This is a genomic window from Streptomyces sp. NPDC017529, from assembly GCF_044329785.1.
In the GTDB taxonomy this organism is placed as follows: Bacteria; Actinomycetota; Actinomycetes; order Streptomycetales; family Streptomycetaceae; genus Streptomyces.
Map to the genome: position 1 here is coordinate 1 of NZ_JBIRJY010000024.1, position 57,087 is coordinate 57,087.

The window sequence follows — 57,087 nt, forward strand, 5'->3', positions numbered from 1 at the left end:
GGTCGGCACCGGCTACTTCGACCAGATCGCCGCCGCCATCAACCCCGCCTCCACCACCACCGCGCTGCGCGGCTCGACCGAAGAAGAACAGTTCCGGTGAGGTGAGGACCCGTGCCGCGCGCCGCCCTGCGAGTAGATAGAACGTTCCGTATACTTGCTGTCATGAGTCCGCTCACAGCAGGCACCGCGCCGCGTCCGTCCGCTCGTAGCAGGCTGTTGGAAGCGGCGGACGAGCTGTTCTACCGCCAGGGCGTCGACGCCACCGGGGTCGACGCCGTGATCGAGGCCGCGAATGTGGCCCGTATGACCTTCTACAAGCACTTCGGCGGCAAGGACGCGCTGGTCGTCGCTTACCTGGAGGAGCGCGACGCGCGCTGGCGCGGCCTCTTGGACGACCTGTGCCAGGCGGCCGGCCCCGCCCCCGTAGCGCGCATCATGGCGGTGTTCGACGCGCTGGCGGTCTACCACCGCCGGCCCGGCTACCGCGGGTGCGCCTTCGCCAACGCCGCCGCCCAGCTGGGGGGCCGGGACCACCCCGCGGGGGCCGTGGTGGCCGCGCACAAGGCCGCCCACCGCGCACGCCTGGCGGAGTGGGTCGACGAGGCGCGCTACGCGGATGCGGAGGAACTCGTCGATCTCCTGCTCATGCTGTACGAGGGCGCGACCACCACCGAGGCGCTGGGCACCGTCACGGAAGCCGTGGCCAAGGCACAGCGGACCGTCGCCCGCCTGCTCGACACCTGGCCGCGGCGAACCGAGGAGGAGACACGGTGAGGGGCACAGCGACGCGCCGGAACACACCGGGGCTGCCGTTGACATGGAAGGTCGGGCTGGCGGGGGTAACGGCGCAGGGGGTGACCTTCGGCTTCGCGCGCTACGGGTACGGGCTGTTCCTGCCCGAAATGCGCCGGGACTTCTCGCTGTCGGTCTCCCTCATCGGTCTGATCGGCAGCGCCACCTACGTCAGCTACATGGTTTCGCTCCTGCTCGTCGGTGCGCTCTCCCGGCGTTGCGGACCACGGCCACTGGTCATCGCGGGCGGTGTGTCCGCCGCGGCCGGCATGTTCCTCGTGGCGTTCGCCGGGAACACCGGCGCACTGGCCGCCGGCCTGATCCTCGCCGGACTGAGCCCGGGGTTCGTCTGGGCACCGTACTCCGACGCGGTGGCCCGGATGGTGCCCGCCGGCCGCCGCGAACGGCTGATGGCACTGATTCCCAGCGGTACGGCCTTCGCCGTGGTCGTAGCAGGACCGCTGGCCATCTTCGCGACCGGGCGGACCTGGCAGTACGCGTGGAGCGCGTTCGCCGTCGCGGCCCTCGCCGTCACCCTGCTCAACGCCTGGGTCCTGCCAGGCGGCCCGGTCACCCCGCGCACCCGTCGCCAGGAGGAGGGACCCGGCTGGCGCTGGTTCGCCCGTACCGCGACCGTGCCGCTTTATGTGACCGCGGGTTCCTACGGATTGATCGGCGCCGTCTACTGGACTTTCGCGGCGGATACCGTGGCACGGAACCTCTCCGCCGACCACCTGGCCGTCCCCCTCTTCTGGACCCTGATGGGGCTGGCCGGAACCGCGGGAGTGGCGGCCGGGGCCTTTATCGACAGGCTGGGCCTGCGCCGCGCGCAAATATGCCTGTTTCTCGCCTTGGCACTGGCCATCGCCCTCCTCGGCCTCGCCCCGGATTCCCTGCCCGCGGTAGCGCTGTCCGCCGTTTTCTACGGGCCGGCTTTCATGGCGACTTCCGGCCTGCTCGCGGTGTGGAGTTACCAGGTCTTTCCCGAACACCCCGCCACCGGATTCAGCGCCACGGTCTTCTTCCTCGGGCTCGGTACCATCATCGGCCCGGCCGCTCTGGGGGCTTTCGCCGACCGGAACGGACTCGGCGCCGCGTTCCTGCTCACCGCGGCGATCTCCCTTCTCACCCCCATGGCCCGGCCGGCACCGCGACAAGGCCGGAGCACCGCGAGCTCTTCGACGGCTTCGTCGCTCCGGAACTCCGAAACGCGCGAACGCATCTGAACGATGTCAACGCATCGTGCGGGTTTCCGTGATGACGGCGGTGACCAACTCGAACGGCGTCACATCGAACGCGGGATTGAACACCCTGGTATTCCGCGCGGCGACCCGGATGCCCGCATGGTGGGTGACCTCATCGGCGTGCCGCTCCTCGATCCGGATGTCCGCACCGCTCCGGGTGCGCGGGTCGAGGGTGGATTCGGGTGCGACGACCACGAAGGGGACGCCGGCCCGCTGCGCGGCCACGGCCAGGGCGTAGGTTCCGATCTTGTTCGCGACGTCCCCGTTCGCGGCGATCCGGTCCGCGCCGACGACGACGCAGTCCACCATCCCGGCAGCGAGGGCGGCAGGACCGGCGGCGTCCACGCAGAGACGATGAGGAATACCGGCCTCCGCCAGTTCCCACACCGTCAGGCGCGCGCCTTGCAGCAGCGGACGCGTCTCGCCCGCCAATACCTCAGCCACCAGCCCGGCGGAGGCGAGTTCCTTTATGGCGCCGAGCGCCGTGCCCCAGGCTGCCGTCGCCAGACGACCGGTGTTGCAGTGCGTCAGCACCCGCAATGGTGTGGACGGCAGGCAATCCCGTAGGAATTCCGCGGCCCGGTGAGAGGCGGCACGGTTCACCCGCTCGTCTTCGGCCAGCATCGAAAGGGCCTCGGCGAGCACCGCCTCCTTGCCGTCGGGCAACCGGTTCAGCGCGCGCTGCACGCCCCGCTCCAGATTCACAGCGGTAGGCCGCGCTTCGGCGATGCGCCGGGCCTGCGCACGCACGGCCGCCTCCCCGGCCGCACCGTCCGCGTCCGCGAGATGAGCGGCCAGCGCCACGCCGAGGGCCCCTGCCACACCTACTGCCGGCGCGCCCCGAATTGCCAGCGACTGTATGGCGGCGACGACTTGCTCGGTGTCCGTGAGCCGCAACTCCTTCAGCTCGTCCGGCAAGGCTCGCTGGTCGACCGCGACCACCGCGCCGTTGTCCCATCCGATGGACCGCTTCACGAAAGCCCGTCTCCTTTCCCGGTGTCCGCGGTGCACAGATCCAGTGAGAGGCCATGCCGGTCCGCCGGCGGGGCGTCGAGAATGTGGTCGGCATTGAGGATTGCCGTCTGGAGTTCGCCGAGCTTCGGGGACGGCGCGATACCGAGTTCGCGGCTCAGGCTGTCGTGCAGGGAGCGGTGGATGTCCAGCGCCTGCGCCGACCGTCCCGAACGGTGCAGTGCGATCATGTACTGCGCGTGGAAGTTCTCGTTGGTGGGGTGCTCCGCCACCAATTGCCCGAGCTGTGGGAGGAGTTCGTGGTGCAGGCCGAGACGTAACTCGGCCTCCAGACACCGCTCCAGAAGGTTCAGCCGGTACTCTTCCAATCCCACGATGTGCGACTGCAAGTAAGTGCCGGTCGACACGTCCGAGAGCACCGGCCCGCGCCACAGGGCGAGCGCGGACCTCAGCGCAGAGCGGAGCTGCCGGTCGTCCCGCGCGGCCTGCGCCTTCTGCGCACGGGAGACGTACGCGTCACAGGCGTGCAGGTCCAGGCTCTCGGGGTCGACATTCAGACGGTAGCCGCGGTGCTGGGTGGCCAAGAGCTCTTTCGCGCGCCGCTGGGACCCTACGGGTGGGACGCGTGCGAACGCCTGCCTGATGTGGAGCACGCGGGTGTGCAGGCTCTGCACGGCGCTCCGCGGGCTGTCCGGGCCCCAGATCTCCTCCAGACACTGGTCCAAGGGCACCGTTGTGTTCCTGTGCAGGAGCAACAAGGCAAGCAGCTGCCGGGTCTTGGGCGCGGACGGCAGGGGGTATTCCTGACCGTCCTCCAGTATGAGCGGGCCTAATACACCGAACCGCATGTTTCCTCCGTTGGATGGTTGTCAGGGGCCACAGGGGTGTCCTGAATCCGGTGGCGCACACGAATCTTGGGGAGGGGGAGACGGCCAAGAGGCCGCGCTTGGCAGGCGGCAGCGCGAGCATGCAGGTGAACGGAGGCCGGCGCGGGCACGTGAAGCCGGGGGAGCCGCTCTCTTCGTGCCTGCCGCATTTCCGGCCTGGAGCATATGCTTCCCGCTCTTCGCTCGGTCAAGTGTTTTCATCCTGGCCGATCCCGGCTTTGAGCCAGCGGAAGCACATGCGACATGCAACGAGGTGCAGGGAGAACCTGCTGCCTTGGGTGCATTCTGCTGTTGAATCATCTATGGGTGCTTCCGGTCGGTTTACGCGCGTTGCGGCCCGCGCCGGTCGGCCACATTTTCCCAAGGTGGTTGCGAAAATGGCGCACCAGGTGACCAGCGCCGATTTTCGGCGCAATGCTTTCGGGTAAGAGGTGATCATCTCATGGGTCCGCATTCCGGACGAGGTGCCGGTCCGACCCGGTCCGGCCGATCACGATGGCCGATTAGCGGCGCCTGCCGTTCGTGCCGCAAGAATTCCTGGTGTGGTGTGGCGTTTAGGCCTCGCCCGGCGCGGTACTCGGCAATGCTTCGCAGGAGACTCCGGGGTCCCGGTGAAGCCGGTTGCGCGTCTCGTGCGCCTTTTAGCCCACGGTGTTTAGCCGTCTCGATGACGGCTACACATACATGGAATCGGTGGAGCGGCCTGGAGGTGTCATGGCGGACTGGCGACTTGACGAGGAGTACGCGAGCCCGTCGGGAGTCGTCCGCTGGGCGTGCGTGGGGCAGGGGCCACCGGTCGTCCTCCTGCACGGCACGCCTTTCTCCTCGTACATCTGGCGCCATGTCACGGCAGCACTGTCCGACCGGTATCGCTGCTACGTCTGGGACATGGCAGGGTATGGCGCGTCGCAGAAGTCCGAAGGGCAGGATGTCTCCCTGGCGGCCCAGCAAGAGGTGTTCACCGGGCTGATGCGCGAGTGGGGGCTGCGTGAACCCGCTGTGATCGCTCACGACTTCGGTGGCGCCGTCGCGCTGAGGTCGGCGGTGTTCGACGGAATGCAGTACGGCCGCCTGGCGCTGCTGGATACCGTCGCCCTGCGCCCATGGGGTACCGGTTTCTTCCGGCTGGCGCGCGAACATCCCGAAGCCTTCGCGTCGCTTCCGGCGCATCTGCACGAAGCGCTGGTGCGCGCTCACGTCGGCACGGCGAGCCATAAGGGCCTGGACGAGGAAACCGCCGATGCTCTGGTGCTTCCCTGGCTGGGGGAGGCCGGGCAGCAGGCGTTCTACCGTCAGGCGGCCCTGAACGACGAGCGGTTCACCCGCGAACTCGAAGACCGTCTCGGCGAACTCCACCTGCCGACTCTGATTGTCTGGGGCCGGGAAGACGAATGGCTGCCGATCGACCACGCCGAACGGCTGAAGGCTTGCATTCCGCACGCTCGGGTGCAAGTGCTCGACGGTGCCGGCCACTTGGTCCAGGAGGACGCGCCGTCACGATTGTGCGGTCTGCTCGCCGACTTCTTGCGCGATTCGTGAACCTCGGCCCGTGCAGGCCGGGTCGAAGCGCGGCCGGGCGTGCGGAGTGGCGGGCTGCGGCCCCCGCCCCTGATCCGCCTCGACGCGGAGCTTGGGCGGGGGCCCTTTTACAACAGGCGGCCCGGTAAGGCAAGCGACTTATACCACGAGCCGCCCCGCGTCTATGGGTAATTTACGGGATTTGCCATCACTTTGGCCCGTGTGGAAGATCTTTTTACCTTCATATCCTTGCCCTTGCGCGCACTTAGGCATGTACTGTTGCAAATGGCGTATGCAAAATCTTTGCTCGCCAAAGGGTGCGTGGGGGTGTTTTTGGTGACACGGGGGAAGCTCTTGGGCTCCGCCCTTTCGGTACCGATGCTCGCATTGACCGTGCGACTCGCCATCTCCTCGATCGTTCCCTCTCCGCTTGCCCTGTCGGGGCGGCTTTAGCCGTACATTCCCGTGGGTTCCGACCAAAAAATGCAGACATGTTTCTGTGTGCTGGAGGGGCGAATGGATAACAAAGTCATCACCGTCCTCGTCGTCGACGACCAGACCCTGCTCAGGGAAACGCTGTGCGATGTGCTCGCCGCTCAGCCCGACATCAAGGTGGTCGGCGGCTTAACCAACGGGGAGGCGGCGGTGCGCATGGCCGCCGAGCTGCGCCCCGACGTCATCCTGCTGGACGGGGCCGAGCCGTACGGAGTGGTCTCGGGGGTCGAGGCCATGCACCGGGTGTCGCCGCGGTCGCAGTGCATCGTCCTGACCTCCTTCCACCATCCCGCGCTCGTTCAGCAGGCGCTCCAGCTGCGGGTGAGCGGGTTCCTGACCAAGAATTTGCGGCGGGCCGAGGTGCTGGCCGCGATTCGTAGCGTGACGAGCCACCCGGGGCAGATATTCATGTCCGTTCCGAAGGAGAGCATGGCGGCCCTCCCGTATTCGTCCACGGCGCGGCTCTCCGCCCGCGAACTGCAGATTATGGAGAACGTGGCACGGGGGCTGAGCAACAGCCAGATCGCCGCCCGTCTCACCATCACCGAGGCAACCGTCAAACGTCATCTGAGCAATGTTTTCGAAAAACTGGGCGCGGTGTCCCGGATCGACGCCGTGAACAAGGCGAAATCCATGCTGCTCCTCGGGATTTCCCGGAGCAACACCGGCCCGTACCCGCGGCCGGAGGCCCGCCTCCAGGTACAGGCCGGTACCTGAAACTCCCGGACCGCGCCTCGGCGGATTCCCGCCCCGAGGCGCGGTCCGGGCCCGGTTCAGACGCGCTTGAGCACGTGCAGGAGGTACTCGTCCCGGTTGAGCGGGTTGGCCCCTTCGGGCCTGGGCCGCACGGGCGGGTGGCCGGCGGCGGGCCGGTAGCCCCGGTGCTCGGCCAGGAACACTCCCTCTCCCTGGGTCAGCCCGGGAACCCGCTGGTTGAAGTCGTGCACGAGGCTGGTTGGCATCGTGCCCTCCAGGCGGAAGGCGTCGCCCTCGGCCGTGGGCACGCCGGGGTTGGCGCCCAGCTCGGCGAGTTTCGCCAGCACCGGGCTGAGCCGCGAGGCGGGGACCTCCAGCTCGAAGGAGCTGACCGGTTCGTACACCCGGGTGCCGGCCTGCCGGAGCGCGTCCATCAGGACCAGCGGCGTGGCCTTGCGGAAGTCGTCGGCCGCGCTCACCGGGCTGGCGAACCCGGTGCGGGTCAGGGTGACGGCGCAGTCGGTGACCTGCCAGCCGTACAGGCCGTGCCGCAGGGTGGCGTGCACCGTCTCCTCGATGGCCTTGTGGAAGGCCAGGGGGAGCGATCCCAGTTCCACCGCCAGGCGGAAGGTGATGCCCGCGCCCGGCTCGGCGGGCCCGACGTGCAGCCCCACGGTCGCCCAGAAGTAGTTGTGCGTCCGCGTGTCCAGCTCTTCCAGCGCCTCGCCCGTACCGACGGGCTTCTCGATGCAGACCGTGCGGGTCGGGTCGAAGCGGGCCCGCACACCGAAGGACTCCGCGAGCGTGCTGCCGAGGATCTCCTTCTGCACCTCCCCGTAGAGGCGGACCACCGCGCCGTCCGCGTTCTCCTCGTCCTGCCGCAGGTCGATCGACGGGTCCTGTTCGTCGAGCATGCGCAGGGCGGCGTGCAGCCGCCCGGCGTCCGCCGGACGCTCCGGCCTGATCACGGTCTCCAGGCTGGGCGGGGCGAAGAAGTTCCGCGGTGGGGGGCCGTCGAGGTGCCCGGCCCGGTCGCCGACCCGTACGTCCTTCAGCCCCCAGGCCTGCGCGATGTCCCCGGCGCCCGCCCGGGTCTCACTGGTGGCCGACCCGTGCTCGAAGACCCGCAGCGCGGTGATCCGCCCGGCGTGCTCGGTGACCCGGCCGGTGTGGTCGACGCGGTGCAGGGTCACGGAGTCACGGGTGCCCAGCGTGCCGGAGCGCAGCCGCAGATACGCGACCGTCTCCCCGCGCGTACCGCGGTCGACCTTGAACACCGTGGCACGCAGCGGCGCGTCCTGCTGGTCGTGGACCGCGGGCAGCAACTCGCGGACACCGCGCATGAGCTGGTCCAGGCCCTCGCCGGTCAGCGCCGAACCGAAGAACACCGGGTGCACCAGGCCGCGCGCGGTCTGCGCGGCCAGCTCCTCGGCGTACTCCTTCTCGGTCAGCACGCGTTCCTCGTCCAGGTAGGCGGCCAGGAAGGCGTCGTCGTGGTCGGCGAGCAGCTCACCGACCCGGACGGCGAAGCCCGGGTCGGTGTCCGGGCCGAGCGGGATCGCGCGGGCCCGCGGCGTGCCGGCGTCCGCCGCGGCGGAGAGTGCCACCGCGGCGGGGGTGAGCCGGTCGCGGATCTCCCGCAGCACACCGTCGGGGCGCGCGCCGCCCCGGTCGATCTTGTTGACGAAGACCAGCGTGGGAATGTCCAGCCTGCGCAGCGTCCGCATCAGGATGCGGGTCTGCGGCTGGACGCCCTCGACGGCCGAGACCACCAGGATCGCGCCGTCGAGCACTCCGAGCGCCCGCTCGACCTCGGAGATGAAGTCGGAGTGCCCCGGGGTGTCGATGAGGTTGACCTTCAGGTCGTCCAGGACGAAGGTGGCCACGGCGGACCGGATGGTGATGCCCCGCCGCCGCTCCAGCTCCATCGAGTCGGTCTGCGTGGTGCCGGCGTCCACGCTGCCGATCTCGTCGATCACTCCGGCGCGGTGCAGCAGGCGCTCGGTGAGACTGGTCTTGCCGGCGTCAACGTGGGCCAGAATGCCCAGATTCAGCTTCTTCATGGAGGGGGTTCGGATTCCTCTGCGTCGTGATGCGGACCTTTCCTGCCGGATTCGTGGTCGCCTGCCGCATCGTTCCGCCCTCTCTGACGTTGCTTTCCCGCACCCGGCGGGGACGTCCCCGCGGGCATGATCACCGTAGCAAGCGCCGCCGCGGCGGGTCAGGGCTTGACGGCGACAATCAGCCAGTCGCCGAGGAGGTTGTCGATCCGCTCCGCCTGCCGCACCCGGAAGCCGGCCTCCTCCACCTCCGCGCGGTACTCCGCGACGCTGCTGGACGAGCTGTCGCCGCGTATCAGGCCGTGGTTGAGCCGTTGCAGCACGTCCTGCGCCGTCGTGGAGGCCGGGTCGGTCATCAGGTCGTAGACCACCAGCGCACCGCCGGAAGGCAGCGCCTCGCGGATCCGCGCGAGGAGCTTGCGACGCTGCGGCGCGGGCCAGTCGGGCAGTACGTGGCCGGTGACCACCACGTCCGCCGACGGCAGCGGGTCGGCCAGGAAGTCACCGCCGTGGAAGCGGACCCGGCCTTCCAGCCCGCGGTCGCGGATCAGCTCCCCGGCCAGCGGCGCCAGCGCCGGGAGGTCGAACACGGCGCCCCGCAGGTGCGGGTGGGCCAGGGCCAGCCGCGTGGCCAGGTTGCCGCGGGCGCCGCCGATGTCGACGAACGACTCGTACCCGCCCCAGTCGACGCGGCGCGCCAGCTCCTCGGCCGTGAAGGAGCTGAAGGTGTCGAAGTGCGCCATGACCTGGCGGGCGCGCTCCGGGTCCTCGTAGTGCTTGGGGTACGCCTCGGGCCCGTGCGCCTCGGCGCCGGAACCGGCCTCGCCCTCCTGGAGCGCCGTCGTCAGCCCGGCCCATACGTGGTAGTGCTTGCGTGCGTGCTGGAGGACGGTGCCGCCCAGGTATTCGGGGGAACCGGACACCAGGAACGCCCGCGCCGCGGGGGCGTTGCGGTAGCGGTCCCCGTCCGCCTCCAGCAACTCCAGCGCGACGAGCGCTTCGAGGAACTCCTTGGCCAGCGGATGGACGATGCGGAGCTTGTCCTTCACCTCCTCGACGGTCGCGGGGCCTTCGGCGAGCAGGTCGAACAGGCCCAGCTCCACGGCGCTGTGCAAGGCCTTCGCCTGGTGGTATGCCGTGGTCAGGCGCAGCAGCGAGCGGGCCTGGGCCACGGGGGCGAGCGGTGCGGTGGTCATGGGACTCCTTGGGCTGAGAGTGGTGCGGGGCAGAAGACCGCGGGCCGGGCGCCTCAGACGGCGGGCGGCCCGAACCAGGTGCGCAGGGCCTCGGCGAGCCCTTCCGCACCCGAGTCCCGGGTGCCGGTCCAGCAGATGTAGCCGTCGGGCCTGACCAGCAGCGCGGCCAGCCCGTCGACCGCGGTGCCCGGCTCCGCGACGCCCTCGGCCGCGACCAGGTCCACCCGGTCCTTCCACGCCGCGGCCTCGTCGGCGAGCGCCTGGTCGCCGCCGAGGGCCAGCAGCACGCCGCGCGCCGCGTGGAAGTACGTGCTCAGCCGGCGGGTGCCGTCCTCGGTGACGAGCGGCAGGTCCGGGACGCGGCGCCCCAGCAGCGGGTGCTCGCCCGGCACGGGATACCGCACGTCCAGCGCCGAGATGAGGCCCGCCAGGTAGCGGTTGGTCTCCGGTACGTGCAGCAGCTCGATCATCAGCTCCCGCAGCCCTTCGAAACGCGGGTCCGGGTCGATCAGCACCGCCTGCGCGCGGGTGTTGCGCAGCACGCCGGCGGCGATCGGGCGGCGCTCGGCCTCGTAGCTGTCCAGCAGCTCCGGCGCCGCCGTGCCCGCGACCGTCGCCCCCAGCTTCCAGCCCAGGTTCACCGCGTCCTGGAACCCCAGGTTGAGGCCCTGGCCGCCCGCGGGCAGGTGGATGTGGCAGGCGTCCCCGGCCAGCAGGACCCGGCCGTCGCGGTACCGCTCGGCCTGGCGCGAGGTGTCGGTGAGCCGGGAGAGCCACCGCACGTCGTGCATCCCGAAGTCGCTGCCGGCCACCTCGGTGAGCGCGGCCCGCACGTCCTCCTCGGTGACCGGTGCCCGGCGGTCGGCGTAGGGCCGGTCGAAGAAGGCGACCGTGGCCCGGAAGATCCCCGGCTCCAGGGGGAAGGCGGCGAACCAGGCGCGCAGGTCGTGCCGCATGACGCCGTACGGCCGCATCGGGCCCATGCCCTCCCCGTGCGGCAGCTCCTCGCTGAACCGCGCGTCCGCGATCACCGCGAACATGTGCGGCTCCTGCCCCGGGAAGTCGATGCCGAGCAGCTTGCGCACGGTGCTGCCGCCGCCGTCGCAGCCGACCAGGTACGCGCACTCGACCTCGTACGCCCCCTCGGGCCCGGTGACGGAGACGGTCACGCCGTCGGCGTCCTGCTCCAGGGCCGTCAGCGCGTGCCCGCGGCGCAGTTCGGCGCCCAGCTCCAGGGCCCGGCCGGTCAGCAGCTCCTCGGTACGCACCTGGGGGACGAACAGGGCGTAGGGGTGCCGGGTGTCGAACGAAGAGAATTCCAGGGGCACTCCGAGGCTGGCGAAGTTCCCGCCGCGCAGCTTCATCGCGTCGGCCTGGAATTGCCCGCCCAGCCCGCGCATGTCCAGCAGCTCGACGGTGCGCGCGTGCACACCGAGGGCCTTGGAGAAGTCGACCGGCTGGTCCAGGCGTTCCAGCACCAGGGTCCTGGCACCGGCCAGGCGCAGTTCGCAGGCGAGCATCATCCCGGTCGGCCCGGCGCCGGCGACGACCACGTCGTACCGCATACACGCTCCTCGAATCGGTGGTTTCGCCAGGCATGCTGACCGCGCGGCTTCAAGGCGCCGTCCAGCCGGAATCCGGGGCGGACGGCTCGAAGTGGGCTCGAAGCGGGCTTCGTAGCGTGGCGGCGACCCTACGGACACCGAGGACACCTCATGCCGTTCACCCAGAAGGAAATCACCTACCTGCGCGCGCAGGGCTACGGCCGTCTGGCGACGGTCGGCGCCCGCGGCGAACCCCACAACGTCCCCGTCTCGTTCGAGATCGACGAGGAGCACGGCACCATCGAGATCACCGGCCGGGACATGGGGCGCAGCCGCAAGTACCGGAACGTGGCGAAGAACGACCGGGTCGCCTTCGTCGTCGACGACATCCCGTGCCGCGACCCCGAAGTGGTCCGTGCCGTCGTCATCCACGGCACCGCCCAGGCGCTGCCGACCGGCGGGAAGGACCGCAGGCCGCACTGTGCCGACGAGATGATCCGCATCCACCCCCGGCGGATCCTCACCTGGGGCATCGAAGGGGACCTGTCGACCGGGGTCCACAAACGGACCGTCGCGGCCGAGGACGGAGCACGGCGATGAGGGAGCTGCCCGACTTCCCGTGGGACGTGATCCTGCCGTACAAGCGGCGTGCCGCCGAGCACCCCGGGGGGCTGGTCAACCTGGCCCTGGGCGAACCGGTCGACGCCACGCCCGAGGTGGTGCGGTCGGCGCTCGCGGCGGCCGCGGACGCGCCGGGCTACCCGCCCACGGAGGGGACGCCCGCGCTGCGCGAAGCGGCCGCCTCCTGGCTGCGTCGCCGCCTGGGGGTGACGGTGGACCCGTCGGCGGTGCTGCCCGCGGTCGGCACCAAGGAGCTGATCGCCTGGCTCCCCGCGATGCTGGGCACCGGTCCGGGCGACACGGTGGCCTTTCCGCGGCTGGCGTTCCCCACCTTCGACGTCAGCGCGCGGCTGGCCGGCGCGGCGGGTCGGCCGGTGGACTCGCCGGCGGAACTCGGGCGCGAACCGGTGAAGGTGGTCTGGCTCAACTCGCCGTCCAACCCGGAGGGCAGGGTGCTGTCCGTGCCGGAGCTGCGCGAGATCGTGGCCTGGGCGCGGGACCGGGGCGCCGTACTCGTCAACGACGAGTGCTACATCGAGTACGGATGGGAACGGCGGCCGGTGTCGCTGCTCGACCCGGCCGTGTGCGGCGGCAGCCACGAAGGGCTGCTGGCGGTGCACTCGCTCTCCAAGCGGTCCAACCTCGCGGGCTACCGCGCGGGCATCTGCTCCGGCGACCCGGCCCTGGTCCAACGCCTCCTCCAGGTACGCAAACACGCCGGTCACGCCGTGCCGGCGCCCGTGCAGGCGGCCATGGTGGCCGCCCTGGACGACGACGCCCACGTGGAGAGGCAGCGGGACCGGTACACCTCTCGGCGGCGCGTCCTGCGCGACGCACTGGAAGGAGCCGGGTTCCGCGTCGAACACTCCGAGGGCGGGCTCTTCCTGTGGGTGACCCGGGGCGAGCCGTGCTGGCCCACCGTGCAGAAGCTGGCCGATCTCGGCATCCTCGTCGCGCCCGGTGCCTTCTACGGCGAAGCCGGCGAGCAGCACGTGCGCATCGCGTTCACGGCGACCGACGAGCGGATCGCCGCGGCCGCCGCCCGCCTGACATGACGGCGGACACGAGGGCTGCCGCGCGGGGGCCCCGGCCGGTGGCGCTGCTGCTGCCCGGCCAGGGGTCCCAGTACCGGCGGATGGCGGCGGGACTGTACGCCTCGGTCCCGGTCTTCGCCGAGGCGGTCGACGAAGTCCTGGGCGAAATGGGGTCCGAGGGGGCCCGTATGCACGCCGACTGGCTGGCCGAGCGCCCCGGCCTGCCGGTGGACCACGTACTGCGGGCCCAGCCGCTGCTGTTCGCCGTCGACTACGCACTCGGCCGCCTGGTGACCAGCTGGGGCATCCGCCCGGTGGCGCTGCTGGGCCACAGCATCGGCGAGATGGCGGCCGCCACGCTCGCCGGGGTGTTCTCGGTGCGCGACGCCGCGCGGGTGGTGCTGGACCGGGTGACGCGCCTGACGGCGGCGCCCCCGGGCGGCATGCTGGCGGTGGCGGAGTCCGCCGCGTCACTGGAACCCTTCCTGAGCGGTGGTGTGGTGGTCGGCGCCGTCAACGCGCCGCGGCAGACCGTCCTCGGAGGGCCCGAGGACGCGCTGCGCGCCGTGGGGGAGGCCCTGCGGGCCCGCGGCATCGCCGCCCAGCGGGTCCCGGCGCTCAGCCCGTTCCACAGCCCGGCGATGGCCCCGCACGCCAGGGGCGCCGAGGCGGTGCTCGCCGCGGTGGAGCGCCGCCCGCCCCGCACCGTGGTCCACTCCTGCTACACGGCGGCACCGCTGACGGCGCAGCAGGTCGCGGACCCCGCGTACTGGGCCGCGCACCCGGTGGACCAGGTGCGTTTCTGGCCCGCTCTGGACGGGCTGCTGGCGCCCGGCGGGCTGGTGGTGGTCGAGGCGGGACCCGGCCGTACGCTGTCGAGCCTGGCCCTGCGGCACCCCTCCGTACGCCGCGGGGACTGCAAGGTCGTCCCGTTGTCGCCGAAACGCGCGGGCGGTCCGGAGGACGACCGGGTGGCTCTGGGGGAGGCGATGGACGCGCTGCGGGCCGAGGGGTACCGCATTCCCTGAGGAGGGCGGAGCGAGGATCGAACAGCGGTCAGAAACCGTGGTCCTCCGCTTCGGCTTGAGCGATGCGCGCCCGTACTTCCGGGTCGCCGGCGATGTCTGGGGGGAGCTTGGTCTCCGCGTCGATGCGGGTCGCGAGGATCTGGCTCGTCGCCACTGCCGCGCCCGTGAGATCGGCACCGCGCAGATCGGCTCCGTCCACATGCGTCTCGCTGAGCGTCAGGCCGGCCAGTCTCGCCCGGTACAGGTTCGCGCCGCGCAGGTCGGTGTCCCACAGGTCCGCGTCGCGGAGGTCCGCGAATCGCAGGTCCGCCTTGCGCAGGACGGCATCGGACATGTACGCGTCGCGCAGGTTCGCCCTGCCCAGGGTGGCTTCCCGGATGTCCGCCTCGCTCAGGTCCGCGTCGGCCAGGTTGGCACGTGCGAGTCGCGCACCACGCAGGTCGGCGCCGCTCAGGTCCGCGTTCTTCAGGTCGGCGTCACGGAGGATCGCCCTGCGCAACTGTGCCCGCTTGTGGTCGGCGGCGACGGGAGACGAGGGGTCCCACCCCAGTTCGACGCCGGGCAGGTGTGTGGAGCGAAGGTCGGGAACGAAGGAGCGGTCATGGGCGGAGTTCCGGCCGCCGATCACGTCGAGCGCGGCCAGGACATCGGGCGGCACCTGGTCGCCGCTTTTCGGCGGGGCGCCGGCGTGCGTGCGGATGTAGGCGGCCAGGACGTTGGCGATGGTGGGGTGGTCGCGGGGGCGGTCCTCCATGTTGCGCTGAAGGGCGTAGATGCCGCCCAGGCGCACGTCCACCGAATCCTCGCCCAGCTGGCCCACGGCCGCGGTGTACCGCTCGGTGATCTGCCCTTCCTTCGTGGTGCTCAGCTCGTCCCGGGCGATCCGCAGCTGGTTGCTCACCTGGCGGTTGGAGAACCAGAGGCTCAGCACGGCGACGGCGGAGGCGAGCAGGACCGAAGTCAGCTCGACCAGGCGGGGCCAGTCCAGCTCCGGGAGCCGGCGGACACCGCCGGCCGGTGGCGGGCCGTTCCCGACCCGGGAGGAACGCCGGACCACGCGGTGGAGTTGGTGACTCCGTCGGTTTCGCATGCCGCCATTCGACCGCCGTCGCGGGCGGGCCGCGGCGGATTCCGCGGAAGCCGTGCGGACGGGCGCCCCGGGGTGCTCCTGGGACGCCCGCTCACACGTGCGTACCTACTCCTCCACCACCGCCACCGCCCGCGTCCACCCGGCCCCCGCACCCGCGATCTTGAACGGGAAGCAGGAGACCAGGAAGCCGTCCGGTCCGGGCAGCGCGCCGAGGTTGTCCAGCCGCTCGATCTGGCAGTACTCCCGCTCCCGTCCCGCGAAGTGGGCGGGCCACAGCACACCGCGGTCGCCGGTGCGCTGGTACTCCTTGATCATGTGCCCGAACGGGGCGTCGAGGCTGAAGGCGTCGGTGCCGATGACCCGGACGCCGAAGTCGAGCAGCAGGTGTGTCGCCGCGGCGTCCAGGCCGGCGAACTCGGTGAAGTACTCGGGCTTTCCGGCCCGCCGGTCGGCCCCGGTGTGCAGCAGCACGATGTCGTACGGACGCGGGTCGCGGCCCGCCTCGTCGAGGGCCCGCCGCACCCGGTCGGCGCCGATGGCGCCCACCGGTTCGCCGGTGAGATCGAGTTTGAGGCCCGGCCGCAGGAACCAGTCCAGCGGCATCTGGTCGATGTGGCGCGGTGTGCCGTAGCGCGCCCGGGACCCGTAGTGCGACGGTGCGTCGACGTGGGTGCCGGTGTGGGTGGTCAGCCGCAGGGTGTCGAGGGACAGCAGTTCGCCGTCCGGGAGGTCGGCCGGGTCGAAGTCGATGCCGTGGTGGCGCCGCATCCCCTCGGCCATGTGCCGGCCGCCCTCGGCGGGGGTGAGGACTTCGTGTTCGACCGGGTCGACCTCCCACTGGGCGGCGTCCACGGTTGTCGACAGATCGATGATGCGCATGTCGGTCCCTTCCGGTCCGCGCCTACCGCAGGCAGGCCCCGCCGTCCACGGTGAGCACCTGTCCGTGCAGGCCGCCGGCCTCGGGGCGGCACAGCAGCGCCACGGCGTCGGCCACTTCCTCGGCGGTGGCCAGCCGGCCCGTCGGCGTCCGCCGCAACAGGCCCTCCAGCGCCTGGGCCGGTACGGGATCGGAGCCGCCGGCGACCTTGCCCGCGGCCACCGCGTTGACGGCGACGCCCTTGCCCGCGAGCTCCACCGCCAGGTACCGCACCAGCGTCTCCAGGGCCGCCTTGGCCATGCCCAGACCCGCGTAGCCGGGGACGACCGTCCGGGCGCCGACGCTGGAGACGGCGACGATGCGGCCCGTGTCCGGAGTCATCAGGGTGCCCAGGCGCGCCGCCCCGTACAGCAGCGGCCCCACCGCCACGGCGCCGTCGCCCAGGTACTTGCCGATGTGCGGGGACGCGGTCGGGGCCGGGTGGAAGGAACCGGCGGCGTGCACCAGGACGTCCAGCCGGCCGTGGGTGTGCCGGATGTCCTCCAGCAGCCGCACCACGCCGGCGGGGCGGCCGATGTCCGCGCGCATCAGCCGTACCTTGCCGCCCTCCTCGGACAGCTGCCGTTCGGCCGCCAGCGCGCCGTCCTCGTCGTGCGCGTAGTTGAGCAGCACCTCGCAGCCCGCCGTGCTCAGCTTCCGGGCGACGGCCAGGCCGATGCCGCGGGTGCCTCCGATGACCAGTGCCACCGAGCCGCTCGCCGCCGGTGCGCCGTTGATCGCTGTCATTCGCGTGTCCTCCTTGGTCATTCGGCCGTCACGCCCCGGCGCGTGCCGTCCGGTGCGGGCGCGGTGTCCTCCGGGAGCAGGTGCAGTGCCTGGAGCCGGGCGGCCAGCGCGGTGGTGTCGGTCCGCGGCCCCTTCGCGGCCAGGTAGCCGTCCGGCCTGATCAGCGCCCAGCCGCCGGGAGGGACGCCGAAGGTCTGCCGCAGCGCGTCGTCGGGGTCGGCGAGGGCGGGGCCGTCTTCTCCTTCGCGGGGGACGACGGCGCGTACCTGTACGGCCCGGCCGTACCGCAACGCCAGCTCCGCGGCTCCTCCGGCGGCAAACAACAGCAGCAGCCACCGGGGATCGGTGAGCGCCTGCCGCAGTGCCCGGTGGCCGGGGTGGCGCGCCACGTCCTGGTCCGTGCTCGCGACCAGGTGCCCGGGGCGCACCCCTGCCGCCCCGTCGGCCGTGCCGTACGTCAGCGGGCTGTCCGCGTAGTGCAGGGCGAGGCCGGACATCCCCGCCATGATCCGGTGTTCCACGCGCCGCTTGAGCGGGCGCACCGCCTTGAGGACGGACAGGCCCACGGGCATGGCCACCGGCGCCACGGCGTTGCGCAACGCCACCAGGGCCGTGGCCGTGCGTGTCGAGGACAGCAACCTGCCGCCCACCGGGACGCGTTCGGCGGCGTAGGTGTCCAGCAGCTCCTCCCGCGCGTGTCCGCGCACCACGTCCGCCAGCTTCCACGCCAGGTTGTAGGCGTCCTGCATGCCGGTGTTCATGCCCTGGCCGGAGGCCGGGCTGTGGACGTGCGCGGCGTCGCCGGCCACGAAGCAGCGGCCGGAGCGCATCGCGGTGATCATGCGTTGCTGTACGCGGAAGACGGAGACCCAGGTCGGCTCCGAGACCGCCACCGGACGCCCGAGACCGCGCGCCAGGGACCCGGCGAGCCCGCGCCGTACCGTCTCCGGATCGGCTCCCTGGCCGGCGTACTCGGTGTCCACCGCGCGCCACTTGCCGGGGTCGGGGAACGGCACCAGCAGCACGGTCCCGGAACCGGTGTGCACCAGGTGGTTGCTGTCGCGGGGCAGTTCGGCGTCCAGTACGACGTCCGCGTTGAGCCAGGTCTGCGTCGCGTTGCCGACCAGCCGCAGCCCCAGCCGCTCGCGAACGGTGCTGCGGGAGCCGTCCGCACCCACCAGCCAGGGCACCGTGACCTGTTCGGTACGGCCGTCATGGCGCAACTCGGCGGTGACCCGCTCCCCGGACGTCGTGCAGTCCGCCAGCTCCACCCCCCACTCGATACCGACCCCCAGACCGGCCAGGCGCTCGCGCAGGATCTCCTCCGTACGGACCTGGTCCAGCATCAGGCTGAACGGGTAGGCCGTCGGCAGCTTGCCGTAGTTGGTGTCGAAGCGGATCAGCTGCCGGCCGCGCAGGTGCACGGTGAAGTGGGTGACCGGGCGGCCCCGCGCCACCAGGGCGTCCGCCAGGCCCATCTGGTGGCACGCCTCCAGGGTGCGCGGATGCACGGCCAGCGCCCGGCTGCTCGTCGCCGGCCCGCCGGCCCGGTCGATCACCCGGACGCGCACGCGCCGGCGGGTCAGCTCGTGCGCCAGGGTCAGGCCGACGGGCCCGGCGCCGGCGATCAGCACCTCCGGGCCGTCCGCCTCAGGCGGCATGCGGGGCCTCCGCGAAGCGCTTGGCGAGCGCCAGGGTGGCCGCGCTGTTGCCGCCGACCGCCGCGCGCACCCGAGCCCGCGCGTCGGCCGCCGTGGCGTCCGCGCCGAGGATGCCGGGGACGGCGGCCTCGTTGATCCTGATGGTGTGCCGGGAGGTGACGAGCAGCCCGTCCCCGGTGTCCCGTATCGACCACTCGCCGGTGTGCAGGGTCATCAGCGGGGGAGTGCCGATCTGCTTGTAGACGATCCGCAGTTCGCCGGGGAAGCAGACCCGCACCGACTCCGTGGTGTGCTCCGAGCCGTCGTTGGCGCGGGTGACCATGGTCATCACCTGCACGTCGGGCGTGGGCTCGGTGAGGTCGAGCCGGGAGACGTGCGGCAGCCGGCCGGGCCACTTGCCCGCCTCCGCGAGGAACGCGTACACCGCCTCGGCGGGAGCGTGCACCGTCTCGGAGTCCTCGAACGAGAACAGCAGCTCCGCGTCCGTGTCCGGGCCCTCGGCCAGCGCCTTGATGTTCGCCAGTTCGGTACGGCTGTTGCGGTCGGTCGCGGTGGTGATCCACTGGACGTCCTCCGGGCGGTCGTCCACCGCGGCGAACGTGTGGTGCAGCGTCAGCTCGCAGCGTCCGCCCGGCCGCTCCTCCAGGACCCATTCACCGCTCATCGCGGCCACCGGAGGCGAGCACACCTCCTGCCGGAACCGGACGCGGAGCCCGTCGGGGTCCAGCGTCCGGTGCGACGTCCAGTGCTTGACCTCCCCGTTGGCGGTGGCCCAGATGCGCAGCCGCTCGCTGCGGGCGTCGAGTTCCGTGCGCTCGACGTGGACGGTCGGCGCGAAGCGCCGGGGCCAGCCGGCGGCGTCACGGATGAGGGCGTACACGCGGTCGGCGGGGGCGTCGATCTCCGTGTGGTGCACGGCGCGGTGGGATGTGGGTGCGGGCATGCGTCGTCGGTTCCTCTCGGGTCTTCGGGGCAACGGGGGCGGGGCTGCGGGCGGGGCGGCTCAGTAGATGCCCAGTCCGCCGCAGACGTTGAGGGCCTGCGCGGTGATGGAGCCCGCGTCCTCTCCCACCAAGTGGCCGACCAGGGCGGCCACTTCCTGGGGCGTGGAGTAGCGCCCCAGCGGGATCTTGTCGTTGAAGCGGGACAGCACCTCCTCCTCGGTGGTGTCCCACGTGGTCGCGTACGCCTGCCGCACGCGGACCGCCATCGGGGTCTCCACGTAGCCGGGGCAGACGGCGTTGACGGTGACGCCCGTGGGGGCCAGCTCCTTGGCCAGCGCCTTGGTGAAGCCGATCAGGCCCGCCTTCGAGGCCGAGTACGGGGCGCCCAGCGGAACGCCCTGCTTGCCGCCGGTGGAGGCGATGCTGACGATCCGGCCCGAGGCGCCGGCGCGCTCCAGCCCACCGGTGGTCAGGGCCTCGCGGGTGACGAGGAAGGCGCTGTTGAGGTTGGTGTCGATCACGTCGTACCAGAGGTCGTCGGGGATCTGCGACGTCACTCCGCCGCCGCTGCGGCCCGCGTTGTTCACCAGGACGCTCAGCGGCCCGAACCGGTCGACCGCACCGCGGACGACGCGCTCCACCGACTCCCGGGACCGCACGTCCCCCTCGCACCCGGCGACCTCAAGGCCCTGGTCCCGCAGCTCCTTGACGACGGCGTCGACGTTCTCGCGGCTGCGGGCGCACAGGAACACCCGCAGCCCGCGGGCGGCGAGCGTGTGCACCACGGCGAGCCCGATGCCGCTGGTGCCGCCCGTCACCAGGGCGGTCCTGGGCGTGGCACTGGTAGTCATGGCGTTGTCCTCCGGTGTCGTGGTGTGGCGGTCGGCGCGCCCGTACGGCGCCGCCCGGCGGCACGGCTTTCCCGCCCGCCCCGTGCGTACCAGCGTGCAAGCGGCCGTTAGAGGCTGGACCGACCGCGGTTGGGGCCGTCTTTGTGCGGCGCCGCGGGGCGAACGCGGCCCGGCGACGGCTCTAAGACCGGTCGAAGAGCTGCTGCCACGCTCACGCCGTGCGGCCGCCCCCAGCGAGGCCGCCGGAGAGGAGAGTCGTATGTCAGGCTCGGAACAGCCGTCGGGCGTCCCCGTGGACACCGCGCTCTACCAGGAGATCCAGCACTTCTACGGACGCCAGATGCGGTACCTGGACGAGGCGCGGGTCGAGGAGTGGGCCGGCACCTTCACCGAGGACGGCGTCTTCGTCGCCAACGCCCACCCCGAACCGTCCCTCGGGCGGGCCGCCATCGCGGCCGGTGCCAGGAAGGCCGCCGCCCTGCTGGCCGAACAGGGCGTCCAGCGCCGCCACTGGCTCGGCATGCTCGAAGCGGACGCCTGTGACGACGGCACCGTACGCGCCCGCACCTACGCGCTGATCCTGAGCACGCCCCGCGGCGGCCAGGCAGCGGTGCACCTGAGCACGAGCTGCGACGACGTCCTCGTGCGCGAGGACGGCCAACTGCGCGTGCGGCACCGCGAGGTACGCCGGGACGACCTGCGGCCCGAGTAGTGGCCCGCCGACCCGCAAGGGAGAAAGGAGCCGTGCCCATGGCCGGACGACAGCCCGGCGGCCCGCGGGACAGCACCGCCGAGGGACCGCCGCTCGACGTCCTCGCGCACGTGACGGGCGGCCCCCGGATCGACGACCTGCTGTCGCGGGCGGCGCGGCGCGCGCCCGGGCGGCTCGCGCTGAGCGGCCCCTCCGGGGACCTGACCTATGCCGCCCTGGAGGAGCGGGCGACGCGGTGCGCGGCCGCGCTGCGCGAGTTGTCCGGGGACCCCGGGGCGGTGGTGGGCATCGCCGCCGTACTGGACACGTCGTTCGCGGTGGCGTACTTCGGCGCCTCCCGGGCCCAGCACGTCAGCGCGATGTTCAACCCGCTGCTGCGCGAGGAGCGCCTGACCCACGTGCTGCGCTCCGCGGGCGCGCAGACCGTCATCGTCCCACCGCAGATGTACGCGCGTGTCCAGGCCGTACGCGGGGACCTGCCGGCACTGCGGACCGTGGTGCTCACCCACCGCGAACCCGGGTTCCGGGAGGCCACGGCGGACGTTCCCGCGCTGGACGAGCTGATCGACGCAGCGCCCCCCACGCGGCCGTTCGCCGGCCGCGACCCCGAGGCCGTGGCGAACCTCCAGTTCACCAGCGGCACCACCGGGGCGCCGAAGACCGTCATGCTCACCCACCGCAACCTGACGGTCAACGCGGCCCAGACGGCGTACACCCACCGGCTCGCCCCCGAGTCGGTGCTGCTCAACACCCTGCCGTCGTTCCACCTGATGCACCTGAACATCGCGGTGACCGCCGGCGCCACCCACCTGCTGCGGCCCGGGGACGACACCGTGGCCGCGCTGCGCGAGGGCGCCCGCCACGGCGCGACGCACCTCTACAGCCTGCCGGTACGGCTGGCCCGGCTGGCGGCGGACGAGCGGCTGCCGGAGCTGTCCGTGCCCACCCTGCGGGCCGTGCTCTCCGGCGGGTCGGCGCTGCCCGCCCGGACCGCGTCCGTACTGGGCGAGCACTTCGGCGTCCCGGTCGTCCAGGGGTACGGACTGGCCGAGACCGCGCCGTCCACGCACTTCGACGACCTGAACGACCCGGTGGCCGGCTCGTCGGGCAGGCCCGTGCCCGGCACCGCCTGCCGCATCGTGGACCTGCGGACCCGGGCCGTACTCCCGGTGGGAAGCCGCGGCGAGATCCAGGTCAAGGGCCCCCAGCTGATGAAGGGTTACCTCGGCAGGCCGCGGGAGGAGTCCGTGGACCCGGACGGCTGGTTCTCCACCGGCGACATCGGCGAGACGGACGCCGAGGGGCGGCTGTTCGTCGTCGACCGGGTCAAGGACGTCTTCAAGTGCGACAACTGGCTGGTCTCGCCCCTGGAGATCGAGAACGTGCTGGCCCGCTGCCCCGGGGTGGCGGACTGCGCGGTCTTCGACCACCCGGACGAGTTCAGCGGCGCCGTCGCGCACGCGCTGGTGGTCCTGGCGGACGAGGACACCGACCGTACGGCCGTCACCCGCTTCGTCAACGACCGGCTGCCCTACTACCAGCACATCAAGTACCTCGACGTCGTACGGGACGTTCCCCGCTCGCCCACCGGGAAGATCCAGCGCCGCGAACTGCGGGACCGGACCCTGGGCGGCACCCACCGGCACGCCCCGAGCGCCACCGACCACACGAAGGGCACCTCCACCATGTTCACGTTCGTCAACCGGTTCACGGTCCAGGGCGACACCGCCGAGTTCGAGAAGCGGGTCGGGGAGATCACCGACCACATGACGCGGCAGCCCGGCTTCCACTCGCACCGCCTGCTGCGCTCCCTGAAGGACCCGGCGGTCTACGTCGAGATCGCCGAATGGGACGACGCCGAGTCGCACGGCCGCGCGGTGCGCACCGAAACGTTCCAGCGGGCCGTACGCGAGGTCCAGAAGCTCGCGAGCGCCGACCCGGCCCCCTTCACACCCGTCACCGCGACCGGCTGACGGCAGGCCGACGCGCCGACCCCACCAACAGACACAGAAAGGCAGTCCACCGTGACCAGCACCTCTCCCACGGCGCTTCCCCCCGCCGTCATGCGGCTGCGCGAACTCGCCCTGAGCGCCGCCTGCGCCGCCGCCGTCCGCGCCGCGGCGAGCCTGAGCGTCGCGGACGCCCTCGGGGACGAGCCCGCGGACGCCGGCACCCTCGCGAAGGCGGTACGGGCCGACGCGGGCGCGCTGGAGCGCCTGCTGCGCGCCCTCGCCTCGTACGGCGTCTTCACCGAACTCCCCGACGGCCGCTTCGAGCACACCGACGCCTCCCGGCTGCTGCGCGAGGACGCCCCGCGCGGCCTGCGCTACTCCGCGCTGTGGGCGACCGAGCCCTGGACCTGGGCGCTGTGGCCGCACCTGGCGGACGCGGTCCGCACCGGGAAGGAGGAGTTCACCGGGCTGTACGGCACCGAGTTCTTCGACTGGCTGCACACCGCGGAGGCCCGCGAGTCCGCCCAGGTGTTCGACAAGGCCATGACCCAGTCCAGCGTGCTGTCCGCCCGTGCCATCGCCGACGTGCTCGACCTGGACGGTGTCACCGCCATGGTGGACATCGCCGGTGGCCAGGGCATGGTCCTCGCCACCCTGCTGGAGAAGTACCCGAAGCTGCGCGGCACCCTCTTCGACCTGCCGAAGGTCGTCGCCGAGGCCGACCCGCGGCTGCGTGAGGGGGGCGAACTCGCCGAACGTGCGCGGCTGGTGGCCGGTGACTGCCGGCAGTCGGTGCCGGAGGGCGCCGACCTGTACCTGCTGAAGAACATCCTGGAGTGGGACGACGAGAGCACGGTGCGGACCCTGCGCAACGTCGCCAAGGCGGCCCCCGCCGGGGCGCGCGTCGTGGTGGTGGAGAACCTGGTCGACGGCAGCCCCGAGACCCGGTTCACCACCGCCATGGACCTGATGCTGCTGCTCAACGTGGGCGGCAAGAAGCACACCGAGGCGGGGCTGAGCGCGCTGGTGGAGCAGGCGGGGCTCCAACTGGAGGAGGTCCGCCCGGTCAACTCCTACCTGCACATGTTCGTGAGCAGGGTTCCCGCCTAGCCGTCACCCGTACGACGAGACCCCCGGCCGAGTGAACAGGCCGGGGGTCTCGTCGCTGCGGATGTCAGACGGTGGCGGGCTCGCCCTCCTCGAACAGGTCGGAGCGGACCCGCAGCGCCCGGTCACCGTAGGCGATGCGCCGCAGTACGGACCGGTAGGCGGGGGTGCGCGAGACCAGCATCGCCGCCTTCGGGCGGACGACCCCGGAAACGCGTCCGGTCGACAGCATCATCCGGCTCTGCATCACCTGGACGCGGGTCGCCCGCTCGGTGTCCGGGCGGCGCCGCGTGGCGAACGCGCTCAGGAAGCGCTCGCTCAGGTCGCGCCGCCGCAGGCCCTCGCAGAGGACCGGGTGCGCGGCGACCGCGTCCTGGATGGCGAGGTTGATGCCCTGGGCCCCGATCGGGCTGTGGGTGTGCGCGCTGTCTCCGATCAGCAGCAGTCCGTCGCGCGCCCACGACCGGGCGGAGCCGGCGAACACGTCCAGCAGGGACACGTCCTTGAAGCTGTTCACCTGCTGGTCCACCTCGTCCGCGTACTCGGGCACGGCCGCCCGGATGCGTTCCTTGACGTGCGCGAACCCCTGCTCGGCCAGCGCTTGGTAGCCCTTGTGCGGCAGCGTCCAACCGAGTTGTACGCAGTCGGGGAAGGACGTGTAGGCCAGCACCGGGTTGCCGCCGGCCCGGAAGATGCGCACCGCGCGCGTGGCGGGCGCGGTGAGCTTGCACCACAGCACGTCCTGGTCGAACAGCTCGATCCGGTCGTACGGGATGCCCGCCAGCTTGCGGACCGTGGAGTACCGCCCGTCCGCACCGACGACACAGTCGGCACGGACCACGACCCCGTCCCGGCCACCGCCGCACACCACGCCGCGGACCACGCCGCCCTCCTCCACCAGCCCGTTGACCTTGGTACCGGTCAGGCAGGTGAAGCGCGGGTGGGCCCGGCAGCGCTCCAGCAGGCCGGCCAGCAGATGCTGCTGCGGCAGGCTGAGCAGGCAGTTGTACGGGCCGGGCAGCCGCCGGTAATCCCCGTTGATCAGAGTCCTGCCGTGCTCCTCCAGCCGGAAACCGTCGTGCTCGTGGCAGCCGCGCCGCCGGGCGCCCTCCAGGACGCCGAGCGCGTCCAGCAGAGCCTGCCCTCCAGGTTGCAGGATCTCTCCCCGGTAGGCGCGCTCCAGCGAGCGGCTGCGCTCGACCAGGGTCACCCGCGCCCCCGAGCGCAGCATCAGCAGCGCCAGGGTCAGCCCGGCCGGGCCACCGCCGACGACGCACACATCGGCGTGTGCGTCGCCGGCCGGCGGCCCGTCGGGGCCGGTCACAGCTCCAGGCTGACGCCGTACTCGGCCAGCCAGGTGTTCATCCACAGCACCAGCTCCAGACTGCCCCGGTCGTAGGGTTGGCTGACGGCGCCGAGCGGCCGCCGCAGCAGGTCACGCGCGCGTCCGAGATCCAGCAGGTCACGGACCGGCGCACCGTTGTCGGCGAGCAGCGCGGCCAGTTCGCCGCGCAGCAACCGCTCGTAGGCGGGGTCCTGCGTGGCCGGGTAGGGCGTCTTGACCCGGGTGAGCACCGGTTCCGGCAGCAGGTCGCGCACCGCCGCCCGCAGCAGGCTCTTCTCCCGGCCGTCGAAGGACTTCATGGCCCACGGCACGTTGAAGACGTAGTCGACCAGCCGGTGGTCGCAGAACGGCACCCGCACCTCCAGGCCGGTGGCCATGCTCATCCGGTCCTTGCGGTCCAGCAGGGTCTGCACGAAGCGGGTGAGGTTGAGGTAGGTCACCCGGCGCAGCTCCGCCTCCCGTGCGTCCTCGCCGGGCAGCACGGGGACCTCCTTGCGGGCCTCCTGGTACCGGTCCCGCTGGTAACCCGGCAGGTCGAGCTTGTCCAGCAGCTTGCGGTCGAACAGGCCGCGGCCGCCGAAGTACCGGGCCGAGCCCGAGGTCAGCCAGGGAAACGTACCGGCGTCGACGGCGGCCGACCGGTGGAACCACCGGTAACCGCCGAAGAGTTCGTCCGCCGCCTCGCCCGACAGCGCCACCGTGCAGTGCCGCCGCACCTGCTGGAAGAACAGGTACAGCGACGGCCACATGTCGCCCCAGAAGGCCGGGGGCAGGTCGGTGGCCCCCAGGACGGCGGCACGCACCGCGGGCGCCGCCAGGTCAGCGCTGTCCAGCACCACTTCCGTGTGGTCGGCCGCCACGTGCCGGACCATCTCCCTTACGTACGGCGCGTCCGTACCGCCCCGTACGGCGTCCGGCTGGAACCGGGTGCCGGCGCCGGAGAAGTCCACGGAGAAGGTACGGACCGGGCCTTCGCCCGCCCGCGCCGCCAGCGCGGTGACCGCCGAGGAGTCCAGCCCGCCGGAGAGCAGGGTGCACAGCGGCACGTCGGAGACCAGCTGCCGGGACACCGTGTCGGCCAGCAGTTCGCGCACCGTGGCGATGGTGGTCTCCAGGTCGTCGGTGTGCTCCCGCGCCTGGAGCGTCCAGTACCGCCGGCGGGTGACGCCGGCGCGCCCGACGGTGACGACCTCGCCCGGCAGCACCTCGTGCATCCCCGAGAAGACGGTCCGGCCGGGGGTCTTGACCATGTCCAGCACCTCGCACAGCCCCTCGGCCGTCACCCGGCGCCGCAGCGACGGGTGCGCGAGCACGGCCTTGGGCTCGGAGCCGAACAGCACGCCGGTGGAGGTGGGGTGGTAATAGAGCGGCTTGACCCCCATCCGGTCGCGGACCAGCAGCAGTTCCTGGCGCGCCTCGTCCCACACGGCGAAGGCGTACATGCCGTTGAGCCGGTCCGCCAGGCCCCGGCCCCACCGGGTGTAGCCGTGCAGCACCACCTCCGTGTCGCAGTGCGTACGGAAGCGGTGCCCGTGGGACTCCAGCTCGGCCCGCAGCTCACGGAAGTTGTAGATCTCCCCGCTGAACGTGATGACGTGGCTCGTGCCGTCCGGCAGCGTGCTGTGCATCGGCTGCCGGCCGTGGGCCGGGTCGATGACCGCCAGCCTGCGGTGGCCGAGCGCCGCGTGGCCGCCGGTCCACAGGCCCGCGTCGTCCGGGCCCCGGCAGGCCATGGTGTCCGTCATGGCCCAGGCCGTGGCCCGCTCCTGCGACAGATGGCGTTCGAAATCGATCCAGCCGGCGATTCCGCACATCGGCCGGCCCTCACTTGTCCCGCGCGGCGGCGCCCGCCGACGGGGACGCGCCGGCGAGCGCCGCGTTGGTCATCTCGATCAGGGCGCGCGGCGTGGTGGCCTTCTCCACCGCGTCGTCACCGAGTCGTACGCCGTAGTCGCGCTCGATGCGCCCCAGGGTGTTCAGCAGCGCGAGCGAGTCGTAGCCGAGGTTGTCGAAGGCGACGTCCTCGACGTCCCCTCCCAGGTCGACCGACTCCTCCTCGCCCGCGCACTCGCGGAGCAGGGTGAGCAGGTCGGCAACGGTGAGCAGGGTCATGACAGTCCTACCTTTCGGGTGTAACGAACTCTCGGAGAAAAGGGGTGCGCGAGGGCCGCGCGGAAGCGGCCGGGAGCGGCGGCTCAGTCCCGGCCGCTGACGACCATCGCGGAGTTGAACCCGCCGTGACCGCGGGCGAGGACCAGGGCGTGCCGCAGGGACGCCGGGCGGGGAGCGCCGACGACCAGGTCCAGCCTGTCCGGGACGGTTCCGCCGTCCACGTGCACCGTCGGCGGGACGACCTGGTCGCGCAGCGACAGCAGCGCCGCCGCCAGGTCCAGGGACGCGCCGCCGGCCAGCAGGCGTCCCGTCATCGTCTTCGGCGCCGTCACCGGCACCCCGCGCGGCCCGAACTCGGCGGCCAGCACCTGCGCCTCCACCGCGTCGAGCGCCGGGACGCCCATCGCGTCGGCGAAGACCACGTCCACGTCCCCGGTCCCGATCCCGGCGTCGTCCAGCGCCAGCCGGAGCGCTCTGCGCAGCCCCGGCTCCCGGCCCGAGCCCGGACGGGGGTCGAAGGTGGCCGCGTACCCGGCGATCCGCCCGTAGATCTGCGGGGATCCCCGCTCCGCGGCGGCCCGGGGGTCCTCCAGGACCAGCAGAGCCCCGCCCTCACCCGGTACGTATCCGGAGGCGCCGGGGGAGAAGGGCAGGTAAGCGCGGCGCGGATCGGTCCGGGTGGTCAGCCCGCCGGAACGGGTCATGCACAGCCAGCCCCACGGGCACAGCGAACCGTCCACACCGCCGGTGAGCATCAGCGGCGTCCCGTCGCGTACGTGGCGGCGCGCCTTGGCCACCGCGTCCAGCCCGCCGGCCTGCTCGGCCACCAGCGCGCCGCCGGGGCCCCGCATGCCGTGCCGGATGGAGATCTGGCCGGAGTTGACCGGGTAGAACCAGGCGAAGGACTGGTACGCGCTGACGTGCGCGCCGCCCTTGCTCCACAGCGCCTCCAGCTCCCGCTGGCCGAAGTCGAACCCGCCCGCCGACGCGGCGGTGACCACCCCGGCCGCGAAGTCGGGCATCGTCCGCGGGTCGGCGCCCGCGTCGGCCAGCGCCTCCTCGGCCGCGACCAGCGCGAGCCTGGTCATGTGGTCGGTCTGCGGCAGCAGCCTGCTCGGCAGTTCCCGCGCCGGGTCGAAGTCCTTGACCTCGCCGGCCAGCGACGAGGCGTAGCCGGACGGGTCGAACCGGGTGACCCGGCCGATCGCGCTGTCGCCGCGCAGCGTCGCGGCCCAGTACCGTTCGGTGCCCAGCCCGTTGGGCGCGACCACGCCGATGCCGGTGACCACCGGCCGGGCGGTGCGGCCGGCCGGAGCGCCGGCGGCGGTGGCGGAGACGAGCTGTCCGGTCACCGCTTCCTCCCCGGGTCGGTGAGCACGATCGCGCTCTGGAAGCCGCCGAACCCGCTGGCCACGGAGACCACCGTGGACACCGGCGCCTCCCTGGCCACCAGCGGTACGTAGTCCAGGTCGCACGCGGGGTCGGGCTCCCGCAGATTGGCGGTGGGCGGTATCACCCCGTGCTCGATGGTCAGGGCGCTGGCCGCCACCTCCAGCGCGCAGATGGCGCCCAGCGAGTGGCCGATCATCGACTTGATGGAGCTGATGGGGACGGAGTACGCGTGCGGACCCAGGCTCTGCTTGAACGCCGCCGTCTCGTGGAGGTCGTTCTGCTTGGTCGCCGAGCCGTGGGCGTTGACGTAGTCCACCTCCGACGGGTCCAGGCGCGCGATGTCGAGCGCGCGGCTCACCGCCTCGGCCAGCTCCCGCCCGTCCGAGCGCAGCCCGGTCATGCTGTACGCGTTGCACCGCCCGGCGTACCCGGCGATCTCCGCGTACGCGCGGGCCCCCCGCCGCCTGGCGTGCGTGTACTCCTCCAGGACGAAGAAGGCCGCCCCCTCGCCCAGCACGAAGCCGTTGCGGGTGCGGTCGAAGGGCCGGGACGCGGTCTCCGGCTCGTCGTTGCGCGGCGTGGTGGCCTTGATCGCGTCGAAGCACGCCACGGTGATGGGGGAGATGGCGGCGTCGGACGCCCCGGCCACCATCACGTCGGCCGCGCCGTCGCGTACCAGGTCCGCCGCGTGGGTGAGCACGTCGATGCCCGAGGTGCACCCGGCCGAGACCACCCCGGCCGGGCCCTCCGCCTCGGCCAGCCAGGCGATCTCGGCGGCCATCGACGAGGGCACGAAGTAGTCGTACAGGTAGGGCGTGCCGTGCGCGTCGTCGACCTGCCACAGCCGGCCCTCGTCGCTGACCACCGCGTACTCGCGGTCCAGGCTCATCGTCATGCCGCAGGCGGTGCCCGCCATGACGCCGGTGCGCAGCGGGTCGGCCTCGCCCGTCACGCCGCTGTCCGCCAGCGCCTCCCGCGCGGCCACGTAGGCGAACTGCGTGGTGCGGTCCCAGGCGCGGACCTGCCGCTGGCCGAGCCCCTCCGCCGCCGGGTCGAAGCGGCATTCGGCCGCCACCTGGGAGCGGAAGGACGAGGCGTCGAAGGACGAGATCGGGCGGGTGGCGGTACGCCCCGCCGTGAGCATCTCCCAGAACGGCTTGGTGCCCACGTCTCCCGGAGCCACCACGCCGATCCCTGTGATTACGACGCGTCGAGCGTCTTGGATCTTGGACACTGAGTCTCCTCTGCCGTCGTCGCGCCACCGGGGGCGGCGCGAGCGCGTCGAGGCACAGAGTGACCTTCGGAGTTCAAGGCGGTTTGGAGGCGGATTCGACGCCGGAGCCACCGCGGCGGGCGGCCCGGCGCGCACCGGGCGGAGACGCGGCGCCGGACCGCGAATCCCTCAGGCGGACTGCCGCCCGGTCCCGAACTCCGTCGCGGGCCGGGCGTCCAGCTTCTCGCGCAGCCGGCGCAGCACCGCGATCGTGACGCGCATGTCCTCGGCCGGCACGTCCTCGGCCAGGTACTCCAGCCACCGCCGTTCCAGCGGGCGCAGATCGTCCAGCGCCTGCCGGCCGCTCGGGGTGAGTTCGACCAGCGGGCTGCGCTGGTCCTGCGGGTTGGGCCGGGTCGTCACGACGCCCTCGGCCCGCAGCCGCTCGACGGTCTGCTGGACCGCCTGCCGCCGCAGCCCCCGTTCGCGGGCCAGGCGGGCGACCGTCGAGGGACCGTTCAGCAGCAGTCCGGCGACCTGCCAGCGCGCCGAGGTGAGCCCCGCGTGGGCGGTGAGGCTGTCGCCTTCGCGGAGCAGGCGGCCGTTGACCGCGAAGACCTCGGCGGTCACCTCGATCAGGGCGTCCACGTCAGGGGCTGAGGAATCCATGGGCACAGGGTATGTCCCCGCCGGAGAACGACAAGACCTTGTCAAAACTGTCGTCGGTGATTACGCTCGGCACCCGGCCTTGGTGCCGACGGTGAACAACGTGTGGGTACGGGGCCGGAACCACCGGCCTGGAGAGTGAGGAACCGTGTCATCCGCAAATCCGGGCCCGGCGGGCGCGGTCGACCAGGCAGGCGGGGCGTTCACGCACCGGCAGATCCTGACGGCCATGTCGGGACTGCTGCTGGCCGTGTTCCTCGCGGCCCTGGACCAGACGGTCATCGCCACCGCGATGCGCACCATCGCGGACGACCTCCACGGCCAGACCGAGCAGGCCTGGGCGACGACGGCCTACCTCATCGCCTCCGTGCTGGCGATGCCGTTCTACGGCAAACTCTCCGACATCTACGGGCGCAAGCCCATGTACCTGATCTCCATCGCCGTGTTCGTGGTGGGCTCGGTCCTCTGCGGCACGGCCGGCTCGATGGCGGAACTGGCCCTCTTCCGGGCGGTCCAGGGCCTGGGCGGCGGCGGGCTGATGTCGCTGCCCACCGCCGTGGTCGCCGACCTGGCCCCGGTGCGCGAGCGCGGCCGCTACTTCGCCTTCCTCCAGATGGCGTGGGTCGTGGCCAGCGTCGTCGGCCCGCTGGCGGGCGGCTTCTTCGCGGAGGCCGGCCAGGTCTTCGGCGTCGAAGGATGGCGCTGGGTGTTCCTGCTCAACGTGCCGCTGGGCCTGCTGGCGCTGGTCACCGTACGCAAGGCCCTCGCCCTGCCGCACGAGAGGCGGGAGCACCGGATCGACGTGCTGGGGGCGGCGGCGCTGGCACTGTTCCTGGTGCCCCTGCTGATCGTGGCCGAACAGGGCCGCTCCTGGGGCTGGGGCTCGCCGGCCGCCCTCGTCTGCTTCGCGCTGGGCGCGGCCGGGCTGGCGCTGTTCATCCCCGTCGAGCTGCGGCGGGGCGAGGAGGCCGTACTGCCCCTGGGGCTCTTCCGGCGGGGCGGCATCGCCCTGTGCTCGGCCGTCAACTTCACCATCGGCGTCGGCATCTTCGGCACGGTGACCACCCTGCCGCTGTTCCTCCAGATGGTGCAGGGACGGACACCGACCCAGGCCGGGCTGGTGGTCATCCCGTTCATGCTGGGCACCATCGCCTCCCAGGTGGTCTCCGGCAAGCTCATCGCGGCCTCGGGCCGGTTCAAGAAACTGGCCGTCGTCGGCCTGGGCTCCATGGCCGGCGCGCTGCTGACCATGGCCACCGCCGGCGCGGAGACCCCGATGTGGGGCATCGTCCTGATCGTCCTGTGGCTCGGCGTCGGCATCGGCCTGTCCCAGACCGTCATCACCCTCGCCATGCAGAACGCGGCTCCCAAGAACCAGCTCGGGGTGGCGAACGGCGCGTCCGGGCTGTGCCGGCAGATCGGCGGCTCCACCGGCATCGCGGTCCTGTTCTCCGTCATGTTCGCGGTGGCGCTCGGGCGCCTCGCCGACCTGCTGCACACCCCGCGCTTCGAGCGCCTCCTGACGGATCCGACGATCACCGGCGACCCCGCCAACCACCGCTTCCTGGACATGGCCGAGTCGGGACAGGGCGCCGGGATCAACCTCGACGACACGTCCCTGCTGAACGGCATCGACGCCCGGCTGCTCCAGCCGGTGACGGAGTCCTTCGCCCACGGCTTCCACGTCATGTTCCTCGCCGGCGGCGCGGTGCTGCTGGTCGGCTTCGTCCTGACCTGGTTCCTGCGCGAACTCCAGGAGGAGACGGCGCCGGAACCGGAGCAACCGGCCGAAAGCGGTGCGGGGGCGGGCGGCGGGCGGCTGCCCGCGCCGGACGCCTGACCGCACGGGAACCGGCGGCCCGCCGCGCCCCGCGACCACCGGCCGGGGCGCGGAACGGCCGATTCCCGGCACCGGACCGGCCGGTTCCCCCCTTTCCCGGACTCCTCGACGGTGCGGTCTGCCACCAAGGTTGCAGTTTCTCCTTCCGGTTTCCGCTGCCGGGCTTCACTTCCGTTGCCTTCGCTTGGGCCGCCGTCCCGCCGCCGTTAGCGTCTGGTCCCGTTCGGCCGACGGCGTGACCACGACATTCAGCGGAGGCGGGAAACCATGGACTTCAAGGCACTGGGCCCCATACGGGCCGTCAACGACCGGCTGGCGTACACCCCGACCGCTCCGAAGGTGAAACAGGTGCTCGCCCTGCTGGTGATGCGGGCGAACCAGATCGTCAGCCTGGAATCCATCCTCGACGAACTGTGGGGCGACGCCCTTCCGCGCACCGCCGTCACCACCGCCCAGACCTACATCTACCAGCTGCGCAAGGACTTCATCGAAGAGCTGGGAGCGGACCCGCAGGAGCGCTCCATCGTCACGGCGCCCCCCGGCTACCTGCTCCACGCCCCCGAGGAGTCGCTCGACACCCACCACTTCGCCCGGCTGGCCGACCGGGCCCAGGCCAGCTACGCCGGGCACGACGCCGAAGGCGCGGTCCGGTGGGCCGAGGCGGCACTGCGGCTGTGGCGCGGCACGCCCCTCGCCGATGTGCCCTGCGGGAGGGCGCTGCGGGACTACGTGAGCAACCTCGACGAGCGGCGCGTCTCCGTACGCAAACTCCGCATCCAGGCCGCCATGGACCTCGGCAGGTACGGCGAGCTGATCACCGACCTGCGGTCCCTGGTCATGGAATACCCGTACGACGAGTGGTTCCACGCACAGCTCATGCTGGCCCTGGGCAAGGCGGGCCGGCGGGGCGAGGCACTGCACGTCTACCACAAGGTGCGCCGCCTCCTGCGGGACGAACTCGGCCTCGACCCCTCGTACGACCTGCAACGCGCGCAGGAGGAGGTCCTCAAGTCCGCGTCGTGACGGGGCGCGTTGTACGCTCCCTCGCGTTCACGGACGCGTACAGGCGAGCGGCAGGCACATGGTCACCACCGAGACACTCGCGCGGATTTCCGCCATCGGCCCCTACTTCGCGGTCTCCTGCGGGCCCCGGCCGGACGCCACGCGGTTCCGACCGCTCGCCGGCCTCTACCAGGAGCGGGCGCTGCTGTCGGAGCGCGTCACCGAGGTCGGGCAGCGGATCGGCACCGGCCGGCGGCGCGTGGCCGCCTCCACCTTCCACCTCGGTACGGCCGCCCGCCTGTGGTCGGTCGCCCTGGCCGGTGCGGCGCTGACCGGGCAGGTACCCGACCTCGACCCTGAAGGGCTCTGGTGGCGGGCGCCCGAGTCCGGCCCCATCGACCTCTGGATGCCCGAGGCGGCCGCGACCGTCGGCGGCGACACGGCCGACGCGGTGCACACGGCCGTCGTCGTACGGAACCTGCTGCCCCTGGGCGCCGCTCTGGAGCGGAACTACGGCCTGTCACCGCTCGTCATGCGAGGCAACGTCGCCTCGGCGCTGGTCGGCACCGTACGGGTGCTCCAGTCCTGCGCCCCCGACCTGCCGCACCCGCCGCTCGCGCTCGCGACGGCGCTCCTGGGACGCGAACCCCTCAAAGACGCGGGCGTGCTCACCACCCGTCCCCTCGCCTACCGCCGCCACAGCTGCTGCCTCTACTACCGCGTCCCGGGTGGCGGCTTGTGCGGCGACTGCGTTCTCCACCGCGCGAAGCGCCGGACATAAGCCCTACACCGGAGGGTCAGAGCCTAATGCCGGGTGGAGGGCGCGGAGCAGCCTCAGTTCCGCTCCGCGCCCGTCCGACGGCAGCCGGGACCCTCACCCCGGCGGCACACCGGGGCCCCTCAGCCCCGGTTGTACGGAGCCACCGCTCGGCGGACCAGGGAACGGGCGTAGGCGTCGGCAGTGAAGAACTCCGCACGCCTTCCTCGCCGGGCGGCCCCGGTCAGTTCGGTGGTGGACACGCGCGTCTCCTTGGCGGGCAGAGGGAGGGTGCCCGGCGCTGGGCGGGTTCGTTGGTGTGAAGTGTGCGAACGACTGGCACGTAATGCCCGACCTTCTGCTGCACGGACCCGCGAGACGAGTCGAAGTCCGCTGGCCGTACGAAGACTCTGGCAGTGGCACTATGTGCCATCAAGCGTGGACCGCTGCCAACTTCTGCGCATCTTCCCCGCGGCGATTGCCAAGTTAGCCAACCTTCCGGGATCGGCCGGCGCCGCCTAGTCTTGAGCTTCGTCGTGAAGGAGTCCCGGTGAGCAAGACCTATGCGGGTGCGCGGCTGAGGCGGCTGCGCGAGGAGCGCGGACTCAGCCAGGCGGAGCTGGCGCGGAGGCTGGAGATATCGCCCAGCTACCTCAACCAGATGGAGCACGACTCCCGGCCGCTCACCGTCCCGGTACTGCTGCGCCTGACCGAGACGTTCGGCGTCGACGCGGCCTTCTTCTCGGAGCGGGACACCAGCCGGCTCGTCGCCGACCTCAGGGAAACCCTCGCGAACGAGGTCGCCGAAGCCCGGGTCTCACCGTCCGACCTGGCGCAGCTGGCGCACCGGATGCCGGCCGTGGCCGCGGTCCTGGTGGAACTCGGCCGGCGCAACCACGCCCTCACCGAGCAACTGGCCGTGGCGGCGGAGGGCCGGGACGGCGCCGCGGCGTCCGTGCCGCGCTCGCCGCACGAAGAGATCCGGGACTTCTTCTACCGGCGGCAGAACTACCTCCACGACGCCGACCTGGCGGCGGAGGACCTGGCCCACGCCATCGGCATCCGACCGGGCGAGGTGCTCCAGGCGCTGTCCGCACGGCTCACCGGACACCACGGGATACGCGTCGCACCGGACTCGGCGCAGCCGCACCACTACGACCCCGCCGCCCGCGTCCTGCATCTGTCCGGCCGGCTGCGTCCGGGGCAGCAGGCGTTCCGTATGGCCACCCAGCTCGCCCTGCTCGAATACGGCGACGAACTGTCCACGCTGGCCGCCGAGGACTTCCCGGAGGGCTCCGACACCTGGTCGCTGGCCCGGATCGGCGTGGCGAACTACTTCGCCGCCGCACTGGTCCTTCCCTACCGCGCCTTCCACACGGCCGCCGAGGAGGCCCGCTACGACATCGAGCGGCTCACCGACCGGTTCGGGCTCGGCTACGAAACCGTCTGCCACCGCCTGAGCACCCTTCAGCGCCCGCGGCTGCGCGGAGTCCCGTTCTCCTTCGTACGCGTCGACCGCGCCGGCAACATGTCCAAACGCCAGTCCGCCACCGGCTTCCACTTCTCCCGCGCCGGCGGCACCTGCCCCCTCTGGAACGTGTACGAGGCGTTCGCCGCTCCCGGCCGCATCCACGTCCAGGTCGCGGCCATGCCGGACGGACAGCGCTACCTGTGGACCGCCCGTGCCGTCACCCGCCACCGCGGCGGCTGGGGCGAGCCCGGCAAGACCTTCGCCATCGGCCTCGGCTGCGAGATCCGCCACGCCTCCCGGCTGGTCTACTCCGACGGCCTCGACCTCGACAACGCCTCCGCCGCCACGCCCATCGGCATGGGCTGCCGCATCTGCGAACGTCTCGACTGCCCCCAGCGCGCCGTACCCCCGCTGGGCCGGCCGCTGGCCATCGACGAGAACAGCAGCACCTTCGTGCCGTATCCCGTGACCGGCGACGGGGGCCGGGACGCGCGGTGACCCCAACGTGAGCTGTCAGACCGGCTCTTGTGGTCGCGCAGCGCGGAAAGTACGCCGGTACGCCGACGGGACGACCCCCGCCTCCGTCGCCAGGTGCCGCCGCAGCGAGGTGGCGGTGGCGAAGCCGACCTCGGGGGCGATCCGGTCCACCGGCATGTCGCTGGACTCCAGCAGATGCCGCGCCCGCCGCAGCCGCTGCTGGGTCAGCCAGCGGCCGGGGCTCATGCCGGTCTCCTCCCGGAAGCGCCGGGCGAAGGTACGGGGGCTCATCGCCGCGGCCGGCGGTGTCGGCCATCTCGCCGTGCAGATCGCCAAGGAGCGCGGCGCGCACGTCACCGGGACGGCGAGCGTGCCCAAGCACGGCTTCCTGCGCGAGCTCGGCGCGGACGCCTGCGTCGACCACCGCTCCGAGGACTTCACCGACACGGAGGAGCGCTACGACGTCGTCCTCGACGCCCTCGGCGGGGAGACCGCCACCCGTTGCGTGGGCGTACTCCGCCCCGGCGGCATCCTCGTCTCCCTGCTGCCGGGCGCCGAGGACATCCGGGCCGCGGCGGAGAAGGCACGGGTACGCGCCGTCACCCTGCTCGTCGAGCACGACCGGGCCGGGATGCAGGCCATCGCCGGCCTCGCCGAAGGGGCCCGGGCCCACGTCCAGGGGGAGACGGGCCGCACCACGGGCAAGCTGGTCATCACCGTGCGCTGAGTCCGTTGTGACGGCCGGGGGGCGCCCGAGCACGCCCTCCCGGCCGTCACCCGTTCAGGAGGAGGGAAGCTCCGCCCGGACGGTCCGCGCGGCGGTGACGAGGTTCTCCAGCGAAGCGCGGGTCTCCGGCCAGCCGCGGGTCTTCAGACCGCAGTCCGGGTTGACCCACAGGCGCTCGGCCGGGATGGCGCCGAGGCCCGCGCGCAGCAGGTCCGCCGCCTCCTCGGCGCTCGGCACGCGGGGGGAGTGGATGTCGTACACGCCGGGGCCGGCCTCACGGGGGTAGCCGTGTGCGGCCAGTTCGCGGGCCACCTGCATGTGGGAGCGGGCGGCCTCCAGGCTGATGACGTCGGCGTCGAGATCGTCGATGGCCTGGACGACGTCGCCGAACTCGGCGTAGCACATGTGCGTGTGGATCTGGGTCCGGTCGCGCACCCCGCTGGTGGTGAGGCGGAACGCCTCGGTGGCCCAGGCCAGGTAGGCGGCGTGGCCGGCGGCGCGTAGCGGCAGCGTCTCGCGCAGCGCCGGCTCGTCCACCTGGATGACCGAGGTGCCGGCCGCCTCCAGGTCGCCGACCTCGTCGCGCAGGGCCAGCGCCACTTGGCGGGCGGTGTCGCCGAGCGGCTGGTCGTCGCGGACGAAGGACCAGGCGAGCATGGTGACCGGGCCGGTCAGCATGCCCTTGACCGGCCGGTCGGTGAGCGACTGCGCGTACCGGGTCCAGCGCACCGTCATCGGCTCGGGCCGCGAGATGTCACCCGCGAGGACCGGCGGACGGACATAACGCGTGCCGTACGACTGGACCCAGCCGTGCTGGGTGGCGAGGTAGCCGACGAGCTGTTCGGCGAAGTACTGCACCATGTCGTTGCGTTCGGGCTCGCCGTGGACGAGGACGTCGAGGCCCGCCTTCTCCTGGAAGGCGAGGACGTCGCGGATCTCGTTCCTGATGCGCTCCTCGTACCCGGCCGTGTCGATGCGCCCCGCACGCAGGTCGGCCCGGGCGGCCCGCAGTTCGGCGGTCTGCGGAAAGGAGCCGATGGTGGTGGTGGGCAGCAGGGGCAGGCCCAGGTGGGCGCGTTGGGCGGCGGCCCGCTCCGCGTACGGCGCGGCACGGCGGCCGTCGGCGTCGGTGACGGCGGCGGCCCGCTCGCGTACGACGGGGTCGTGGGTGATCGCGGAACCGGCGCGGGAAGCCAGGTCCGCGCGGTTGGCGGCCAGGTCGGCGGCGATCGTGTGCGTCCCCTGTGCGAGTCCGCGGGCGAGCGTGGCGATCTCGGCGGTCTTCTGCTTGGCGAACGCCAGCCAGCGCAGGACCTGCGGGTCGATGTCCCGCTCGGCGGCGGCGTCGAGCGGAACGTGCAGCAGGGAGCAGGACGCGGCCACGTCGACCCGGCCGGCCAGGCCCAGCAGGGTCCCGAGCGTGGCCAGCGACTTCTCGTAGTCGTTGATCCAGACGTTGCGGCCGTTGACGACTCCGGCGACCAGGCGCTTGTCGGGCAGGCCGCCGACGGCCGCGAGCGCGTCCAGGTTGCCGGCGGCGGCCTCGGTGAAGTCCAGCGCCAGGCCGTCGACGGGGGCCTTGGCGAGGACGGGCAGCGCCTCACCGAGCTGGTCGAAGTACGAGGCGACCAGCAGCTTCGGGCGGTCGGCGAGGGCGCCCAGCACGCGATAGGCGCGCTCGGCGGCGTTGAGTTCGGCCGGGGTGCGGTCCTGTACGAGGGCGGGCTCGTCCAGCTGCACCCATGAGGCGCCGGCCGCGCGGAGGTCGGCCAGTACCTCCGCGTAGACGGGAAGGAGCCGGTCGAGCAGGGTCAGCGGGTCGAAGCCGGCGGCGACGCCGGGGGCGGGCTTGGCCAGCAGGAGGTAGGTGACCGGGCCGACGAGCACCGGGCGCGGCGTGTGCCCGAGGGCGAGCGCCTCCTTCAGCTCGCCCACCTGCTTGGCGGAGTGCGCGGCGAAAACCGTGTCGGGCCCCAACTCCGGTACCAAGTAGTGGTAGTTGGTGTCGAACCACTTGGTCATTTCCAGCGGCGCCACGTCCTGCGTGCCGCGCGCCATCGCGAAGTAGCCGTCCAGGGCGCCGGCCGCGACGGCGGCACGGTGCCGGTCCGGGACGGCGCCGACCATGACGCTGGTGTCCAGGACATGGTCGTAGTACGAGAAGTCACCGGTCGGTACCTCGTGGATGCCGGCGTCGGCCAGTTGCTGCCAGTTCGAACGGCGCAGGTCCTTGGCGGTCTCCAGCAGGGCGTCCGCGGTGACGCGGCCCTTCCAGTAGCCCTCGACGGCCTTCTTCAGTTCCCGGTTCTGTCCCTGGCGGGGGTAGCCGTACACGGTGGCCCGTGCTGCCGCGGCTGCGGGCTTCGCTGTCACGGAACTCTCCTTCGCGAGCGTGATCTTCTCCGAGCCCCGGTGACGGGACGAGAACGCGAAGGAATGGCGGCCCGGACGAGCCGCGGGGCGTCCGATGACGCCCATGCCCGCCTGATGTGGTCGCCGACCCTCCCTCGGGGTCACCGGGACGTCCGCGCACGCATGGACGCGCGCGGGCAACGGGCAGGTCTTCGGACTCGCGGGCCCGTCTGCCGGATCGTCGTCCGGCGGACACCTACTGGCCGTCGCTTCCCGGATCCGCGGCCCGGATCCAGTGCGTATGACGGCGGTCGTTCCCGCTCACCGCTGCGGGGCAGTCCCGGATTCCCACCGGGTTCCCTCTTACGACGCGTCTGCCTGGCGGGCAGGGCGAACCAGCTGCACCGGACACAGTAGATCGACCGTGGCCCGCACGGACACCCCTGTTCACATGGCGGTACGTGAGATGGGACACGAGTGCCGCGACCGGCCTACGCGGGCGGCCGCGGACTCACGGTCATGCGGATGTCGTCGGCCGCCCACAGCACGAACCGTTCGACCGGCGTCACCTCGTGCCCCGGCGCGGGCCGGAACCGGAACCGCTTCAGCAGTACGGCCAGGACCAGTTGGGCCTCGACCATCGCGAGAGCGGCGCCTTCGCAGCTGCGCGGCCCGATGCCGAACGGGACGTAGGCCAGCCTCGGCCGCCCGGCCACCTCCCGCGCGAGGAAGCGCTCGGGTACGAACCTCTCGGGTTCGGGCCAGTAGCGGGGGTTCATGTGGACGGCCCAGAACGGATAGAAGACCGTCGTCCCGGCCGGGATCTCGTAACCGCCCAGGGCAAGGTCCTCGGTCGTCTCCCGCGCACCGTACGGGCCGGGCGGGAACAGCCGCATCGACTCCTTCAGGACCATGTCCAGGTACGTGAGCCGCCGCAGGTCGACGTACCCGGGCACCGCCCGGTCGCCGAGCACCCGGTCCAGCTCCTCGGCGACGCGTTCGCCCACGTCGGGGTGGCGCCCCAGCAGATGCAGGGTCCACGAGACGGCAACTCCGGTGGTGTGGTGGGCGGCCAGCAGCGTCACCATGACGGTGTCGCGGATCCGCGCGGGCCGCTCACCGGCCTCGACGAGCGCCCCGACCAGATCGCTCCGGTCGGCGGGGCCGCCGCGGCGGTGCGCCGCGACCACCCGGTCGACCGTCGCGCGGAGGTAGGCGAGGGCCCGCGCCGTCCGCCGGTCCCGTTCCTCCCGCGTCCCCGGAACCGGCACCTGGTAGAGCCGCCCCAGGTATTCGGTGAGCACCTCCTCGAAGGCGGTCACAACGCCGTCCGGGTCCGCGGCGTCGCCTCCCAGCGCGTACTCGCAGATCATCCGCAGCGACAGCGCGGTCAGGTCCTTCTGCAACGCGACGGGCCCGCCGTCGGCCTGCCCGGCCCAACAGTCCGCCAGTGCCGTCGCCAGCGCGGTGAACCGCTCGAAGTGCCGCTCGTGTGAAGGGCGCCCGGCCAGCACCGACAGCAGCAGACGCCGCCACGGGGCGTGCTCGTCGGCCGGCAGCACCTGTAAGTTGCCCGCCTCGCACAGCGGGGCCAGGAACTCGAACAGCCGCTCAGGCCGCTTGTCGATGTGAGCCGTGGCCTCCAGCAGCACGGGGTCGGCGACCGACACGGCCGTCTCGGCGCCCGGGAGCTGGAACCGTACGACGGGCCCGTACTCGGCGTGCAGCCACAACTGGTAGTGGTGCAACCCGCCCGCCGCCGCGACAGCGCCCACCCCGCCGTCCGCCCGGGGTTCGGGGCCCGGAATACGCATGGTCACGCCTCCCAACGGAACTCTGCGACCATCAGGGCACGACGATAACCACGGTTCTCTTCGACGTCGACGGTGTCCTGCCGGACTCGACGGCGGCCCGGGGACACCGCCCGTGACGGGCCGACTCCTGCCTCTCCTACGGCGAGAAGTAGACCCCCGGCGGCACCCCGACCACGCGCCTGAACGCTGCCACGAACGCGCTCGGTGACGCGTAGCCGACCCGCGGGGCCACCGCGGCCACCGTCGCGCCGCCCGCCAGCAGCGGCATCGCGGCCTGGAGGCGTACCCGGGTGCGCCACTGCCCGAACGGCATGCCCGTCTCCGCGGTGAACGCGCGGGCCAGGGTCCGCGCGCTCGCCCCCACTTCCGTGCCCCACTCCGCCAGCGTCCGGCCGTCCGACGGCCGGCTGCGCAGGGCGCGTGCGACGCGGCGCGCCCGGCCGTCGCTGGGCAGCGGCGCCAGTACGGTCGTCACCGACACCGGACGCAACTGGTCGATCAGGACCGCCTCCGCCCGCTCCCTGGCCTCCGCCGGCAGGCCGTCGTCCGCCAGGTACGTGATCAGCTCGCGCAGCAGCGGCGAGACGCCCACGACGGTGGGCGCCGTCCAGTCCACCGGGCAGCGGTCTGGCGCGCACCACAGGCTCCGGCCCACGACCGCGCTGGTCGCCCCCGTCGCGTGCTCGATGCCGGCCGGTATCCACAGCGCCATGGTCGGCGGCAGGATCCAGGTGTTCCCCTGGGCGCGTACGGCGACCACGCCCCGCTCCGCCCAGGCCAGTTGGTGCGTCGTGTGCCAGTGCGTCCCGTACCACTGGCCGTCGTCGACCGCGAAGCTGCCGACGACGACCGCGGTGTGCGGAAACCCGCCGTGCGGTGCCAGGTGTCCGTATCGCGACAGGACCTGTCGCCCCACCTCGTGGTGGACGTCGTCGGCGCTTCTTAGCATCGCAGCATGGCCTCCATGAACCGCGTACACCAATGGATCTGCAGTTCGGACAAGTGGGCACGGGGGGTCGAGCGGAATCTGCTCCCCTGGGCCCTCGACGGAGTGGAACTCGGTACCGAGACCTTGGAGATCGGCCCCGGCTACGGCGCCACCACGCGCGTGCTCGAACGGCGCGTGCCGGGTCGTCTCAGTGTCCTCGAAGTCGACGCCGAGTTCGCCAAGAACCTCCAGAAAACGTATGCGGACCGGGTCGAAGTCGTGCACGGTGACGGGACGTCGATGCCGTTCCCCGACGGCGCGTTCGACGCCGTCGTCTGCTTCACGATGCTGCACCACGTGCCGTCGCCCGGGCAGCAGGACCGCCTCTTCGCCGAGGCCCGTCGCGTGCTGCGCCCCGGCGGCGTCTTCGCCGGGTGCGACGGCCGCGCGAGCGTGCTGTTCCGCCTGCTGCACCTGGGGGACACGTACGTGCCCGTGCCGCCCGAGACCCTGCCGCAACGGCTGCGCGCCGCCGGGTTCGGCCCGGCCGACGTCGCCCTCACCAAGGGCAGGTTCCGCTTTCACGCCACACGCTGAGACCAGCGCTCGGCTCAGTCCCAACCGGAGCCCTCCCGGCAAACACCTTTGGGTTCGCTTCCACGGGGGTGAGGCGGACCGGTACCCGCCACGGCGGGGCACTGCGGGCGGGAGCCCGGCGGGAATCCCCCCGCCGGGCTCCGGGCGCGTCCGCACGTGCGGGCGGCGCGTCGGTCAGTCCGTGATCTCTATCTTCCCGTTGGCGGCCGCCGGCTCCGCGGCCGGTGTGCCGGCCGGGCGGGTCGTGCCGCGCCGGGTGAAGTCCTTGAGGAGTTCGGCGAGGTCGACTCCGGTGGTGGAGCTGAGGAGTTCGACGCCCTGGGCGACGTTGTCGGTGACGGTGCGCGAGAGTCGGCTGGCGCCGTCCGTGGAGATGACGGTCATCTTGTCGACGGCGCTGAGCGGCTCGGACGCCTTGGCGACGACCTGCGGGAGGACCTCGGCCAGCATCTGGATGACGGCCGCGTCCCCGTACTGGGCGAACGCGTCGGCCTTCTTCCTCATCGCCTCGGCCTCCGCCGCGCCCTTCGCGGCGATGGCGGTGGCTTCGGCCTCGCCCTCGATGCGTACGGCGTCGGCGAGCGCGGCCCGCTGCGCCTTCTCGCCCTCGCCGGTCAGGCGGGCGCGTTCGGCGTCCGCTTCGGCCTGCTTGACCAGGGCGACCCGGCGGGCCTCGGCCTCCTGCTCGGCCTGGTAGCGGGCGGCGTCGGCGGGCTTGCGTACCTTGGTGTCGAGTTCGCGGTCGGTCAGCGCGGCCTGGCGCTGGGCGACCTTCTCCTGCTCGCCGAGGACTTCCTGACGGCGTGCCGCCTCGGCGAGCGGCCCCGCCGCGTCGGCCTTGGCGGCGGCCGCCTCGGTCTCGACGCGGATCTCGGCCTGCTTGAGGTAGAAGGTCCGCTCGGCGATGGCAATCTCCTCGGCCGCCTTGAGGCGGGCCTGCTCGGAGGCGCGCTTGGCGATGGCCTCGGCGATGTCGGCCTCCTGGCGGGCGCGGGCGGCCTCGGGCCGTCCCAGGTCCTCCAGGTAGGAGCCCTCGGTGGTGATGTCCTGGATCTGGAAGGCGTCGAGGATCAGCCCCTGGCCCGACAGGCTCGTCTCGGCCTCCTCGGCGACCTGCCCGGCGAAGGCGGCACGGTCGCGGATGATGTCCTCCACGGCCATGCGGCCGACGATGGCGCGCAGCGCCCCGGAGAGCACTTCCTGCGTGAAGCCGACGATGCCGTCCTGCTGCTGGAGGAAGCGCTGCGCGGCGGCCCGGATGGCGTCCTCGTTGCCGCCGACCTTGACGATCGCCACGCCTTCGAGGTTGGCCTTGACGCCGCGCAGGGTGACGGCGCCGCGGACGGCGATGGGGATGTGCCGGCTGGACAGGTCGAGGGTGAAGCGCTGCTGGACGAAGGGGACGACGAAGACGCCGCCGCCGACCACGACCTTCTGGCCGCTGTTGTCGATCGAGATGCGGCCGGTCTCCGGGTCGGTGGACTTCTTGCCGCGCCGGCCGGTGATGATGAAGGCCTCGCTGGGCCCGGCGACCTTGTATCGCGTGATCACGACGAGCGCGAGCAGGACGAGGAGTACGACGACTCCCACCACGGCGATGACGACTTCATTCATGACGAATTCCCCCCTGCCACCCGGGGGACGGCAGATCGAATGGGTTGATCGGGTTGTTCCGTTGGCCGGCGGGTCAGCGTTCGACGCGGCGGACGGCGACTGACGTGCTGGACAGCGTCGCCTCCACCCAGATCTCGGCGCCGCGCTCGACCGGTGCCGCGCACCTGGCGGCCAGCTTCACGGGCTGGCCGGACCAGCGCAGCAGCACCTCGCCGTACCCGTCGGCCGGAATGGCGGTGACCACCGATCCCGTACTGCCGACCAGGTCGGCGCCGCGCGGCGTGTCGGCGGTCTGATGCCGCATCAGCGCACGGCTGCCCTGCCACGTCAGCCGGCCGGCTACGAGCCCGGCGAGGACCCCGGCGGCCGTGGCCACGCCGGCCCCGGCCCCGGTAGTGCCGAGCACGATGGCACCGGTGAAGCCGAGCATCGAGACGAACCCCGCGATGACCGGGAGCGACAGCAGCCCGTCGAGCGGTGCGTCCAGGACGCCGCCGAGCAGTCCTTCGAGCAGTCCGTCGAAGAGCAGCGAAAGCGCCAGGAGGACGACACCCGCAATGCCGAGACCGAGAAACCAAGGCACTCTCGACCACCTCCCTGACACGTCGAAATCTGTGATCAGGTGGATGGTGACATGGGTGCTTGAGACGCGACATTGCCAGAACCCGGCAATCTTAACGCGTTCTTGATGCCTGACTCTGACGGATCGTGTGGCGTGTTCTGCGGGAGGCGCGTCCGGGCCCCCGCGGCCGGGAATCGTCCTCCAGCGCGCCGGTTTCACCATGCGGGAAGCGGCCGGCACATGGCGGGGGATCGCCGGTGCGGTGGCGCTGACCGGCGTCGCCGCACTCGTGGTTGCGGCGGTGCCCGCCGGCGCGGTGCCCGCCGGGCCGCCGGTCGGCCCCGGCGAGGTGGTGCCCGGGGCGTGGACGTCCTGGGCGGGCAGTATGTGGTGCGGATGGAACGCAAGGGCGGCGACCGCGTCGTCACCGGGACTTCGGGCAAGTACTTCACCGGGCTGACGGCCGGCGTGGAGCCCGAGGTGGACGAGGCGCCGGCCGCCGCACGGCCGAGGAACCGGGGTCAAGGGCTCCGGCGTCAAGTACGACGGGAAGGCCGTCGAGCTCCCCGTGGCGTACGACGAGTCGCGCACGGCCTACGTGCTGCGCGACCACACCCGCATGGCGAACAGCAGCAAGAACACGCTGTCCACGTTTACGACTACTACAAGCAGCGGCACGGCCGCGACAGCCTGGACGGCCGGGGCATGGCCGTCAACTCGCTGGTGGCCGTGACGCAGTTCGGGCAGCCGTACACCAACGCCTGCTGGAACGGCGCCAAGATGGTCTACGGGGCCGACGACGCCGAGTACCGTACGCTCTCCGACGGACAGCCCCGACTCCGGGCTGCTGGGGGAGTCGCTGTGCCGGAACAAGCCAGGGTCAGGCTCAGCGCTCCGACCGTGGTGGACGTGCACGACGAGCACGACCTGCGCACCGGATACCCGTCCATCAGCCGGGGCAGGATCGCGTACGGCACGATCCGCGGCACCGGCTCGGCCCGCACCTACGGGGTCGAGGTGTACGACGTGCAGACGGGAAAGCGGACGGAGATGGGACAGCTCGGAACCCCCGCGGGCGTCGGGCAGACCGCGATCAACGGCACGCACGTCTTCTGGCTGGTCCCCGGGTGGCCGGCAGGTGGTGTGGCTCGACGGGTGGCCGGCGCGGGTCGGCCACCCGGTCGGCGGCGGACGCCCGGCCGCGCTCCGTGCAGGCGCTTGCCGTCGCCTCACACGCCCCGGGCGTCCCGGATCGCGTTCACCAGTCCGGTGACCAGGTGCGCCCGCTCCGCCATGGCGTCGACCACCACGTACTCGTGGTCGGCGTGCGCGCCGCCGCCGACCGCCCCGAGGCCGTCGAGCGTCGGCACCCCCAACGCCGCCGTGAAATTGCCGTCGCTGCCGCCGCCGACCGCCTTGCCCTCGATCCCCGGCAGCAACCGCCGTGCCATCGCGAACAACTCCGCCGACGCCGACTCCGGCATCGGCGGCCGGCCCACGGACCCCCGGACCTCGATCTCCGCCCCCTCCACGTGCGGGACCAGCGCCGCGAATCCCGCCTCGACCCGCTCCTTCTCCCCGGCCGACTCGACGCGGACGTCGACGTGCACCGTCGCCTCCGCCGGGACCACGTTGTCCGAGGTCCCCGCCGATGCCACCGTGGGCGTCACCGTCGTCCCGGCCTCCGGTCGGCTCAGCGCGGCGACGGCCAGCACCTGGTGCGCGGCCTCGACCAACGCGTTCACCCCGGCGGCCGGTTCCAGTCCCGCGTGCGACGCCCGGCCCTTGATGTGCACCTGAAAGCTGCCGCACCCCTTGCGCCCCGTCTTCAAGCCTCCGCCGTCGGCCGCGCCTTCGAACACCAGCACGGCGCCGCAGGCCCGGGCCCGCTCCTCGATCAGAGCCCGCGAGGAAGCCGAACCGACCTCCTCGTCGGCGGTCACCAGGACCTCCACACCCGACAGGTCGTCCAACGCCGCCAGGCCGTGCACGGCCTGCACCAGACCACCGAGCATGTCGAAGACCCCGGGGCCTGTCGCACGCCCGTCCGCCACCCGGAACGGACGCCGCTCCAGCGTGCCCAACGGGAACACCGTGTCGTGGTGGCCGAGGACCAGCACCCGGGGCTCGCCGCCGCCCGACCAGTGCACGTGCGGCCCGGCCGCGCTCTCCACCAGGGTGGCCTGCCCGCCCAACCGGCTCTCGACGACCGCCGCCACAGCCCTGGCCGAAGCGTTCAGGGCCTTCAGATCACGCGACGGGGACTCGACCTCGACGAGCGTCCGCAAGTCCTCAAGCATCGCGTCGACACTCACACCGGCACTCTTGTGCATCCTCATGCCCGAAGGATACGGAGCACGGGAGACACGGAGCGCGCGCCTGTCTCCGGGCCGGCCGGGTGGCGTCAGACGCCGTGGGTTGGGCGTCCCGCCGGGTGCGGTGGGGTCCTCGGGGCTGTCCGGGAACGCGTCGAACAAGAACGCACCGACCAGTCCGTCAGGCGGTCGGCCGGCGGCCCGCAGAACCGTATGCGTCATTTTCCACCTCCCCGCGGCGGAATGGCCGCCGGAGCGATCGCGTACGAAGTCCTTCGGCAGCGGCAGCCCAAGCCGCCTGGCGCATACCGTTCCATGCGGTCCGTCGGCCGCTGATCGGTTCACTCGAAGTGGCGGCGGGGGTTTTCCACCAGCATCGTGTCGATCTCGTCCTCGCCGACACCCGCCGCGCGCAGCGCCGGGAGGACGTCTTCGCTGATGTGCCGGTGGTTCCAGTTCGCTCCCATGTCCTTCGGGTCGTCGAAGAAATCGATGTAGCACGAGGCGTCGTGCGAGAGCACCAGGCTTTCCGCGTAGCCACGGCGGACGAGTTCCACCACGGTGGCGACCCGCGGCCCGAACGGCAGGAAGACGTCGGCACCGAACCGGTCCATGCCCAGCAGCGAGCCGTTGTCGGCGAGTTCGGTGAGGTATTCCAGGTCGGTCGAGTCCCCCGAGTGGCCGACGATGATTTTCGCCGGGTCCACGCCCTCTTCCGTCAGGAGCCGCTGGGCCACCAGGCCGGACCGGGAAGCGGCGTGGGTGTGCACGGTGACCGGTGCGCCCGTCTCGACACCGGCCCGTGCCACCGCGCGCATGGTCCGCTCCACGCCGTGGGTCAGTCCCGGCTCGTCGATGGCGCACTTGAGGAAGGCCGCGCGTACTCCGGTGCCGGCGATGCCTTCGGTGATGTCCCGGACGAACAGTTCGGTCAGGGGCTCGGGCCGGTCGAAGGTCTCGCCGGGGCCGCGGTAGGCGAACTGCTGCGGCATGTCGTTCCACGTGTACAGCCCGGTGGCGACGATGATGTTGAGGTCCGTGCGCCGTGCCACGTTTTGGATGCGCGGGATGCAGCGGCCGAGTCCGAGCACGGTCGGGTCCATGATCGAGTCGATGCCCAGGGCCTTGAGCCCGTTGAGGTCGGCGACCGCCTGGTCGACCTTTTCCGCCTCGTCCCATTCCCGGTCGTAATTGATCCGGTATTCCTCCCCGAGGACGAATACGTGCTCGTGCACGAGTGTCTTTCCGAGTCGGGCGGAGTCGATGTCACCGGCCGCCGTGGGAATCGTGCTCATGGTCTCTCCTCGTCGCGTGGGAGCCATGGTGGGCCCGGTCAGCGGCGGCAGCTGCGCGCCGCGCCCGTGCCCGGGGCTTCGAGACGCCCGCCTGGCTCCTCAGGGCCGCCCGGGTCCCCGGTCCGGGCGGAAGAGCACCCACAGGAGGAAGGGGCCGCCGAGCACGCTGGTGACCACGCCGACGGGAATCTCGACGGGCGCGATCACCCGGCCCAGCGCGTCGGCACCGGCGATCAGGACGCCGCCCACCAGGCCGGAGGCCAGCACCGGTACGCGCGAGCGGCCGCCGAGCCGGTCGGCTAGCACGGGAGCGGCCAGCGCGACGAAGGCGATGGGACCGCCGATGCCCGCGGCCACGCCGGAGAGCAGCACGGCGAGCGCCAAGGCGAGGGCGCGGACCCGGCGGACGGGTACGCCGAGTCCGGCGGCGGTGTCGTCGTCGAAGCGCAGCAGTTGCAGCCGGTTCCCGGCGGCCAGGGCGAACGGGAGCAGGACGAGCAGGACCACCAGCAGCGGCGTGCCCACCGACCAGTCGCGCCCGCTGAGGCTGCCGACCGTCCAGAGGAAGACGCCGCCGGCGGTGTTGTCGTTCTGGCGGGACATCACGAGGTCGGTGACGGCCCCGACGACGGTCGAGACGCCGATGCCGACGACGAGGACGCGGTGGCCCCGGTGGCCTGCGCCGCCCGCGCACAGGACGACGAGCGCGGCGGCCAGCACCGCGCCGACCGGGCCCAGCCACCATTCGCCGATCATGCCCGTGGACGAGCCGACGACGGAGGCGACGACGGCCGCCGTGGCGCCCTCGTTGACGCCGATGACGTCGGGGGTGGCAAGCCGGTTGCCGGCGAGTGTCTGGGTGAGGCAGCCGGCGATGCCCAGCGCGGCGCCGACCATGACGCCGACGGCGATCCGCGGCAGCCGGAAGTCCTGGACCAGCATCACCGTCGCGGAGTCGCCCGTACCGAACAGGCCCGAGAGCGTCTCGGAGAAGCTCATGCCAGTGGAGCTGGCGAACGTGCCCAGCGCCACGAGGACCAGGATCAGCGCCCCGAGCGCGGCGGCGACCAGCGAGCCCCGGCGGGGGAAGAGCCAGGAGAAGGCACCGGTCCGTACGACGAGGCTGTCGGGCGGCGTCACGTCGGGGGCGGCGGCAGCCGGGCGCCGGGAGGGCGTCCGGCCGGCGGTCGTCGGCTCCGTCATGCCGTGCCTCCCGCCGTGGACATCCGCCGGGAGCGGGCGATCCAGATCAGCAACGGTCCGCCGACGAAGGCGAGGAGCACGCTCACGGGGGTCTCCCAGGGGCGGATGGCGACGCGGGCGAAGACGTCGGCCGCGATCATCACGTCGGCGGCGATCAGTGCGGAGAGGGCGAGCTGCGCGGCGACGCGCGGTCCGGTGACGGCGCGGGCGGCGTGCGGGGCCAGCAGGCCGAGGAAGGCGATGGGGCCGGCGATCGCCACGGCGGAACCGGCCAGCAGTGTCACCGCCCCGGCGACGACGACGCGTACCCGGCCGGGGCGGTGCCCCAACGACCGCGCGCTGTCGTCGCCGAGGGCCAGGGCGGCCAGCGGGCGGGCGGCGCCGAAGGCGACCAGCAGGCCGGTCACGACGAGCGGGATCAGCGGGTAGGTGTCCGAGGTCTTGACGCCCGCGAGGGAACCGATGGTCCAGTAGCGGAAGGTGTCGAAGGTGGACTGGGTGCTGAGCAGGACGTAGGAGGTCATGCCGTGGAAGGTGGCGCCGAGCGCGGAGCCGGCCAGCACCAGCCGCAGCGGCGACGCCGCGGCCCGGCCCGAGGCGGCCAGGAGCAGGACCACCGCGCTGGCGGTCATGCCCCCGGCGAGCGCCCAGCCCAGCAGGGCGTAGGAGGACTCCGCCCCGAAGTAGGTGAGGCCGATGACGACGCCGAGCGCGGCGCCGGAGTTCACGCCGAGCAGTCCGGTTTCGGCCAAAGGGTTGCGGGTGACGGCCTGGAGGAGGCAGCCGGCGGCGCCGAGGGAGACGCCGACCAGGACGGCGGCGAGGGTACGCGGCAGCCGTACGTCCAGGACGGCGAGCCGCAGTTGGGCGTCGGCGCGGGCGGTCGGTTCGCCCGTGAGGAAGTCCCAGGCGCGCGCGACGGGGCTGGATCCGGTGCCGATGAGCAGGGACAGCAGCACCAGGACGGCCAGGAGGGCGGTCAGGGTGACCGCGGCTGTCAGGATGCGCCGGCGGTGACCGGACGCCCGTGACGGAGGGGGCTGGGTGTCGCCCACGGGGGCCCCGGCCTCTTGCGCAACCAACATAAGGTTAGCCTAACCTAAGGCCTGACCGGGGCTTTCGTCGCCTGACGGGCCCGGAGACCCGGGTCTTCCCGGCATGCCCTGAAACACCTGTTCCGTCACACGCCGCCCCGGCGCCGGACTTCACCACTCGGAGACCACAGACATGTCCACGCACCCCCTGCCGCGCGTCCGCCTGGCCGCGGCGGCCGCCGTCACCACCGCTCTGGCGCTGGCCCTCACCGCCTGCGGAGGGGACGGGTCCGGCTCCGGGAAGGCGAAGAGCGCCGGCGACGGCAAGGTCGCCGTCACCGACGCCACCGGCACCAAGGTCGACGTCCCCGCCAAGCCCGCCAAGGTGGTCGCGCTCAGCGAGATGGACCTCGACTCCGCGCTGGCCCTCGGGGTCAAGCCGATCGGCCTCACCGCGGGCCGCGGCCAGAAGGGCGCCCCCGGGTACCTCGCCGACCGCGCCGGGAACATACCGGTCGTCGGTGCCGTCACCGGCCCCGACATCGAGAAGGTGCTGCGCGCCAAGCCGGACGTCATCCTCGCCGGGCAACTCGCCGACCAGAAGGTCCTCCAGCAGCTCAAGGCCATCGCGCCGACCGTCGTCACCATCGGCAAGGACAAGGACTGGAAGAAGGCGCTCGACCTCACCGGGCGGGTCCTCGGCAAGCAGAACGAGGCCAAGGACTTCCTCGCCGGCTACGACGCCAAGGTCGCCGACCTGAAGAAGAAGCTGGGCACGCGGGCCGGCGCCACCGTCTCCGTCGCCCGCTACTCCGCCAAGGGCACCGCCGTGATGCAGCAGGGCGTGTTCATCAGCGACGTCCTCAAGGACATCGGCTTCAAGCGGCCCGGCGTCCAGAACGAGCGCGGCCAGGGGCACTCCACCCCCATCAGCGACGAGGACATCAAGCAGATCGACGGCGACTGGCTGTTCATCGGCACCCTCGCCGCCAAGGGCAAGGACGCCGACCTGTTCGCGGAGCTGAAGACCAAGCCCGCCTACCGCGAGCTCGGCGCCGTCAGCGAAGGCCACGCCACCGAGGTCGACGGTTCCAAGTGGACCAGCCTCGGCGGCGGCCTGGCCGCCGAGTCCGTGCTGAACGACATCCAGAAGGCCATGGCCGCCAGGTAACCGGCGGCGCCGCCACCCGCCGTCCGCCGACGTACGGCCCCTTCCCGGCCGGCCCCACCGGCCACCCGCTCAAGGAGAACCACCTGCCATGGCACTGACCATCGACGACCTGCGCGCGGACGTCGCCGACGTACTGGGCGAAGACCCGGCCGACGTCCCCGTCGACGAGAACCTCATCGACTACGGCATGGACTCGGTCCGCATCATGGCGCTCCTGGAACGCTGGCGGCGCGACCACGGCACCCGGGCCGGGTTCGTGGACCTCGCCGAACAGCCCGCCATCGAGGCCTGGGCCCGCATCCTGGGCGTGGCCTCGTGACGGCGCTCCTCGACGCCGGTACGGACGGCCGCCGCACCGCCGAGGGGCTGCCGCTGACCGCCGCGCAGAGCGGCCTGTGGTACGCGCAGGCCCTGGACCCGGCGAGCCCCGCGCAGAACACCGCGGAGTACCTGGAGATCCACGGGCCGGTGGACCCGGCGCTGTTCTCCGACGCGCTGCACCAGGTGGTCGCCGAGGCCGACGCGTTGCGGGTCCGCATCGTCGAGACGCCCGAAGGCCCCCGCCAGCTTCCCCTGACCACCGGCCCGGCACCGCTGCCGCTCCACCTGGCGGACCTCCGCGCGGAGTCCGATCCCGACGGCGCGGCGCGCGCCTGGATGCGCGCCGACCTGGCCGAACCGTTCGACCTGGCCGCCGGGCCGCTGTTCGCGCACGCGCTGTTCCGCGTCGGTGGCACCCGCTGGTTGTGGTACCAGCGCGTCCACCACGTCGTCATGGACGGCTTCGGCTTCTCGCTGCTGGCCCGCCGCACCGCCGAGGTCTACTCGGCGCTCGCGGCCGGCGAACCCGTAGGGCCCGCCACCTTCGGGCGGCTGGCCGACCTGGTCGCCGACGACGCCGTGTACCGCGCCTCGGACACGTACGAGGCCGACCGGCGGCACTGGAACGAGGCGTTCGCGGACCGGCCCGGGGCCGTCAACCTGGCCGGGCGCACCGCCCTGCCCTCCCGCACCCACCTGCGCCGCACCGCGTACCTGGGCCCCCGGGCCACCGAACGGCTCAAGGAACTGGCCTCCTCGGTCCGCGCCACCTGGCCCGACGTGCTGCTCGCCGCCCAGGCGCTGTACCTGTCCCGGGCCACCGGCGCCGAGGAGGTCGTCCTCGGGGTGCCGATGATGGGCCGCCTGGGCTCGGTGGCGCTGCGCGTCCCCGGCATGGTGATGAACGTCCTGCCGCTGCGGCTGACCGCCGGCGCGCACGCCACCTTCGCCGAACTGGTCCGCCAAGTCGTCCTCGGCATCCGGTCGGCCCGCCGTCACCAGCGCTACCGGTACGAGGACATCCGCCGCGACCTCGGACTGCTCGGCGCCGACCGGGCCCTGGTCGGTCCGCTGGTCAACGTCATGCCCTTCGACTACGGGCTCGACTTCGCGGGCGCCCGGGCCACCGCGCACAACCTGTCCACCGGCCCCGTCGACGAGCTGACCGTCAACGTCTACGACCGCGCCGACGGCAGCGGCCTGCGCATCGACTACGACGCCAACCCCGCGCTGTACGAAGAGGCGGACCTCGGCCGCCACCAGGAGCGGTTCCTCGACCTGCTCTCCCGGCTGGCGCACGCCGACCCGCACGGCCCCCTGGGCGCACACGACATGGCCACGGCGGCCGAACGGGCCCTGGTCCTGGAGACGTTCAACGCCACGGCCCGCACCCTGCCGCCCACCACCCTCATCGGCCCCATCGAGGCCCAGGCCGTCCGCACCCCCGGCGCCACCGCGCTGGTCTTCGGCGACACCACGTGGACGTACGCCGAACTCGACGCCCGCGCCAACCGGCTGGCCCGCCACCTGGCCACCCTCGGCGTACGGCCCGGCACACTGGCCGCCGTGGCCGTACAGCGCTCGGCCGACCTGGTCCTCACGCTGCTGGCCGTCCTCAAGGCGGGCGGCGCCTACCTGCCGCTGGACCCCGACTACCCCGCCGACCGGCTCGCGTACATGCTCGACGACGCCCGGCCCGTGTGTGTGGTCACCGACCGGGGCGACCGCGTGCCCGGCGACGGGCGGATGCCGGTGGTCGTCCTGGACGGCCTCGCCCTGGACGCCCACCCCGGCACCGTCCCGCCCCGCCCGCTCACCCCGGACCACCCCGCGTACGTCATCTACACCTCCGGCTCCACCGGACGCCCCAAGGGTGTCGTGGTCAGCCATCGGGCCATCGACAACCGGCTGCGCTGGATGCAGGGGCAGTACGGCCTGGAACCGGGGGACCGGGTGCTCCAGAAGACACCCTCCGGCTTCGACGTGTCCGTGTGGGAGTTCTTCTGGCCGCTGCGCCAGGGCGCCACGCTGGTGGTGGCCGAGGCCGGGGGTCACCGGGACCCCGCCTACCTGACCCGCGTCATCCGCGAACAGGCCGTCACCACCTGCCACTTCGTACCGTCCATGCTCCAGGTGTTCCTTGCCGAACCGGACGCGGCGACCTGTACGGGACTGCGCCGGGTGTTCTGCAGCGGCGAAGCACTGCCGCGTGAGGCGGCCCGGGACTTCGCGCGTGCGCTGCCCGGTGTGGAACTGCACAACCTGTACGGCCCCACCGAGGCGGCCGTCGACGTGACGTACCACGCCTGCGCGCCCGACGGCGAGGGACCGGTGCCCATCGGGGCACCCGTCTGGAACACCCGCCTGTACGTCCTGGACGCGGCCCTGCGCCCGTGCCCGCCCGGCGTCCCCGGCGAGCTGTACCTCGCCGGAACCCAGCTCGCCGACGGCTACCTGGGCCGGCCCGGACTGACGGCGACCCGCTTCGTGGCCGACCCCTACGGACCCGCCGGCAGCCGCATGTACCGCACCGGCGACCTGGCCCGCTGGACCGACCACGGCGAACTGCTCTACCTCGGACGCACCGACCACCAGGTCAAACTGCGCGGCCAGCGCGTCGAACTCGGCGAGATCGAGGAGGCGCTCGCCGCCCACCCCGCCGTCGGCGCGGCCTGCGCGCTGGTGCGCGAGGACCGGCCCGGCGACCAGCGGCTGATCGGCTACGTCACGTACGAGAGCCACGACGGCGCCACCGGGCCCGACCCGGAGGACCTGCGCGAAGCGCTCGCCCGCACGCTGCCGGAGCACATGGTGCCCAACAGCGTGGTCGTGCTGGCGGAGTTCCCGCTCAGCCCCAACGGCAAGCTGGACCGCAAACAGCTCCCGGCGCCCTCCTTCGAAGCGGGGCACGGGCGCGCGCCGCGCACCCACCGGGAGGAGACGCTGACCCGGCTGTTCGCCGAGGTGCTGGGCCTGCCCCGGGTCGGGGTGGACGACGCGTTCTTCGACCTGGGCGGCACCTCCCTGCTGGCGGCCCGCCTGATGGCGAGGGTCCGCGACACGCTCGGCGCCGACCTGGCCATCGGCGCGCTCTTCCAGGACCGCACCCCGGCCGCGCTCGCCGCCCGCCTGGACGGTGACGGCACCGGCGGCGACGCGCTGGACGTCCTGCTGCCGCTGCGCCCGGCCGGCGACCGCGTACCGCTGTTCGTCCTGCACCCGGCGGGCGGCATCAGCTGGTGCTACTCCGGTCTGCTCGCCCGGCTCGACCCCGCGCAACCGGTGTACGGCCTCCAGGCCCGCGGCCTGGCCCGCGACGAACCGCTCCCGGCGACGATGGAGGAGATGGCCGCCGACTACGTACGGCAGTTGCGCACCGTGCGGCCGCACGGCCCCTACCGGCTGCTCGGCTGGTCCGTGGGCGGCGTCCTCGCCCACACCGTGGCGGTGCGCCTCCAAGAGGCGGGCGAGGAGGTCGAATTGCTCGCCCTACTGGACGCCTACCCCTCCGACCAGTGGCGCGACCAGGCTGTTCCCAAGGAGACCGACGCGCTGACCGCGCTGCTGCGGATGGCGGGGTTCGAGCGCACGGACGAGCTGACCCGCGAAGACGTCCTGGAGACGCTGCGCCGTGAGGGGAGCGCGCTGGCCGGGCTGTCCGACCGGGCGCTGTCCGCCGTCGTCGACATCGTCGTCAACAACGCCCGCCTCATGCGGGAGCACCGGCACCGGGTGTTCACCGGCGACGCGCTGTTCTTCACCGCCGCGGCGCCGCGTGCCGAGGACTGGCTGACCCGGGACGCGTGGACACCGTACGTGAAGGGCGAACTGGTCAACCACGACGTGGACTGCCTGCACCCGCAGATGACGCAGCCGCGCTGGATGGACGGGATCGCGGCGGTGGTCGCGGCGCGGCTGGCCGAGCTGGACGCCTGAAGGAAGTGCAACTTAGGTAAGGCTAAGCTAACCTTTGATCGCGTCGGGGGATCCTCCTCCGACTTCCCTCCCTCGCCTGCCTCTTCAGGAGGAGTCCAGACCATGAGCGCCCCCAAGACGCCGAAGTCCCGCACCACCACCCGCCGCCTCGTCCGCCACGCCACGGCCCTCGCCGTCGCCGCGGGCAGCGTCCTGGCGGTGAGCGGCACCGCCGTCGCCCACGACCGGCCCGCGCACCAGGCTTCGTACCGGGTGGACACCGCTCAACTGGCCACCGGGCTCTACCAGTCGGCCTACTCCGAGCGCCACCACGTCCTGTGGACGACGACGGCCGTCGGCCGGCCGCCGGTCACCCAGTCCAGACTGCTGAAGGTCGATCCGAAGACGCTCAAGACCAAGGCCGCCTACACCCCGCCGGTCACCGACCAGGCGACCGGCGCGGTCGAGGCGGTGTACGGCGTGGCCGTGGACGACGAGCACGACACCGTGTGGACCACCAACACCCGCAACAACTCGGTGGCCGTCTACAACCAGCGCACCGGCAAGCACCTCGCCACCCTGCCCGGCGTCGCCCACGCCCGCGAGATCGTCGTCGACAAGCGCCACGACCTCGCGTGGGCCAGCGGCTTCGGCGACGGCTCCGTCGTCGCGTTCGACACCCGTACCTTCAAGGAGAAGAAGCGGGTCAAGGTGGAGGGCGCGGGCACCGCGGGGCTCGCCGTCGACACGCACACCGGCACCGCCTACGCCACCGACCTGACCAACGACCGGATCATCGCGGTCAGCCCGTACAAGGCCGAGCCGCGCTTCATCCCCACCGGCGACGCGCCCATCGGCATCGAGCTGTCCGCCGACGGCCGCACCGCCTACACGGCC

General features: G+C 72.4%; 45 protein-coding genes, 3 pseudogenes and 1 riboswitch (1 of these 49 only partly in view). Of the genes and pseudogenes, 21 read left to right on the top strand and 27 right to left on the bottom strand.

Annotated elements, in window-relative coordinates:
- Positions 1 to 162 precede the first annotated feature (162 nt).
- Together ACH4K4_RS34110 and ACH4K4_RS34115 are read left to right on the top strand one after the other, a co-directional pair.
- Entirely contained in the window at positions 163 to 774 is a 612-nt protein-coding gene (locus ACH4K4_RS34110; protein ID WP_398172917.1) for a TetR/AcrR family transcriptional regulator, read from the top strand.
- A complete protein-coding gene (locus ACH4K4_RS34115) occupies positions 771 to 2,018 on the top strand; it encodes an MFS transporter (RefSeq protein ID WP_398172919.1) in 1,248 nt (415 codons plus the stop codon). The genes ACH4K4_RS34110 and ACH4K4_RS34115 overlap by 4 nt, the downstream gene beginning before the upstream one ends.
- Positions 2,019 to 2,024: 6 nt before the next feature.
- Here the strand turns inward: ACH4K4_RS34115 and mtnA are convergent, their stop codons facing one another.
- Positions 2,025 to 3,011 (bottom strand): S-methyl-5-thioribose-1-phosphate isomerase, encoded by a 987-nt coding sequence (mtnA, locus tag ACH4K4_RS34120; RefSeq protein ID WP_398172921.1) that lies wholly within the window; start codon positions 3,009 to 3,011, stop codon positions 2,025 to 2,027.
- The gene (locus ACH4K4_RS34125; RefSeq protein ID WP_398172923.1) at positions 3,008 to 3,739 is read right to left on the bottom strand and encodes a BTAD domain-containing putative transcriptional regulator; all 732 of its coding nucleotides are present in this window, start codon (positions 3,737 to 3,739) and stop codon (positions 3,008 to 3,010) included. Before ACH4K4_RS34125 ends, mtnA begins: the two co-directional genes overlap by 4 nt.
- An 870-nt stretch (positions 3,740 to 4,609) precedes the next feature.
- Here ACH4K4_RS34125 and ACH4K4_RS34130 point away from each other — a divergent pair.
- Both ACH4K4_RS34130 and ACH4K4_RS34135 read left to right on the top strand, forming a co-directional pair.
- Positions 4,610 to 5,434, top strand: coding sequence for an alpha/beta fold hydrolase (locus ACH4K4_RS34130; protein WP_398172925.1), 825 nt, complete (start codon positions 4,610 to 4,612; stop codon positions 5,432 to 5,434).
- Between the two features lie 444 nt (positions 5,435 to 5,878).
- Positions 5,879 to 6,625 (top strand): LuxR C-terminal-related transcriptional regulator, encoded by a 747-nt coding sequence (locus tag ACH4K4_RS34135; RefSeq protein ID WP_398172927.1) that lies wholly within the window; start codon positions 5,879 to 5,881, stop codon positions 6,623 to 6,625.
- Between the two features lie 56 nt (positions 6,626 to 6,681).
- Here ACH4K4_RS34135 and otr(A) read toward each other — a convergent pair whose 3' ends face one another.
- The 3 genes from otr(A) to ACH4K4_RS34150 form a co-directional block, all read right to left on the bottom strand.
- Positions 6,682 to 8,667 (bottom strand): tetracycline resistance ribosomal protection protein Otr(A), encoded by a 1,986-nt coding sequence (gene otr(A), locus ACH4K4_RS34140; RefSeq protein WP_398172929.1) that lies wholly within the window; start codon positions 8,665 to 8,667, stop codon positions 6,682 to 6,684.
- A 158-nt stretch (positions 8,668 to 8,825) separates the two neighbouring features.
- Positions 8,826 to 9,860 (bottom strand): methyltransferase, encoded by a 1,035-nt coding sequence (locus ACH4K4_RS34145; protein ID WP_398172931.1) that lies wholly within the window; start codon positions 9,858 to 9,860, stop codon positions 8,826 to 8,828.
- Between the two features lie 53 nt (positions 9,861 to 9,913).
- Positions 9,914 to 11,425 carry an FAD-dependent monooxygenase gene (locus tag ACH4K4_RS34150; RefSeq protein ID WP_398172933.1) on the bottom strand — a complete coding sequence of 504 codons (1,512 nt, stop codon included), beginning with the start codon at positions 11,423 to 11,425 and terminating at the stop codon, positions 9,914 to 9,916.
- Positions 11,426 to 11,575: 150 nt separating this feature from the next.
- Between ACH4K4_RS34150 and ACH4K4_RS34155 the strand changes: the two genes are divergently transcribed.
- The 3 genes from ACH4K4_RS34155 to ACH4K4_RS34165 are packed head-to-tail and all read left to right on the top strand — an operon-like array spanning position 11,576 to position 14,087.
- The gene (locus ACH4K4_RS34155) at positions 11,576 to 12,004 is read left to right on the top strand and encodes a PPOX class F420-dependent oxidoreductase (RefSeq protein ID WP_398172935.1); all 429 of its coding nucleotides are present in this window, start codon (positions 11,576 to 11,578) and stop codon (positions 12,002 to 12,004) included.
- Entirely contained in the window at positions 12,001 to 13,080 is a 1,080-nt protein-coding gene (gene dapC, locus ACH4K4_RS34160) for a succinyldiaminopimelate transaminase (protein WP_398172937.1), read from the top strand. Before ACH4K4_RS34155 ends, dapC begins: the two co-directional genes overlap by 4 nt.
- The gene (locus tag ACH4K4_RS34165) at positions 13,077 to 14,087 is read left to right on the top strand and encodes an acyltransferase domain-containing protein (RefSeq protein ID WP_398172939.1); all 1,011 of its coding nucleotides are present in this window, start codon (positions 13,077 to 13,079) and stop codon (positions 14,085 to 14,087) included. The genes dapC and ACH4K4_RS34165 overlap by 4 nt, the downstream gene beginning before the upstream one ends.
- A gap of 28 nt (positions 14,088 to 14,115) precedes the next feature.
- On the opposite strand, the gene ACH4K4_RS34170 is transcribed toward ACH4K4_RS34165, so the two are convergent.
- The 6 genes from ACH4K4_RS34170 to ACH4K4_RS34195 all read right to left on the bottom strand — a co-directional run bounded on the left by ACH4K4_RS34170 (position 14,116) and on the right by ACH4K4_RS34195 (position 20,296).
- Positions 14,116 to 15,177 (bottom strand): pentapeptide repeat-containing protein, encoded by a 1,062-nt coding sequence (locus ACH4K4_RS34170; protein WP_398172941.1) that lies wholly within the window; start codon positions 15,175 to 15,177, stop codon positions 14,116 to 14,118.
- Between the two features lie 105 nt (positions 15,178 to 15,282).
- Positions 15,283 to 16,056 (bottom strand): cyclase family protein, encoded by a 774-nt coding sequence (locus ACH4K4_RS34175; protein ID WP_398172943.1) that lies wholly within the window; start codon positions 16,054 to 16,056, stop codon positions 15,283 to 15,285.
- A gap of 22 nt (positions 16,057 to 16,078) precedes the next feature.
- A complete protein-coding gene (locus ACH4K4_RS34180; RefSeq protein ID WP_398172945.1) occupies positions 16,079 to 16,840 on the bottom strand; it encodes an SDR family oxidoreductase in 762 nt (253 codons plus the stop codon).
- Positions 16,841 to 16,857: 17 nt separating this feature from the next.
- Positions 16,858 to 18,501 carry an FAD-dependent monooxygenase gene (locus ACH4K4_RS34185; protein WP_398172947.1) on the bottom strand — a complete coding sequence of 548 codons (1,644 nt, stop codon included), beginning with the start codon at positions 18,499 to 18,501 and terminating at the stop codon, positions 16,858 to 16,860.
- The gene (locus ACH4K4_RS34190; protein WP_398172949.1) at positions 18,491 to 19,444 is read right to left on the bottom strand and encodes an aromatase/cyclase; all 954 of its coding nucleotides are present in this window, start codon (positions 19,442 to 19,444) and stop codon (positions 18,491 to 18,493) included. Before ACH4K4_RS34190 ends, ACH4K4_RS34185 begins: the two co-directional genes overlap by 11 nt.
- Positions 19,445 to 19,504: 60 nt before the next feature.
- The gene (locus ACH4K4_RS34195; RefSeq protein ID WP_398172951.1) at positions 19,505 to 20,296 is read right to left on the bottom strand and encodes an SDR family NAD(P)-dependent oxidoreductase; all 792 of its coding nucleotides are present in this window, start codon (positions 20,294 to 20,296) and stop codon (positions 19,505 to 19,507) included.
- A gap of 259 nt (positions 20,297 to 20,555) precedes the next feature.
- On the opposite strand from ACH4K4_RS34195, the gene ACH4K4_RS34200 reads away from it, so the two are divergent.
- The 3 genes from ACH4K4_RS34200 to ACH4K4_RS34210 are packed head-to-tail and all read left to right on the top strand — an operon-like array spanning position 20,556 to position 24,070.
- Positions 20,556 to 21,008 carry a nuclear transport factor 2 family protein gene (locus ACH4K4_RS34200; protein ID WP_398172953.1) on the top strand — a complete coding sequence of 151 codons (453 nt, stop codon included), beginning with the start codon at positions 20,556 to 20,558 and terminating at the stop codon, positions 21,006 to 21,008.
- A gap of 38 nt (positions 21,009 to 21,046) precedes the next feature.
- Positions 21,047 to 22,981, top strand: coding sequence for an AMP-binding protein (locus ACH4K4_RS34205; protein WP_398172955.1), 1,935 nt, complete (start codon positions 21,047 to 21,049; stop codon positions 22,979 to 22,981).
- Between the two features lie 51 nt (positions 22,982 to 23,032).
- Entirely contained in the window at positions 23,033 to 24,070 is a 1,038-nt protein-coding gene (locus ACH4K4_RS34210) for a methyltransferase (protein ID WP_398172957.1), read from the top strand.
- A gap of 64 nt (positions 24,071 to 24,134) precedes the next feature.
- On the opposite strand, the gene ACH4K4_RS34215 is transcribed toward ACH4K4_RS34210, so the two are convergent.
- The 6 genes from ACH4K4_RS34215 to ACH4K4_RS34240 form a co-directional block, all read right to left on the bottom strand.
- Positions 24,135 to 25,391 carry an FAD-dependent monooxygenase gene (locus ACH4K4_RS34215; protein ID WP_398172959.1) on the bottom strand — a complete coding sequence of 419 codons (1,257 nt, stop codon included), beginning with the start codon at positions 25,389 to 25,391 and terminating at the stop codon, positions 24,135 to 24,137.
- On the bottom strand, positions 25,388 to 27,226 hold the full coding sequence (asnB, locus tag ACH4K4_RS34220) for an asparagine synthase (glutamine-hydrolyzing) (protein WP_398172961.1): 1,839 nt from the start codon (positions 27,224 to 27,226) through the stop codon (positions 25,388 to 25,390). Before asnB ends, ACH4K4_RS34215 begins: the two co-directional genes overlap by 4 nt.
- 10 nt (positions 27,227 to 27,236) lie before the next feature.
- Positions 27,237 to 27,524, bottom strand: a complete 288-nt coding sequence (locus ACH4K4_RS34225; RefSeq protein WP_398172963.1) for an acyl carrier protein — start codon at positions 27,522 to 27,524, stop codon at positions 27,237 to 27,239.
- Between the two features lie 83 nt (positions 27,525 to 27,607).
- Positions 27,608 to 28,876, bottom strand: a complete 1,269-nt coding sequence (locus ACH4K4_RS34230) for a ketosynthase chain-length factor (protein ID WP_398172965.1) — start codon at positions 28,874 to 28,876, stop codon at positions 27,608 to 27,610.
- Positions 28,873 to 30,141 carry a tetracycline polyketide synthase beta-ketoacyl synthase subunit OxyA gene (gene oxyA / locus ACH4K4_RS34235; RefSeq protein WP_398173019.1) on the bottom strand — a complete coding sequence of 423 codons (1,269 nt, stop codon included), beginning with the start codon at positions 30,139 to 30,141 and terminating at the stop codon, positions 28,873 to 28,875. The genes ACH4K4_RS34230 and oxyA overlap by 4 nt, the downstream gene beginning before the upstream one ends.
- 177 nt (positions 30,142 to 30,318) lie before the next feature.
- A complete protein-coding gene (locus tag ACH4K4_RS34240; protein ID WP_398032881.1) occupies positions 30,319 to 30,798 on the bottom strand; it encodes a MarR family winged helix-turn-helix transcriptional regulator in 480 nt (159 codons plus the stop codon).
- 145 nt (positions 30,799 to 30,943) lie between these two features.
- Between ACH4K4_RS34240 and otr(B) the strand changes: the two genes are divergently transcribed.
- From otr(B) to ACH4K4_RS34260, 4 genes are all read left to right on the top strand, one after another.
- Entirely contained in the window at positions 30,944 to 32,635 is a 1,692-nt protein-coding gene (gene otr(B) / locus ACH4K4_RS34245; protein WP_398172967.1) for an oxytetracycline resistance efflux MFS transporter OtrB, read from the top strand.
- Between the two features lie 267 nt (positions 32,636 to 32,902).
- A complete protein-coding gene (locus ACH4K4_RS34250; protein ID WP_398172969.1) occupies positions 32,903 to 33,658 on the top strand; it encodes a BTAD domain-containing putative transcriptional regulator in 756 nt (251 codons plus the stop codon).
- Positions 33,659 to 33,716: 58 nt separating this feature from the next.
- Positions 33,717 to 34,418 (top strand): (2Fe-2S)-binding protein, encoded by a 702-nt coding sequence (locus tag ACH4K4_RS34255; RefSeq protein ID WP_398172971.1) that lies wholly within the window; start codon positions 33,717 to 33,719, stop codon positions 34,416 to 34,418.
- 526 nt (positions 34,419 to 34,944) lie between these two features.
- Positions 34,945 to 36,363, top strand: coding sequence for a short-chain fatty acyl-CoA regulator family protein (locus ACH4K4_RS34260; protein ID WP_398172973.1), 1,419 nt, complete (start codon positions 34,945 to 34,947; stop codon positions 36,361 to 36,363).
- A gap of 15 nt (positions 36,364 to 36,378) precedes the next feature.
- Here ACH4K4_RS34260 and ACH4K4_RS34265 read toward each other — a convergent pair.
- A pseudogene (locus ACH4K4_RS34265) lies at positions 36,379 to 36,639 on the bottom strand (helix-turn-helix domain-containing protein); the annotation flags it as partial.
- Here ACH4K4_RS34265 and ACH4K4_RS34270 point away from each other — a divergent pair.
- Positions 36,611 to 37,069: pseudogene (locus ACH4K4_RS34270) on the top strand (zinc-binding dehydrogenase); the annotation flags it as partial. The pseudogenes ACH4K4_RS34265 and ACH4K4_RS34270 overlap by 29 nt on opposite strands.
- Before the next feature lie 54 nt (positions 37,070 to 37,123).
- Here the strand turns inward: ACH4K4_RS34270 and metE are convergent.
- The 3 genes from metE to ACH4K4_RS34285 all read right to left on the bottom strand — a co-directional run bounded on the left by metE (position 37,124) and on the right by ACH4K4_RS34285 (position 42,184).
- Complete coding sequence (gene metE / locus ACH4K4_RS34275; RefSeq protein WP_398172975.1) at positions 37,124 to 39,442, bottom strand: 5-methyltetrahydropteroyltriglutamate--homocysteine S-methyltransferase; 2,319 nt, start codon at positions 39,440 to 39,442, stop codon at positions 37,124 to 37,126.
- A 164-nt stretch (positions 39,443 to 39,606) separates the two neighbouring features.
- A riboswitch (cobalamin riboswitch) is annotated at positions 39,607 to 39,836 on the bottom strand.
- 76 nt (positions 39,837 to 39,912) lie between these two features.
- Positions 39,913 to 41,235, bottom strand: coding sequence for a cytochrome P450 (locus ACH4K4_RS34280; RefSeq protein WP_398173021.1), 1,323 nt, complete (start codon positions 41,233 to 41,235; stop codon positions 39,913 to 39,915).
- A 136-nt stretch (positions 41,236 to 41,371) separates the two neighbouring features.
- Entirely contained in the window at positions 41,372 to 42,184 is an 813-nt protein-coding gene (locus ACH4K4_RS34285; RefSeq protein ID WP_398172977.1) for an AraC family transcriptional regulator, read from the bottom strand.
- Positions 42,185 to 42,190: 6 nt separating this feature from the next.
- Here ACH4K4_RS34285 and ACH4K4_RS34290 point away from each other — a divergent pair, with 6 nt between their 5' ends.
- On the top strand, positions 42,191 to 42,760 hold the full coding sequence (locus ACH4K4_RS34290) for a class I SAM-dependent methyltransferase (RefSeq protein ID WP_398172979.1): 570 nt from the start codon (positions 42,191 to 42,193) through the stop codon (positions 42,758 to 42,760).
- 174 nt (positions 42,761 to 42,934) lie between these two features.
- Here ACH4K4_RS34290 and ACH4K4_RS34295 read toward each other — a convergent pair whose 3' ends face one another.
- Both ACH4K4_RS34295 and ACH4K4_RS34300 read right to left on the bottom strand, forming a co-directional pair.
- The gene (locus tag ACH4K4_RS34295; RefSeq protein WP_398172981.1) at positions 42,935 to 44,374 is read right to left on the bottom strand and encodes a flotillin family protein; all 1,440 of its coding nucleotides are present in this window, start codon (positions 44,372 to 44,374) and stop codon (positions 42,935 to 42,937) included.
- Between the two features lie 73 nt (positions 44,375 to 44,447).
- A complete protein-coding gene (locus ACH4K4_RS34300) occupies positions 44,448 to 44,957 on the bottom strand; it encodes a hypothetical protein (protein WP_398172983.1) in 510 nt (169 codons plus the stop codon).
- 375 nt (positions 44,958 to 45,332) lie between these two features.
- Here ACH4K4_RS34300 and ACH4K4_RS34305 point away from each other — a divergent pair.
- Positions 45,333 to 45,680: pseudogene (locus tag ACH4K4_RS34305) on the top strand (hypothetical protein); the annotation flags it as partial.
- A 485-nt stretch (positions 45,681 to 46,165) separates the two neighbouring features.
- On the opposite strand, the gene ACH4K4_RS34310 reads toward ACH4K4_RS34305, so the two are convergent.
- The 4 genes from ACH4K4_RS34310 to ACH4K4_RS34325 form a co-directional block, all read right to left on the bottom strand.
- Positions 46,166 to 47,275 carry a M20 family metallopeptidase gene (locus tag ACH4K4_RS34310; protein ID WP_398172985.1) on the bottom strand — a complete coding sequence of 370 codons (1,110 nt, stop codon included), beginning with the start codon at positions 47,273 to 47,275 and terminating at the stop codon, positions 46,166 to 46,168.
- A 317-nt stretch (positions 47,276 to 47,592) separates the two neighbouring features.
- Positions 47,593 to 48,546 carry a phosphotriesterase gene (locus ACH4K4_RS34315; RefSeq protein ID WP_398172987.1) on the bottom strand — a complete coding sequence of 318 codons (954 nt, stop codon included), beginning with the start codon at positions 48,544 to 48,546 and terminating at the stop codon, positions 47,593 to 47,595.
- A gap of 99 nt (positions 48,547 to 48,645) precedes the next feature.
- Positions 48,646 to 49,749, bottom strand: coding sequence for a FecCD family ABC transporter permease (locus ACH4K4_RS34320; RefSeq protein WP_398172989.1), 1,104 nt, complete (start codon positions 49,747 to 49,749; stop codon positions 48,646 to 48,648).
- Positions 49,746 to 50,834, bottom strand: a complete 1,089-nt coding sequence (locus ACH4K4_RS34325) for a FecCD family ABC transporter permease (protein ID WP_398172991.1) — start codon at positions 50,832 to 50,834, stop codon at positions 49,746 to 49,748. The genes ACH4K4_RS34320 and ACH4K4_RS34325 overlap by 4 nt, the downstream gene beginning before the upstream one ends.
- 142 nt (positions 50,835 to 50,976) lie before the next feature.
- Between ACH4K4_RS34325 and ACH4K4_RS34330 the strand changes: the two genes are divergently transcribed.
- The 4 genes from ACH4K4_RS34330 to ACH4K4_RS34345 all read left to right on the top strand — a co-directional run.
- Positions 50,977 to 51,954, top strand: a complete 978-nt coding sequence (locus ACH4K4_RS34330; RefSeq protein WP_398172993.1) for an ABC transporter substrate-binding protein — start codon at positions 50,977 to 50,979, stop codon at positions 51,952 to 51,954.
- Positions 51,955 to 52,042: 88 nt separating this feature from the next.
- A complete protein-coding gene (locus tag ACH4K4_RS34335) occupies positions 52,043 to 52,273 on the top strand; it encodes a phosphopantetheine-binding protein (RefSeq protein ID WP_398172995.1) in 231 nt (76 codons plus the stop codon).
- Positions 52,270 to 56,211 carry an amino acid adenylation domain-containing protein gene (locus ACH4K4_RS34340; protein ID WP_398172997.1) on the top strand — a complete coding sequence of 1,314 codons (3,942 nt, stop codon included), beginning with the start codon at positions 52,270 to 52,272 and terminating at the stop codon, positions 56,209 to 56,211. Before ACH4K4_RS34335 ends, ACH4K4_RS34340 begins: the two co-directional genes overlap by 4 nt.
- Positions 56,212 to 56,313: 102 nt before the next feature.
- On the top strand, positions 56,314 to 57,087 hold the 5' portion of the coding sequence (locus ACH4K4_RS34345) for a YncE family protein (RefSeq protein ID WP_398172999.1). Its footprint extends 315 nt past the window's final position; 774 of the gene's 1,089 nt are visible here — the first part of the coding sequence; its start codon is at positions 56,314 to 56,316; its stop codon lies off the right edge, out of view.

Excerpts from the sequence above, each read along its gene's own strand:
- ACH4K4_RS34110 (WP_398172917.1), top strand. The coding sequence starts at position 163 with ATGAGTCCGCTCACAGCAGGCACCGCGCCGCGTCCGTCCGCTCGTAGC.
- ACH4K4_RS34130 (WP_398172925.1), top strand. The coding sequence starts at position 4,610 with ATGGCGGACTGGCGACTTGACGAGGAGTACGCGAGCCCGTCGGGAGTC.
- ACH4K4_RS34145 (WP_398172931.1), bottom strand. The coding sequence starts at position 9,860 with ATGACCACCGCACCGCTCGCCCCCGTGGCCCAGGCCCGCTCGCTGCTG.
- ACH4K4_RS34150 (WP_398172933.1), bottom strand. The coding sequence starts at position 11,425 with ATGCGGTACGACGTGGTCGTCGCCGGCGCCGGGCCGACCGGGATGATG.
- ACH4K4_RS34155 (WP_398172935.1), top strand. The coding sequence starts at position 11,576 with ATGCCGTTCACCCAGAAGGAAATCACCTACCTGCGCGCGCAGGGCTAC.
- dapC (WP_398172937.1), top strand. The coding sequence starts at position 12,001 with ATGAGGGAGCTGCCCGACTTCCCGTGGGACGTGATCCTGCCGTACAAG.
- ACH4K4_RS34165 (WP_398172939.1), top strand. The coding sequence starts at position 13,077 with ATGACGGCGGACACGAGGGCTGCCGCGCGGGGGCCCCGGCCGGTGGCG.
- ACH4K4_RS34170 (WP_398172941.1), bottom strand. The coding sequence starts at position 15,177 with ATGCGAAACCGACGGAGTCACCAACTCCACCGCGTGGTCCGGCGTTCC.
- ACH4K4_RS34175 (WP_398172943.1), bottom strand. The coding sequence starts at position 16,056 with ATGCGCATCATCGATCTGTCGACAACCGTGGACGCCGCCCAGTGGGAG.
- ACH4K4_RS34180 (WP_398172945.1), bottom strand. The coding sequence starts at position 16,840 with ATGACAGCGATCAACGGCGCACCGGCGGCGAGCGGCTCGGTGGCACTG.
- ACH4K4_RS34185 (WP_398172947.1), bottom strand. The coding sequence starts at position 18,501 with ATGCCGCCTGAGGCGGACGGCCCGGAGGTGCTGATCGCCGGCGCCGGG.
- ACH4K4_RS34190 (WP_398172949.1), bottom strand. The coding sequence starts at position 19,444 with ATGCCCGCACCCACATCCCACCGCGCCGTGCACCACACGGAGATCGAC.
- ACH4K4_RS34195 (WP_398172951.1), bottom strand. The coding sequence starts at position 20,296 with ATGACTACCAGTGCCACGCCCAGGACCGCCCTGGTGACGGGCGGCACC.
- ACH4K4_RS34200 (WP_398172953.1), top strand. The coding sequence starts at position 20,556 with ATGTCAGGCTCGGAACAGCCGTCGGGCGTCCCCGTGGACACCGCGCTC.
- ACH4K4_RS34205 (WP_398172955.1), top strand. The coding sequence starts at position 21,047 with ATGGCCGGACGACAGCCCGGCGGCCCGCGGGACAGCACCGCCGAGGGA.
- asnB (WP_398172961.1), bottom strand. The coding sequence starts at position 27,226 with ATGTGCGGAATCGCCGGCTGGATCGATTTCGAACGCCATCTGTCGCAG.
- ACH4K4_RS34225 (WP_398172963.1), bottom strand. The coding sequence starts at position 27,524 with ATGACCCTGCTCACCGTTGCCGACCTGCTCACCCTGCTCCGCGAGTGC.
- ACH4K4_RS34240 (WP_398032881.1), bottom strand. The coding sequence starts at position 30,798 with ATGGATTCCTCAGCCCCTGACGTGGACGCCCTGATCGAGGTGACCGCC.
- ACH4K4_RS34250 (WP_398172969.1), top strand. The coding sequence starts at position 32,903 with ATGGACTTCAAGGCACTGGGCCCCATACGGGCCGTCAACGACCGGCTG.
- ACH4K4_RS34255 (WP_398172971.1), top strand. The coding sequence starts at position 33,717 with ATGGTCACCACCGAGACACTCGCGCGGATTTCCGCCATCGGCCCCTAC.
- ACH4K4_RS34280 (WP_398173021.1), bottom strand. The coding sequence starts at position 41,235 with ATGCGTATTCCGGGCCCCGAACCCCGGGCGGACGGCGGGGTGGGCGCT.
- ACH4K4_RS34285 (WP_398172977.1), bottom strand. The coding sequence starts at position 42,184 with ATGCTAAGAAGCGCCGACGACGTCCACCACGAGGTGGGGCGACAGGTC.
- ACH4K4_RS34290 (WP_398172979.1), top strand. The coding sequence starts at position 42,191 with ATGGCCTCCATGAACCGCGTACACCAATGGATCTGCAGTTCGGACAAG.
- ACH4K4_RS34295 (WP_398172981.1), bottom strand. The coding sequence starts at position 44,374 with ATGAATGAAGTCGTCATCGCCGTGGTGGGAGTCGTCGTACTCCTCGTC.
- ACH4K4_RS34310 (WP_398172985.1), bottom strand. The coding sequence starts at position 47,275 with ATGAGGATGCACAAGAGTGCCGGTGTGAGTGTCGACGCGATGCTTGAG.
- ACH4K4_RS34315 (WP_398172987.1), bottom strand. The coding sequence starts at position 48,546 with ATGAGCACGATTCCCACGGCGGCCGGTGACATCGACTCCGCCCGACTC.
- ACH4K4_RS34320 (WP_398172989.1), bottom strand. The coding sequence starts at position 49,749 with ATGACGGAGCCGACGACCGCCGGCCGGACGCCCTCCCGGCGCCCGGCT.
- ACH4K4_RS34325 (WP_398172991.1), bottom strand. The coding sequence starts at position 50,834 with ATGTTGGTTGCGCAAGAGGCCGGGGCCCCCGTGGGCGACACCCAGCCC.
- ACH4K4_RS34330 (WP_398172993.1), top strand. The coding sequence starts at position 50,977 with ATGTCCACGCACCCCCTGCCGCGCGTCCGCCTGGCCGCGGCGGCCGCC.
- ACH4K4_RS34335 (WP_398172995.1), top strand. The coding sequence starts at position 52,043 with ATGGCACTGACCATCGACGACCTGCGCGCGGACGTCGCCGACGTACTG.